Annotated in this window: 53 protein-coding genes (1 of these 53 only partly in view); 33 read left to right on the top strand and 20 right to left on the bottom strand. The window is 71.1% G+C overall.

Translation table 11 applies throughout. From position 1 onward, the window contains the following. Positions 1-952, bottom strand: the 5' portion of a protein-coding gene (locus tag IE277_RS25055; protein ID WP_189955947.1) for a phosphatidylglycerol lysyltransferase domain-containing protein. The gene continues 863 nt to the left of window position 1, outside the view; 952 of the gene's 1,815 nt are visible here — the first part of the coding sequence; the start codon lies at positions 950-952; the stop codon falls past the left edge of the window. Between the two features lie 227 nt (positions 953-1,179). Here IE277_RS25055 and IE277_RS25050 point away from each other — a divergent pair, with 227 nt between their 5' ends. Together IE277_RS25050 and IE277_RS25045 are read left to right on the top strand one after the other, a co-directional pair. After that, positions 1,180-2,307 (top strand): alpha/beta hydrolase, encoded by a 1,128-nt coding sequence (locus IE277_RS25050; RefSeq protein WP_189955946.1) that lies wholly within the window; start codon positions 1,180-1,182, stop codon positions 2,305-2,307. A gap of 97 nt (positions 2,308-2,404) precedes the next feature. Next, positions 2,405-3,814 (top strand): hypothetical protein, encoded by a 1,410-nt coding sequence (locus IE277_RS25045; protein WP_189955945.1) that lies wholly within the window; start codon positions 2,405-2,407, stop codon positions 3,812-3,814. Between the two features lie 74 nt (positions 3,815-3,888). Here IE277_RS25045 and IE277_RS25040 read toward each other — a convergent pair whose 3' ends face one another. Continuing rightward, positions 3,889-5,178 (bottom strand): PH domain-containing protein, encoded by a 1,290-nt coding sequence (locus tag IE277_RS25040; RefSeq protein WP_229881957.1) that lies wholly within the window; start codon positions 5,176-5,178, stop codon positions 3,889-3,891. 176 nt (positions 5,179-5,354) lie between these two features. Continuing rightward, positions 5,355-5,858 (bottom strand): PH domain-containing protein, encoded by a 504-nt coding sequence (locus IE277_RS25035; RefSeq protein ID WP_189955944.1) that lies wholly within the window; start codon positions 5,856-5,858, stop codon positions 5,355-5,357. 31 nt (positions 5,859-5,889) lie between these two features. On the opposite strand from IE277_RS25035, the gene IE277_RS25030 reads away from it, so the two are divergent. Next, positions 5,890-7,041: an NADH-quinone oxidoreductase subunit D gene (locus IE277_RS25030; RefSeq protein WP_189955943.1), complete on the top strand. Its 1,152-nt coding sequence runs from the start codon at positions 5,890-5,892 to the stop codon at positions 7,039-7,041. A 24-nt stretch (positions 7,042-7,065) separates the two neighbouring features. On the opposite strand, the gene IE277_RS25025 is transcribed toward IE277_RS25030, so the two are convergent. Continuing rightward, positions 7,066-8,172 carry an SAM-dependent methyltransferase gene (locus IE277_RS25025; RefSeq protein ID WP_189956069.1) on the bottom strand — a complete coding sequence of 369 codons (1,107 nt, stop codon included), beginning with the start codon at positions 8,170-8,172 and terminating at the stop codon, positions 7,066-7,068. Between the two features lie 217 nt (positions 8,173-8,389). On the opposite strand from IE277_RS25025, the gene IE277_RS25020 reads away from it, so the two are divergent. Further along, the gene (locus IE277_RS25020) at positions 8,390-9,595 is read left to right on the top strand and encodes a sensor histidine kinase (protein ID WP_189955942.1); all 1,206 of its coding nucleotides are present in this window, start codon (positions 8,390-8,392) and stop codon (positions 9,593-9,595) included. 91 nt (positions 9,596-9,686) lie between these two features. Then, positions 9,687-10,358, top strand: a complete 672-nt coding sequence (locus tag IE277_RS25015) for a response regulator (protein ID WP_189955941.1) — start codon at positions 9,687-9,689, stop codon at positions 10,356-10,358. Positions 10,359-10,462: 104 nt separating this feature from the next. Here IE277_RS25015 and IE277_RS25010 read toward each other — a convergent pair whose 3' ends face one another. Beyond that, positions 10,463-11,566 carry a DUF5937 family protein gene (locus tag IE277_RS25010; protein ID WP_189955940.1) on the bottom strand — a complete coding sequence of 368 codons (1,104 nt, stop codon included), beginning with the start codon at positions 11,564-11,566 and terminating at the stop codon, positions 10,463-10,465. A gap of 182 nt (positions 11,567-11,748) precedes the next feature. On the opposite strand from IE277_RS25010, the gene IE277_RS25005 reads away from it, so the two are divergent. Further along, entirely contained in the window at positions 11,749-11,955 is a 207-nt protein-coding gene (locus IE277_RS25005; RefSeq protein ID WP_189955939.1) for a hypothetical protein, read from the top strand. Here the strand turns inward: IE277_RS25005 and IE277_RS25000 are convergent, their stop codons facing one another. After that, positions 11,956-13,131, bottom strand: a complete 1,176-nt coding sequence (locus IE277_RS25000; protein WP_189955938.1) for a threonine aldolase family protein — start codon at positions 13,129-13,131, stop codon at positions 11,956-11,958. A 152-nt stretch (positions 13,132-13,283) separates the two neighbouring features. Between IE277_RS25000 and IE277_RS24995 the strand changes: the two genes are divergently transcribed. From IE277_RS24995 to IE277_RS24950, 10 genes are all read left to right on the top strand, one after another. After that, positions 13,284-14,231 (top strand): Rossmann-like and DUF2520 domain-containing protein, encoded by a 948-nt coding sequence (locus IE277_RS24995; protein ID WP_189955937.1) that lies wholly within the window; start codon positions 13,284-13,286, stop codon positions 14,229-14,231. Next, positions 14,228-15,220, top strand: coding sequence for a pantoate--beta-alanine ligase (panC, locus tag IE277_RS24990; RefSeq protein ID WP_189955936.1), 993 nt, complete (start codon positions 14,228-14,230; stop codon positions 15,218-15,220). Before IE277_RS24995 ends, panC begins: the two co-directional genes overlap by 4 nt. Further along, positions 15,217-16,938: an L-aspartate oxidase gene (locus tag IE277_RS24985; protein WP_189955935.1), complete on the top strand. Its 1,722-nt coding sequence runs from the start codon at positions 15,217-15,219 to the stop codon at positions 16,936-16,938. Before panC ends, IE277_RS24985 begins: the two co-directional genes overlap by 4 nt. A 28-nt stretch (positions 16,939-16,966) precedes the next feature. Beyond that, positions 16,967-17,944, top strand: coding sequence for a carboxylating nicotinate-nucleotide diphosphorylase (nadC, locus tag IE277_RS24980; protein WP_189955934.1), 978 nt, complete (start codon positions 16,967-16,969; stop codon positions 17,942-17,944). A gap of 5 nt (positions 17,945-17,949) precedes the next feature. Next, entirely contained in the window at positions 17,950-18,747 is a 798-nt protein-coding gene (locus tag IE277_RS24975) for a type III pantothenate kinase (RefSeq protein ID WP_189955933.1), read from the top strand. A gap of 248 nt (positions 18,748-18,995) precedes the next feature. Continuing rightward, positions 18,996-19,643 (top strand): hypothetical protein, encoded by a 648-nt coding sequence (locus tag IE277_RS24970; protein ID WP_189956068.1) that lies wholly within the window; start codon positions 18,996-18,998, stop codon positions 19,641-19,643. Positions 19,644-19,721: 78 nt separating this feature from the next. Continuing rightward, entirely contained in the window at positions 19,722-19,901 is a 180-nt protein-coding gene (locus IE277_RS24965) for a hypothetical protein (RefSeq protein WP_189955932.1), read from the top strand. Positions 19,902-20,096: 195 nt separating this feature from the next. Beyond that, on the top strand, positions 20,097-20,492 hold the full coding sequence (locus IE277_RS24960; protein ID WP_229881947.1) for a BlaI/MecI/CopY family transcriptional regulator: 396 nt from the start codon (positions 20,097-20,099) through the stop codon (positions 20,490-20,492). Between the two features lie 9 nt (positions 20,493-20,501). Continuing rightward, a complete protein-coding gene (locus IE277_RS24955; protein WP_189955930.1) occupies positions 20,502-21,035 on the top strand; it encodes an amino-acid N-acetyltransferase in 534 nt (177 codons plus the stop codon). Positions 21,036-21,238: 203 nt separating this feature from the next. After that, a complete protein-coding gene (locus IE277_RS24950) occupies positions 21,239-21,574 on the top strand; it encodes a histone-like nucleoid-structuring protein Lsr2 (protein WP_158923397.1) in 336 nt (111 codons plus the stop codon). On the opposite strand, the gene IE277_RS24945 is transcribed toward IE277_RS24950, so the two are convergent. Beyond that, positions 21,553-22,239, bottom strand: coding sequence for an SCO3374 family protein (locus IE277_RS24945; RefSeq protein WP_189955929.1), 687 nt, complete (start codon positions 22,237-22,239; stop codon positions 21,553-21,555). The genes IE277_RS24950 and IE277_RS24945 overlap by 22 nt on opposite strands. Before the next feature lie 494 nt (positions 22,240-22,733). On the opposite strand from IE277_RS24945, the gene IE277_RS24940 reads away from it, so the two are divergent. Next, positions 22,734-25,259: an ATP-dependent Clp protease ATP-binding subunit gene (locus IE277_RS24940; protein WP_189955928.1), complete on the top strand. Its 2,526-nt coding sequence runs from the start codon at positions 22,734-22,736 to the stop codon at positions 25,257-25,259. Between the two features lie 504 nt (positions 25,260-25,763). Here the strand turns inward: IE277_RS24940 and IE277_RS24935 are convergent. Continuing rightward, positions 25,764-26,420, bottom strand: coding sequence for an HAD family acid phosphatase (locus tag IE277_RS24935; protein ID WP_189955927.1), 657 nt, complete (start codon positions 26,418-26,420; stop codon positions 25,764-25,766). Between the two features lie 459 nt (positions 26,421-26,879). Between IE277_RS24935 and IE277_RS24930 the strand changes: the two genes are divergently transcribed. Next, positions 26,880-27,428 carry a M23 family metallopeptidase gene (locus tag IE277_RS24930; protein ID WP_189955926.1) on the top strand — a complete coding sequence of 183 codons (549 nt, stop codon included), beginning with the start codon at positions 26,880-26,882 and terminating at the stop codon, positions 27,426-27,428. An 8-nt stretch (positions 27,429-27,436) separates the two neighbouring features. Here IE277_RS24930 and IE277_RS24925 read toward each other — a convergent pair whose 3' ends face one another. Continuing rightward, a complete protein-coding gene (locus IE277_RS24925; protein WP_189955925.1) occupies positions 27,437-28,048 on the bottom strand; it encodes a TetR/AcrR family transcriptional regulator in 612 nt (203 codons plus the stop codon). Positions 28,049-28,174: 126 nt separating this feature from the next. Between IE277_RS24925 and IE277_RS24920 the strand changes: the two genes are divergently transcribed. The 3 genes from IE277_RS24920 (at position 28,175) to IE277_RS24910 (ending at position 30,843) form a co-directional block, all read left to right on the top strand. Continuing rightward, entirely contained in the window at positions 28,175-29,773 is a 1,599-nt protein-coding gene (locus IE277_RS24920; protein WP_189955924.1) for an MDR family MFS transporter, read from the top strand. 120 nt (positions 29,774-29,893) lie between these two features. Continuing rightward, on the top strand, positions 29,894-30,400 hold the full coding sequence (locus tag IE277_RS24915) for a helix-turn-helix transcriptional regulator (RefSeq protein WP_189955923.1): 507 nt from the start codon (positions 29,894-29,896) through the stop codon (positions 30,398-30,400). Next, complete coding sequence (locus IE277_RS24910) at positions 30,397-30,843, top strand: VOC family protein (protein WP_189955922.1); 447 nt, start codon at positions 30,397-30,399, stop codon at positions 30,841-30,843. The genes IE277_RS24915 and IE277_RS24910 overlap by 4 nt, the downstream gene beginning before the upstream one ends. A gap of 27 nt (positions 30,844-30,870) precedes the next feature. On the opposite strand, the gene cseC is transcribed toward IE277_RS24910, so the two are convergent. The 5 genes from cseC to IE277_RS24885 form a co-directional block, all read right to left on the bottom strand. Further along, positions 30,871-32,226, bottom strand: a complete 1,356-nt coding sequence (gene cseC / locus IE277_RS24905; RefSeq protein WP_189955921.1) for a two-component system sensor histidine kinase CseC — start codon at positions 32,224-32,226, stop codon at positions 30,871-30,873. A gap of 11 nt (positions 32,227-32,237) precedes the next feature. After that, positions 32,238-32,942: a two-component system response regulator CseB gene (gene cseB, locus IE277_RS24900; protein WP_189955920.1), complete on the bottom strand. Its 705-nt coding sequence runs from the start codon at positions 32,940-32,942 to the stop codon at positions 32,238-32,240. Positions 32,943-32,980: 38 nt separating this feature from the next. Beyond that, positions 32,981-33,631, bottom strand: a complete 651-nt coding sequence (locus IE277_RS24895) for a hypothetical protein (RefSeq protein ID WP_189955919.1) — start codon at positions 33,629-33,631, stop codon at positions 32,981-32,983. Continuing rightward, entirely contained in the window at positions 33,619-34,158 is a 540-nt protein-coding gene (locus IE277_RS24890) for a SigE family RNA polymerase sigma factor (protein WP_030751823.1), read from the bottom strand. The genes IE277_RS24895 and IE277_RS24890 overlap by 13 nt, the downstream gene beginning before the upstream one ends. A 271-nt stretch (positions 34,159-34,429) precedes the next feature. Further along, positions 34,430-35,305, bottom strand: a complete 876-nt coding sequence (locus tag IE277_RS24885; protein ID WP_308433424.1) for an HhH-GPD family protein — start codon at positions 35,303-35,305, stop codon at positions 34,430-34,432. A gap of 180 nt (positions 35,306-35,485) precedes the next feature. On the opposite strand from IE277_RS24885, the gene IE277_RS24880 reads away from it, so the two are divergent. Further along, positions 35,486-36,280: a hypothetical protein gene (locus IE277_RS24880; protein WP_189955918.1), complete on the top strand. Its 795-nt coding sequence runs from the start codon at positions 35,486-35,488 to the stop codon at positions 36,278-36,280. 98 nt (positions 36,281-36,378) lie between these two features. On the opposite strand, the gene IE277_RS24875 is transcribed toward IE277_RS24880, so the two are convergent. The 3 genes from IE277_RS24875 to radA form a co-directional block, all read right to left on the bottom strand. After that, positions 36,379-36,849, bottom strand: coding sequence for an RICIN domain-containing protein (locus tag IE277_RS24875; RefSeq protein ID WP_189955917.1), 471 nt, complete (start codon positions 36,847-36,849; stop codon positions 36,379-36,381). Positions 36,850-36,988: 139 nt separating this feature from the next. After that, positions 36,989-38,113, bottom strand: a complete 1,125-nt coding sequence (gene disA / locus IE277_RS24870; protein ID WP_189955916.1) for a DNA integrity scanning diadenylate cyclase DisA — start codon at positions 38,111-38,113, stop codon at positions 36,989-36,991. A gap of 80 nt (positions 38,114-38,193) precedes the next feature. Beyond that, positions 38,194-39,603: a DNA repair protein RadA gene (gene radA / locus IE277_RS24865; RefSeq protein ID WP_189955915.1), complete on the bottom strand. Its 1,410-nt coding sequence runs from the start codon at positions 39,601-39,603 to the stop codon at positions 38,194-38,196. A 341-nt stretch (positions 39,604-39,944) separates the two neighbouring features. On the opposite strand from radA, the gene IE277_RS24860 reads away from it, so the two are divergent. After that, positions 39,945-41,663: a BACON domain-containing protein gene (locus IE277_RS24860; RefSeq protein ID WP_444544844.1), complete on the top strand. Its 1,719-nt coding sequence runs from the start codon at positions 39,945-39,947 to the stop codon at positions 41,661-41,663. A 342-nt stretch (positions 41,664-42,005) separates the two neighbouring features. Here the strand turns inward: IE277_RS24860 and IE277_RS24855 are convergent, their stop codons facing one another. After that, entirely contained in the window at positions 42,006-42,863 is an 858-nt protein-coding gene (locus tag IE277_RS24855; protein ID WP_189955913.1) for a DUF3109 family protein, read from the bottom strand. Between the two features lie 71 nt (positions 42,864-42,934). Between IE277_RS24855 and IE277_RS24850 the strand changes: the two genes are divergently transcribed. From IE277_RS24850 to ilvD, 4 genes are all read left to right on the top strand, one after another. Then, entirely contained in the window at positions 42,935-43,867 is a 933-nt protein-coding gene (locus IE277_RS24850) for a Ppx/GppA family phosphatase (protein ID WP_189955912.1), read from the top strand. 136 nt (positions 43,868-44,003) lie between these two features. Then, positions 44,004-44,825 (top strand): sugar phosphate isomerase/epimerase family protein, encoded by an 822-nt coding sequence (locus IE277_RS24845; RefSeq protein ID WP_373310863.1) that lies wholly within the window; start codon positions 44,004-44,006, stop codon positions 44,823-44,825. A 62-nt stretch (positions 44,826-44,887) separates the two neighbouring features. Next, positions 44,888-45,517 carry a TetR/AcrR family transcriptional regulator gene (locus tag IE277_RS24840; RefSeq protein ID WP_373310867.1) on the top strand — a complete coding sequence of 210 codons (630 nt, stop codon included), beginning with the start codon at positions 44,888-44,890 and terminating at the stop codon, positions 45,515-45,517. 192 nt (positions 45,518-45,709) lie between these two features. Further along, positions 45,710-47,563 carry a dihydroxy-acid dehydratase gene (gene ilvD, locus IE277_RS24835; RefSeq protein ID WP_189955910.1) on the top strand — a complete coding sequence of 618 codons (1,854 nt, stop codon included), beginning with the start codon at positions 45,710-45,712 and terminating at the stop codon, positions 47,561-47,563. Between the two features lie 177 nt (positions 47,564-47,740). Here the strand turns inward: ilvD and IE277_RS24830 are convergent, their stop codons facing one another. Beyond that, complete coding sequence (locus tag IE277_RS24830; RefSeq protein WP_189955909.1) at positions 47,741-49,945, bottom strand: serine/threonine-protein kinase; 2,205 nt, start codon at positions 49,943-49,945, stop codon at positions 47,741-47,743. 181 nt (positions 49,946-50,126) lie between these two features. Between IE277_RS24830 and IE277_RS24825 the strand changes: the two genes are divergently transcribed. The 6 genes from IE277_RS24825 to proC all read left to right on the top strand — a co-directional run bounded on the left by IE277_RS24825 (position 50,127) and on the right by proC (position 54,555). After that, complete coding sequence (locus IE277_RS24825) at positions 50,127-50,447, top strand: SH3 domain-containing protein (protein WP_189955908.1); 321 nt, start codon at positions 50,127-50,129, stop codon at positions 50,445-50,447. A gap of 42 nt (positions 50,448-50,489) precedes the next feature. Further along, the gene (locus IE277_RS24820; RefSeq protein ID WP_189955907.1) at positions 50,490-51,014 is read left to right on the top strand and encodes an EamA/RhaT family transporter; all 525 of its coding nucleotides are present in this window, start codon (positions 50,490-50,492) and stop codon (positions 51,012-51,014) included. Positions 51,015-51,136: 122 nt separating this feature from the next. Continuing rightward, the gene (locus tag IE277_RS24815; protein WP_189955906.1) at positions 51,137-51,916 is read left to right on the top strand and encodes a class I SAM-dependent methyltransferase; all 780 of its coding nucleotides are present in this window, start codon (positions 51,137-51,139) and stop codon (positions 51,914-51,916) included. Between the two features lie 145 nt (positions 51,917-52,061). Further along, positions 52,062-52,907, top strand: a complete 846-nt coding sequence (locus tag IE277_RS24810; protein ID WP_189955905.1) for an ABC transporter ATP-binding protein — start codon at positions 52,062-52,064, stop codon at positions 52,905-52,907. Then, entirely contained in the window at positions 52,904-53,677 is a 774-nt protein-coding gene (locus IE277_RS24805; protein ID WP_189955904.1) for an ABC transporter permease, read from the top strand. Before IE277_RS24810 ends, IE277_RS24805 begins: the two co-directional genes overlap by 4 nt. A gap of 65 nt (positions 53,678-53,742) precedes the next feature. Next, on the top strand, positions 53,743-54,555 hold the full coding sequence (gene proC, locus IE277_RS24800; protein ID WP_189955903.1) for a pyrroline-5-carboxylate reductase: 813 nt from the start codon (positions 53,743-53,745) through the stop codon (positions 54,553-54,555). A 45-nt stretch (positions 54,556-54,600) separates the two neighbouring features. Here proC and trpS read toward each other — a convergent pair whose 3' ends face one another. Then, positions 54,601-55,629 (bottom strand): tryptophan--tRNA ligase, encoded by a 1,029-nt coding sequence (gene trpS / locus IE277_RS24795; protein ID WP_189955902.1) that lies wholly within the window; start codon positions 55,627-55,629, stop codon positions 54,601-54,603. Between the last annotated feature and the right edge of the window lie 525 nt (positions 55,630-56,154).

Here is a 56,154-nt window from a genome sequence, read left to right as displayed (position 1 = left end):
GGGTCCAGGAGTGCGCCTTGGCCTCGTCCATGAAGCGCTCGATGGCGCCCGGCCAGGCCTCGACGTCACCGATGGGGTCGCCGCTGGCGAGCATCACGCCGGAGACGACACGGTAGGTGACCGCGGCCTTGCCGCTGGGGGAGAAGACGACCGCCTTGTCGCGACGCAGCGCGAAGTGGCCGAGGGAGTCGCGCCTGCCGTGCTTCTCCAGCAGGGCGCGCAGCTGGGACTCGTCCTGCTCGGAGAGGCGGGCGGCCGGGTGTTCGGGGCGGAACGCCAGGTAGATGGTGGTGACGGCGGTGATCCAACCGAGGGCGCCGAGGGAGAAGGCGACGGTCCAGGACGTGTTGCCCTGGTAGTCGACCGGGCCCTCGAAGCCGAACAGGCCGTAGACGACGTGCGTCAGCCGGTCGGCAAGGCTCGGATCGCCGATCGTCCGGTGCGGGTGGACGCTGACGATGATGAGTCCGAGGACGAGAGAACCGGCACTCATGAGTACGAAGTTGGTAAGAGCGCGCCACCTGCTGCGCGGATCCGGCAAGGCTGCGAACTGGTCGCGATGGAGCACCAGGGGCACGAGCAGCGCGACCGCGATGAGCACGCCGACCAGCGAGTGCCGGTACGCGAACTGCGCCACCGCGCCTGCCGGCAGCAGCGCCACCGCGGCCCGCCACGCCCGGCGTTTGCGCCGTTTGAGCCCGTGCGCGAGCAGCAGCAACAGCACGCCGGCACTGAGCGAGAGCGCCGCGGCGAAGGGCCCGAACGAGCCCGGGAGCACCTCGGCGATGGCGTGCATACGGCTGTGACGGAAGCGCGGGAACACACCCGCCGCGATGTTCAGGACGCCCACGAGGGCGGCCGCCCTGCTGACGAAGGCGGGAACGGCCTCGGGGCGCGGGCCGCGGAGTATGCGCCGCGCCCGGCTTGATCGGCCCGGAACCTCGCCCGACATTTCCCCATCTATCCTGACAGACATCGCATCCCGTAGTTCTGCGAGAGACCTTGAACCCGGGCCCGATCGGGCATCCGGCGACATTGCGCCCTCTAGGACGGTGTCTGGGGGAGGGAGGTTCACTCCCCACCGGAAAGTCGGGTCAAAGGCCAAGGAAAGCCCCGGGCAAACTCTCGCGACGGCGTGAGGGTCGGTGCCGGGCGGAAAGCGCAGGCAGGAAACAGCCCATGGGTCTCACGAGCAACAAGGTGCTGGCGCTGACGATCGTCCTCGCCATCGTTCTCTTCGTCGGCACGGTGTGGCTGTGGCCACGGCTGGCGCGGCAGAGCTGGCGGGCCGTCGGCGGACGGGTCGGTCTGATGCTCGCCACCCAGTTGGGGCTCTTCGCCTCCGTGGGCCTCGCCGCCAACCAGGCTTTCGGGTTCTACGCCAGTTGGGCGGACCTGTTCGGCCAGGAGACGGACCAGGGCATCGTCGTCGACCACGCCGCGGGCGGCGCCACCAGCGGCCCGATACAGGTGCTGTCCTCGTCGAGCCTGCAGGGAGTGCGCGGCAGGAGCCCGCAGACGGCCGGACAGATCCAGAAGGTCGACATCATCGGCCGCAAGAGCCACATCGCCACGCCGGCGTTCGTCTATCTGCCGCCGGAGTACTTCCAGCCGCAGTACCGCACGCGTACGTTCCCGGCGGCGGTCGTCCTGACCGGCTACCCGGGCACGGCGCAGGCGCTGGTGGACAAGCTGCGCTATCCGCACACGGCGCAACAGCTGGCCAAGGGCGGTCGGATGCAGCCGATGATCCTGGTGATGATGCGGCCGACCGTGGCTCCGCCGCGGGACACCGAGTGTGTGGACATCCCGGGCGGGCCGCAGGCGGAAACGTTTTTTGCCCAGGACCTGCCGGAGGCCGTCCTCGCGCACTACCGGGCCGGCAAGCGGCCGGGCAGCTGGGGCATCATCGGCGATTCCACGGGCGGCTACTGCGCGCTCAAGGTCGCCATGCACCACCCCAACGTGTACGCCGCTGGTGCGGGCCTTTCGCCGTACTACAAGGCGCCGATCGACCCCACCACCGGTGACCTCTTCCATGGCGACAAGAAGCTGCAGAACCGTGCCGACCTGAACTGGCTGCTCCAGCACGAGCAGGCGCCGGACACCTCGCTGCTCGTCACCAGCAGCAAGGTCGGCGAGCACAACTACAAGGACACGCTGAAGTTCATCGCGCGCGTGCAGGCCACGAACCGGACCCGGATCTCGTCGATCATCCTCGACAGCGGCGGCCACAACTTCAACACCTGGCGCCGTGAGATCCCGGCGACGCTGCAGTGGATGAGCGGACGCCTCACCGACCGCTGAGCCGCCCTGCCCCTGATATCCCGTGAAGCCGGTGATGTGGCCGTGTTTTTACGGGGCGGGGGCCCACGATTCGCCTACGCGCGGTAAGTTTCTGGCCATGCCACGTGGACGCCATCGCCATTCCCCGCCTTTGCACCGGGTGCTGCCTCCCTCGGCGATCGCCGGTGTCTCCGTCGTCTGCGCGCTGGGTCCCTGGGTGTTCTCCGAGGCCATGGCGCTGCGCGCCCTGGCCGCCGCCGCAGCCGCGACGGCGGTCGTCGGCGCGGTCGTGATGCGCCGTTGGGACACGCAGGCGGGCAAGCAGGTCGCCGAGCTCACACGCGCGCGTGCCGGCGACGAATGGCGATACGAGGAACGGGTCGCCGAACTGGAGACCGACCTGGAGGAGTCGCGCGAGCTGCGCGCGAAGCTGGAACAGCGGCTGCGCGCCAGGCGCGCGGAGCTGGCGGGTCTGCGCAACGAGCACGCGGCCCTGCTGCGCCGGTACGCCACGGCGGAGACCGAGCGCGCGACCGCCCTGGAGGGACGCAGGCTGCTGGAGATCGAGGCGGCCGTACCCTCGTCCGCGCTCGCACTGCCGCCCGCGCACCGCGCCGAGCCGGAGCCGGCCGAGGCGGGTACGGACTTCGGGGACGACTCGTCGGCGCGCGCGGTGTTCTCGCCCGAGGGCGTACGGCTGTACCGCAAGGCCCTGACGGCCCTGGCCCGGTTCGACGGCGAGGCCGCGGCCGAGTCCGTGCCGGAGCCCACGAAGGAGACCGCGCAGGAGACCGCTGCGGAGAGCGACGAGGCTGTGGCCCTCGAAGCCGCGGCTCTTGAGGCCGAGGTTTCCGAGGACACGGCACCCGGGCCGGTGGCCGTCGAGGACGACGCCGATGAGGCGAAGCCCGGTGCGCACGTGGTCCTGACGGGCAAGGCCGATGTGCGCCGGTCCGGCGAGGGCGAGACGGACTCCGCTGCCAAGCCGGAAGGCGTCGCGGAGGCCGCCGGAAACGTCACTGCGGAAGACGCCGGGGAAGCCGCGGCCGTCGGTGTGACGGCCGCCGCCGGCGCTTCCCGGAGCGAGGCCGGTGCGCCGGCCGCCCAGGAGGACGAGGCACAGGGGAAGCCCGTGGCGGCCGACGGGCACGCGCGCGCGGCCGCCACCTCCACGGCACCTGCCGAATCCGCCCAGCACGCGGGCCGGCCGGCTGCCGGGCATTTCACGGTGCCGACCGCCGTGGCCGTCGTACCGGCGGCGCCCGCGCGGCGCCCGGTCGTCGAGGGCGGTTTCGACTTCTTCGGCACCCAGAAGAGCGCACCGCACACCGCGCTGGACTCCGTGCAGAACGAGGACCTCGCCGACGTCGTCGGCCCGGAGGCCCTCGCCGTCCACAAGGCCGAGGCCGAAGCCGAGTTCAAGCCCGCCGGCCCGCCGGAGGGCGGCGCCGGCCAGGTCATCGACCTGACCGCGCACGACGAGACCGAGCAGATCGACGTCCAGGGGCTGCGCAGCGCCGCCTCCTGAGTCCGTACGAGGCACAGGGCCCGGCTTCCCGAGGAGGGGAGCCGGGCCCTGTGCCGTCCGGGGTCATTCCGGGGTCATTCCGAGGACATCCAGCGGTCGGGGCGGGCGTCCCGCCGGCCCGTACGGGATCTCTCCGCCTGGGCGTGCAGGAGCCGTGCGGCCTCCTGGGCGTCCCGCAGACGGGCTGTCACGGTCTTGTCGGCTCCGGTGTCCACATGGACGTCCGCGAGCCGCCAGAGGCGCTGCCAGGGCCCCTGACTCAGTCGTACGCTCTGCACCTTGGCGTGCGGGACCAGGGAGAGGCTGCGGTGCAGCAGGCCGTGCCGGGCGGCGAACACCGTGTCGGTGACCGCGAGGCGATGGCCGCGCCACCGCACCGGCACGCACCAGCGGGCCCGCCGCGGCGGGCGCGACAACTCCTGAGGCACCGTCACGCCGGGCAGTACGCGCGCGACGACCGACTCGGCGATCGGGCGCGGGGCGACGGGCACCAGCACCGAGTTCTTGGACCCGGCCACGTCCAGTTCCACGCGCACCCAGCCGAGCCGCCGCCACAGCAGCGGTTCCACGAACCGCACGGTCTGCACCCGGCCTGGCGGGACCGTCTCATGGGTACGGTCGAGCAGCCCGTGGTCGATGCGCAGTCCGTCCGGCGACTCGCTCACCTTCCAATCGAACTCGCCGGCGAACCGTCCCGCGCTTCTCGCGCCGGCCGCGCCGAACAGCGGGAGGGCGGTGGCGAGGACCGTCCACAGGTTGTGGGTGGTGAGCCACATCACGGTCGGTACGACGAGCGCGGCGCACAGGGAGCCCCAGGTGGCGCCCGTCAGCACCAGGGAGAGGGCGAGCGCGCGCGGGGGGACGCGCAGCAGTTCGTGCGCCGGCGCCTCGCCGACTTCACGGGCCGTCTCGGGTGCGAAACCCGCCGCGCGCGCGAGCAGCTCCGCGCGCAGGGCGCGCGCCTCCTGCTCGCTCAGGAAGGCCAGTTCGTCCTTGTCATCGGCGCCCACGACATCGATCCGCAGCTTCGCCACGCCCGCAACGCGCGCGAGGAGGGGACGGGAGACGTCCACGGCCTGGATGCGCTCCAGCCGGATGTGCGCGGTGCGCCGGAACAACAGGCCGGTCCGGATGCGCAGTTCGGTGTCGGTGACCGCGAAGTGCGTGAACCACCAGGACAGGAAGCCGTAGAGGCCGGCGAGCGGCACCAGTACCGCGAGGCCCAGCACCAGCACGGTGGTGGTCAGCCGCGCCAGCTGCTGCTGCGCCCCGTCCGGATCGTGGACCGCCCATCCGGCGAGTACGGCGACCGGTGCCCACGCCCGCCTGAAGGGCGTGAACGGGTGCAGCCGGCGCTCGACCACGGCCGCGCGCCCCTCAGGGCCTTCTGCGCTCCCTGCGCCCCCTGGGTCCTGAGCGTTCCCAGCGCTCGCGGTGCCGTCCGCGCCACCCGCGCGGTCAGCGGCGGGTATGCGGGTTTCGGCGTCGCCGGAGTCGTCGGCGTCGCTGTGGTCCGGGCCCGTGCTGTGGTCCGCGGTCGTCACAGTCCCGCCGATCGCGCCTGGCCCAGCTCGGTGAGTCGGTCACGCAGCCGTTCCGCCTCGGCCGGGTCCAGGCCGGGGATGGTGGCGTCGGTCGCGGCGGCCGCTGTGTGCAGCTGCACGGTGGCCAGCCCGAAGCGCCGCTCGATGGGACCGGAGGTGACCTCCACCAGCTGCATCCGCCCGTACGGCACCACCGTCTCCTCGCGCCACAGGACACCGCGGCTGATGAGCAGGTCGTCCGCGCGCTCGGCGTACCGCCACGAGCGCCAGTTGCGCGCCACCAGTCTCCAGCACCATGCGGCCGTCGCCGCCGGCAGCAGCGCGAAGCCCGCCCAGGCGGGCCCCACGAGCAGGCCCAGCAGCAGCCCTGTGGCGAGCGCGAGCCCGGCCATCCACACCACCACGAGCAGCCGGCGCACCCGCACCAGAGCGGGCTGCAGTCCCCGCCACACCAGCTCTTCCCCCGGTATCCCGGTCTCCTCCGGGCTCCCCGTCTCCATGAGGCCAGCGTACGTAGGGGAAACTGGGGCCATGACTCCTACGACGGAGACCACGGTCGGGATCGGCGGTGCCGCGGAGAGCACCGACATGGTGCTCAACATCGGGCCCCAGCATCCGTCCACGCACGGCGTGCTGCGGCTCAGGCTGGTGCTGGACGGGGAGCGCATCGTGCACGCGGAGCCGGTGATCGGCTATATGCACCGCGGCGCCGAGAAGCTCTTCGAGGCGCGCGACTACCGGCAGATCATCATGCTCGCCAACCGCCACGACTGGCTCTCGGCGTTCTCGAACGAGCTGGGTGTCGTCCTCGCGGTGGAGCGGATGCTCGGCATGGAAGTGCCCGAGCGGGCGGTGTGGACGCGCACGCTGCTCGCCGAGCTGAACCGCGTGCTGAACCACCTGATGTTCCTCGGCTCCTACCCGCTGGAGCTGGGCGGCATCACCCCGGTGTTCTACGCGTTCCGCGAGCGCGAAGTCCTCCAGAACGTCATGGAGGAGGTCTCCGGCGGCCGTATGCACTACATGTTCAACCGCGTCGGCGGCCTCAAGGAGGACCTGCCGGCCGGCTGGACCGCACGCGCGCGTGCCGCCGTCGCCGCCGTGCGCTCGCGCATGGACGTCTTCGACGACCTGGTGCTCGGCAACGAGATCTTCCGGGGGCGCACGCGCGGAGTCGGTGCGCTGACGCCGGAAGCGGTGCACGCCTACGGCGTGAGCGGGCCCATCGCGCGCGGCTCGGGCGTCGACTTCGACCTGCGTCGTGACGAGCCGTACCTGGCGTACGGCGATCTCCAGGACACCCTGAAGGTCGTCACCCGGGGCGAGGGTGACTGCCTCGCCCGCTTCGAGGTGCTCCTGGAGCAGACCCACAACGCCCTCGACCTCGCCGACGCCTGCCTGGACCGGCTCGGCGAACTGCCGCCCGGACCGATCAACCAGCGGCTGCCGAAGGTGCTGAAGGCGCCCGAGGGCCACACGTACGCCTGGACCGAGAACCCGCTCGGCATCAACGGCTACTACCTGGTCAGCAAGGGCGAGAAGACGCCGTACCGGCTGAAGCTCCGCTCGGCCTCGTACAACAACATCCAGGTGCTGACCGAGCTGCTGCCGGGGACGCTGGTGGCGGACATGGTGGCGATCCTGGGCTCGATGTTCTTCGTGGTCGGCGACATCGACAAGTAGGTCGGCCTCGGGCAACCGGCCGGCTCAGGCGAGCGGGTCCGCGATCCCGACCGGCTGGATCAGCCAGCCGAAGTCGCCGAGACCACCCGGGGCGGTGAGTTCGGCGGCCTCCCCGGCGCTCGCGAGGGCGCGCACGTAGGCGGCGGGGTCCGTAGAGGCCAGCGCGAGCGGGGGGCGTGCGCTGGTGAGGTCCAGGGCGCGCAGAGCAGCGCGCTGAGTGAGAAGGCGCGCGGCGGGAAGCGTGCGCGCTGCGTTGGAGGGCGCCTGCGCCGTTCCAGACGGCGTGCGCAGCTGATTCCGCGCCGCTCCGGGGGGCGGCGTGCGCGCCTCGTCATCCGGCTCGTCGGAACGCGTAGGCGCCGTGGGAGCCGCCGCGCACGCGTCCAGTGCGACGTGCGCCGTGATGTCGCACGACCCGTCCGGCACGGGCGCCGTCTCACGCCCCTCCCGGAAGCCGGTGAGCGTCCCGAACGGGGGGCGCGCGTCGAGGGCGTGGGCGTAGTCCACGGCCACCGCGAGCCCGCGCACCACCCGGTCCACCGCCGACGCCCATGCCAGGTCCCTGGGCAGCCCGATCTCCGCGCGCAGCCCCTCCTCGGCCGGCAGCGGCCACCATCGATCGAGCCAGTCCGCCTCGGCGCCGGTCACCGGCGCTCCGAGGCGCTCGGTGCCGTCGTCGCCGACGAGCACCAGCCGGGGCACCCCTGAGGGGTCGACCTCGGCGACGTCCACGGGCACGTTGTCCAGCCACTCGTTGGCGAACAGCAGCCCCGTGACGGCGGCCGGGGGCGTGTCCAGCCACGTGATCCGTCCATTGAGTGCGGCCGGGCGGCCGGCGAGTTCCACGGCGTACGCGCGCGTGCGGGCGGAAACCTCGGACGGCAGGGCGGCCAGCACCCCGGTGACCAGTTCGCCGCGCCCCGCCCCCATGTCGATGAAGTCCAGCTCCGGCGGCTGTCCCAGCGCCTCGTCGACCCGGCACAGCAGCCGCGCCACGGCCTGCGCGAACAGCGGGGAGGCGTGCACGGAGGTACGGAAGTGGCCGGCGGGGCCCTCCGGGCGGCGATAGAAGCCGCCGGGACCGTACAGCGCCGCCTCGGTCGCCGCGCGCCAGCCGTGCCGTTGCGTCACCTCGGGCGGGCCGTGCCGGTCGCGGGGCGCGTCCGGGGCGCGGGCGCCGGGCTCGTCGCCCGCGGGCCGTTCCGCTTCCGGTGCCGTCTCATCCGTCACCGGAACAGACTAGGCGCACAGATGATCACTTCCTCCACCTTGCGGAGTACGCGCGCCGGGCGGGGATCGGCCCTCCGGTTGACCCCTGCACGCATCCGGTTTCCCTACTCTGGGTTACGTGCAGCGCCTCTATGACTTCCTCCGCCGCCACCCGACCTGGGTCGACAGCTTCTGGGCCGTCGCCCTGCTCGGGTTGTCCGGCCTGAGCGTGGTCAATCTGAACGGGGCGCCGGGACAGCACGGGTCGGTCGCCGCGGCGATCACCGTGACCGTCATCCTGTGCGTCGTCGTCGCGCTGCGCCGCCGTTACCCGGAGCCGATGCTGCTGGTCGCGTGCGCGACCGGGCTGGCCCAGCTGGTCCTGGACGTGGGGACGACCCTCGCGGACTTCGCCATGCTGGTGATCACCTACACCGTCGCTGCGGTCGGCGCCCGCTGGGCCTCGCGGCTCGCGCTGGCCGTCAGCCTCGTCGCGGCGACCCTCGCGCAGATCCGCTGGCCGGCGCCGGAGTCCAGCTTCGCCGGGCAGATCGCCATCGCGGTCTTCCAGACGGTGCCCTTCGCGCTTGCCTGGGTGCTCGGTGACTCCATGCGCACCCGGCGTGCCTACTTCGCCCAGCTGGAAGAGCGCGCGGCCCGCCTGGAGAAGGAGCGCGAGGCGCAGTCGAAGGTCGCGGTCGCCGCCGAGCGCGCCCGTATCGCGCGCGAGCTGCACGACGTCGTCGCGCACAACGTGTCGGTGATGGTGGTGCAGGCCGACGGCGCCGCCTACGTCCTCGACACCGCCCCCGACCAGGCCAAGAAGGCCCTGGAGACGATCTCCTCCACCGGCCGTCAGGCCCTTGCCGAGATGCGCCGCCTGCTGGGTGTGCTGCGCACCGGCGAGCACCAGGAGAGCGGGGAGTACGTCCCCCAGCCCGACGTCGAGCAGATCGACGACCTCATCGAGAAGTGCCGCAGCGCCGGCCTCCCGGTCGACTTCAAGGTCGAGGGCACCCCGCGCCCGCTGCCCAGCGGTGTGGAGCTGACCGCGTACCGGATCGTGCAGGAGGCGCTCACCAACACCCGCAAGCACGGCGGGCCCAACGCGGGCGCGAGCGTGCGGCTGGTCTACTTCGACGACGGGCTCGGCCTGCTCGTCGAGGACGACGGCAAGGGCGCCCCGCACGAGCTGTACGAGGAGGGCGGCGCGGACGGCCAGGGACACGGCCTGATCGGTATGCGCGAACGGGTGGGCATGGTCGGCGGCACCCTGGACGCCGGCCCCCGCCCGGGCGGAGGATTCCGCATCAGCGTCCTGCTCCCGCTCAAACCGGCGCACTGACGCAGCCGCACGCCCCGTGCTGACACCTGTAACACCCGCACCACCCCCGCACCACCCCCGCACCACCCTCGCACCGAACGAAAGAGGCCCGATGACGATCCGCGTGATGCTCGTCGACGACCAGGTGCTGCTGCGCACCGGGTTCCGGATGGTGCTCGCCGCCCAGCCGGACATGGAGGTCGTCGCGGAGGCGGGCGACGGCGTCGAGGCTCTGCAGGTGCTCGCGGCCACGGCCGTCGACGTCGTCCTGATGGACGTCCGTATGCCGAAGCTGGACGGCGTGGAGACCACACGGCGGATCTGCAGCGAGCCCGATCCGCCCAAGGTGCTGATCCTGACCACGTTCGACCTGGACGAGTACGCCTTCTCCGGGCTGAAGGCGGGCGCCTCCGGCTTCATGCTCAAGGATGTGCCGCCCGGTGACCTGCTGGCGGCCATCCGCGCGGTGCACAGCGGTGACGCGGTCGTGGCGCCCTCCACCACCCGGCGGCTGCTGGACCGCTTCGCGCCGATGCTGCCCTCCGCCGGCAGGGAGCCGCAGCACAAGGAGCTGGAGCGGCTCACCGAGCGGGAGCGCGAGGTGATGATCCTGGTCGCGCAGGGCCTGTCCAACGGTGAGATCGCGGCCCGGCTGGTGCTGAGCGAGGCGACGGTGAAGACCCATGTGGGGCGCATCCTGACCAAGCTCGGCCTGCGCGACCGGGTGCAGGTGGTGGTGCTGGCCTACGAGACGGGCCTGGTCCGCGCGGGCGGCCACGGCTGAGCCAGGCCCACCACGGTCGAGCCCCGGCGCAGGCCCCCGGCCCTGGCTGAAGCCCGAGAGCTACAGCTACGGCTACGCCCTGGTCGAGGCGGAGCCAGCGCAGGTCAGCGCAGGACGCCTTCGATGAAGTCACTGCCCAGCCGGGCCACCGCCGTCAGGTCCAGCTGGTGCTGGACGTACCGGCCGCGGCGGCAGTCGGTGATCAGGCCCGCTTTCTTCAGCACCGCCAGGTGCCGGGATATCTCGGGCGCCGACATACCGTGCGCGTCGGCCAGTTCGCTCGTGGTGTGCGGGGCGCGCGCCAGATGCCGGCACAGCCGCATCCGCACCGGGTGGGCCAGCGCCTCCATACGGCGGGTGAGCTGCTCCACGGACGGGGCCTGCGGGCGGGAGCCGCTCGCCGGATAGGAGATCGACGGCTGCCAGCCGAAGCGGTGCAGGACCAGGACATGCGGCCAGCCGAGGCTGGTCGGCACCAGGACCAGACCGCCGTCGCCCGTGGCGGTGCGGCCCACCGAGAGCTTGTCGATCGTGATGAGCGCGGCCGCCTCGTCCAGCGAGACGGCCTGGGAGAGGGACGCGAGGGCCTCGGCGAGACCCGCGCGGCGCAGCAGTTCCGTCTTGTGCCGGGCGTCCGCGGCGAGCTGCGGCTGGATACGGGCCCAGGTGTCGGCGAAGAACGCCTCGTCGCAGTCGAGCATCAGCTGCCGGAACCAGGCGCGGACCATCGGCGGGTCCTCCAGCAGCCGGCGCGTGAACCGCTCCTGTACGGCACCGCGTGCGGCGGCCATCTCCAGAGAGCGACGGCGCAGCTCCGGGTCGTCCAGCGGGCCGGGACCCTGGACGTCGTAGCGCAGCTGGCAGGTGAACTCCAGGGCGGCGCTGACGAACTGTCCGTCCGTCAGCTTGTCCAGCAGGTCCAGCTCCTCCGCGAGCGTGCCGCCGGGCAGGGCGCGGCCGCCGGGGATGCCCGCGAACGGGGCGAACACGTCCGAGAACGTCGTACGCCACAGGAAGTCCGCCTCACACAGCCGGTCGGCCAGACAGGGGTCCAGCCGGGACGAGACGGCGGTCGCCCAGCCCTGCAGGGCGGGGTGGTGACCGGGCTCGCTGAGGGCGTGCAGCGCCATGCCCAGCTCCGCCAGCGGAGCGGGCACGACGGAGACCCGCTCCACAGGAAGCCCGGTGATGTCGATGGTCACGCTCATGCCGTCCATCGTGCACCCCGCCACTGACAGCGGCGCCGTGGATTGACGGCAGCCGTCAATCCACGCGACAGCCGTCCTGGCCAGGGGCAGGCTGGACGCACCGGGGCAGCCGCGGAGCCCGAACGGTCACCGAGTGGTCGGTGGCCAGTCCTCGTCCCGAGACCTTCCGAGAGCGATCCGTCATGAGCATCACCCAGCAGTACCTCCTCGACAGCTACCGCGCCCGCGTGCTCGGCGAGCCGGAGCCGCCCGCGCCCGGCCGGCACGATGCCGATGTGGTGCGTGAAGTGCGCGACTACCGGCGCTTCAGCGCGGTCATCGCCGAGCGCCCTGCGCGTGGGCGCGTGCGCTACGCCCTGCGCCGGTGGCTGCGCCCACGCGCCCTGTGATCACGGGGCGGGCAGCCGCTCCACGAAGTCGGCCACGGCCGCGTGTACGTCGTCAGCCGTCCACTCCAGGCCCGCCGCGCCGACCGTGACCTCCGTGAACGCGAGGTCGGGTCCGCCGTGGGCCCAGGCGCGTGCGAACAGGCCCACCGAGGTCTCCTCCATCTGCCGTACCGCGGCCTCGGCCGGCACGTCGGGGGCGTACGGCAGCCAGACCCGGAACTCGTGGGTGTGCGGCACCTCCGGGTGCACGCGCGCCCACGGCAGCCCGGCCGCGGCGAATCCCTCGCGCAGCGCGGCGGCCACCACGCGCGCGTGCCGCACGTAGTCCGGCAGCCGGGGCAGCTCCGTCTCCAGCCCGGCAAGCGCCGACAGCGCCGTCGGGAACTGCTGGAAGACCATCCCGCCGTACCGGTGCCGCCAGGTCTTCGCCTCCTCGATCAGGGTCCTCGGGCCGGCCAGCGCGGCGCCGCCGAAGCCGCCGAGGGACTTGTAGAACGACACGTAGACGGTGTCGGCGAGGCCGGCGATCTCGTCCAGGGGGCGGCCGAAGTGCACGGTGGTCTCCCACAGGCGCGCGCCGTCGAAGTGCACCACCGCGTCGCGCTCCCGCGCCGCCTCGACGACCTCGGTCAACTCCTCCCACGTGGGCAGCAGATAACCGGCGTCCCGGAGCGGCAGTTCCAGCATCAGCGCGCCGAAGGGCTCGTCGAAGTCGCGTATCTCCGCGGCCGTGGGCAGCCGGGGCTCGCTCGTCACCCTCACCGGGCGCAGGCCGCTGACCTGGCTGAACGCATTGCGTTCATGAACTTCGGGGTGGCCGAGGGGGTGCAGGGCGACCGTGGGGTCGCCGGTGCGGGCCGCCCAGCAGCGCAGCGCCACCTGTTGGGCCATCGTGCCGGTCGGGAAGAAGGCGGCGGCCTCCGTTCCGAGCAGGCCAGCGACCCGCTCCTCCAGGGCGGCCACGATCCGGCCGCCGTACATGTCCACCTGTTCGTCCAGGTCGTAGACCTGTGGGGCCGTTTGTGCCAGCCAGTCAAGCCGTTCCCGGATCGTGGCCTCGAAGGCGGGCCGCCACAGCACGCGGCCTGCCCCTCGGAGAGCGGCCAGGCGCCGCTCGTACGTCGATCGTTTCGCGTCCATCGATCGTTTCGCGTCCTGTTCCGCCGTATCGCTCATGCGCGCGATCATCCCCCGCGCCACGGCGGTACGACGACGTGGTGAAACCCACAGCCTGTGGACGACCGATCCGCTCCGGACCGAGATAGCGTTAACATGACGAGAAATCGTCCGGTACCCAGAGCGGACTGGAACGGGAAGGCCTCCGTCGCGTGAGTACAGTCCAGCAGCCAGACCTCAAGGACCGCCCCGCGCGGCTCACCGTCGGCGTCGTCGGCGCCGGCCGCGTGGGCCCCGCGCTCGCCGCGTCCCTCCAGCTCGCCGGGCACCGCCCGGTGGCCGTCTCCGGTGTCTCCGACGCCTCCCGAAGGCGCGCCGAGACCATGCTCCCGGGCGTGCCGCTGATGCCGCCCGCCGAGGTCCTCGAGCGCGCCGACCTGGTGCTGCTCACCGTCCCCGACGACGTCCTGCCCGAATTGGTCGGCGGACTCGCCGAGACCGGCGCGGTACGGCCGGGACAGCTGCTCGTGCACACCTCAGGGCGGTACGGCGCGCAGGTGCTCGACCCCGCCACGCGCGCGGGCGCGCTGCCGCTGGCGCTGCACCCGGCGATGACCTTCACCGGCACCCCCGTGGACGTCCAGCGCCTGGCCGGCTGCTCCTTCGGCGTCACCGCGCCCGAGGAACTTCGGCTGGCCGCCGAGGCCCTCGTGATCGAGATGGGCGGCGAACCGGAGTGGATCAGCGAGCAGAACCGCCCGCTCTACCACGCGGCCCTCGCGCTCGGCGCCAACCACCTGGTGACCCTGGTCGCGCAGTCCATGGAACTGCTGCGCACGGCAGGCGTCGAGGCGCCCGACCGGATGCTCGGCCCGCTGCTCGGCGCCGCCCTGGACAACGCGCTGCGCTCGGGCGACGCGGCGCTCACCGGGCCCGTCGCGCGCGGGGACGCCGGCACGGTCGCCGCACACATCACCGAGCTGCGCAGGCACGCCCCGCAGACCGTCGCGGGCTATGTCGCGATGGCCCGCGCGACCGCCGACCGGGCGCTCGCGCACGGCCTGCTGAAGCCCGAACTCGCCGAGGACCTCCTCGGCGTGCTGGCCGACGGGGCCGGCGGCACCAGAGGCACTCACGGCACCGAGGGGAACGACCGATGACCACCGCCCTGCTGAGCACCGCCGCCGCGCTGCACGCACGCGTACGCGGCGGCCGTCGTGCCGTCGTGATGACCATGGGCGCCCTGCACGAGGGCCACGCCACCCTGATCCGCAGCGCGCGCGAGATCGCCGGCCCGGACGGCGAGGTCGTCGTCACCGTCTTCGTCAACCCGCTGCAGTTCGGCGCGGGCGAGGACCTGGACCGCTACCCGCGCACCCTCGACGCCGACCTGAAGCTTGCCGAACAGGCCGGCGCGGACGCCGTGTTCGCGCCCTCCGCGGTCGAGGTCTACCCCGGCGGCGACCCTCAGGTCCGCATCGCCGCGGGCCCCATGGGCGAACGCCTGGAGGGCGCCTCGCGGCCCGGTCACTTCGACGGCATGCTCACCGTCGTCGCCAAGCTGCTGCATCTCACCCGCCCCGACGTGGCCCTGTTCGGGCAGAAGGACGCCCAGCAGCTGGCGCTTATCCGGCGCATGGTGCGGGATCTGAACTTCGGCGTCGACATCGTCGCCGTGCCGACCGTGCGCGAGGCGGACGGGCTCGCCCTGTCCAGCCGTAACCGCTACCTCTCGCCGGAGGAGCGGCTGACCGCGCTCGCGCTGTCCCGCGCGCTGTTCGCCGGCTGCGACCGGCACGCCGCGCAGGAGGCGCTGCGTGCGCGTGCCCGCGAAGTGCCCTCCACCCAGGCGCGTGCCGAGGCGCTGAGCGCCCTCGGGGAGTCCCGTGCGGCGGCCGACGCGCACGCGGTCGCCACGGCGTCCCCGGGCGGCCCGGCGGCCGTCCGCGCGGCCGCCCGCCAAGTGCTGGACGAGGCCGCGCGTTTCGTCCCGCCGCTCGAACTGGACTACCTCGCCCTCGTCGACCCCTCCGACTTCACGGAGATCGGCGCCGGCTTCACCGGCGAGGCCGTCCTCGCCGTCGCCGCGCGGGTCGGCAAGACCCGGCTGATCGACAATCTCCCTCTCACCTTCGGAGCCGCCTCGTGACCAGCACAGGCACCAGCACAGGCACCAGTACAGGCATACGACTGCACGCGCCCGCCCCCGGCTGGGCCATCTCCGCGGACGTGATCGTCGTCGGCTCCGGAGTGGCCGGCCTGACCGCGGCGCTGCGCTGCGAGGCCGCGGGCCTGACGACCGTCGTCGTCACCAAGGCCCGCCTGGACGACGGCTCCACGCGCTGGGCGCAGGGCGGCATCGCCGCCGCCATCGGCGAGGGCGACACACCCGAACAGCACCTGGAGGACACCCTGGTGGCCGGCGCGGGCCTGTGCGACGAGGACGCCGTACGGATCCTCGTCACCGAAGGCCCTGACGCCGTACGGCGACTGATCTCCACCGGCGCCCACTTCGACACCGACGACGAGGGCGACATCCACCTCACGCGTGAGGGCGGCCACCACCGGCGCCGCATCGCGCACGCGGGCGGCGACGCGACCGGCGCGGAGGTCTCCCGCGCGCTCGTGGAGGCCGTACGCGCGCGTGGGCTGCACACCATCGAGAACGCGCTCGTGCTGGACCTGCTGACCGACGCCGAGGGCCGTACGGCCGGTGTCACGCTGCATGTGATGGGCGAGGGCCAGCACGACGGCGTGGGCGCCGTGCACGCCCCCGCGGTGGTCCTCGCGACCGGCGGCATGGGCCAGGTGTTCGCCGCGACCACCAACCCGTCCGTGTCGACCGGTGACGGCGTGGCGCTGGCACTGCGCGCGGGCGCGGAGATCTCCGACCTGGAGTTCGTGCAGTTCCATCCGACCGTGCTGTTCACCGGCGCGGACGCCGAGGGCCAGCAGCCGCTGGTCTCCGAGGCGGTGCGCGGCGAGGGCGCCCATCTGGTCGACGCCGACGGCGTGCGCTTCATGGTCGGGCAGCACGAGCTGGCCGAGCTGGCGCCGCGGGACATCGTCGCCAAGGGCATCCTGCGACGGATGCTGGAGCAGGGCGCCGAGCACATGTACCTCGACGCCCGGCACTTCGGCGCCGACATGTGGGAGCACCGCTTCCCGACCATCCTGGCCGCCTGCCGCGCCAACGGCATCGACCCGATCAGCGAGCCCATCCCGATCGCCCCGGCGGCTCACTACGCCTCCGGAGGCGTCCGCACCGACGCGACGGGCCGCACGACCGTGCCCGGCCTGTACGCGTGCGGCGAGGTCGCCTGCACCGGCGTGCACGGCGCCAACCGGCTCGCCTCCAACTCCCTCCTCGAAGGCCTCGTCTACGCCGAGCGGATCGCCGACGACATCGCCGCCGCCCGTGCCGAGAACGGCCTCCACGCGCGCGTGCCCGCGCCGGTCCCGCACCCCGAGAAGCCCGCGCACCCGCTGCTCGCCCCCGAGGCACGGTTCGCCATCCAGCGGATCATGACCGAGGGCGCCGCCGTGCTGCGCTCCGAGGAGTCCCTCGCCGGCGCCGCCGAACAGCTCCAGCGGCTGCACACCGACGCCCGTGACGCGCTCGCCGAGAACGGCAAGACCGCCGAGCCCGGTGTCGACACCTGGGAGGCCACCAACCTCCTGTGCGTCGCCCGGGTCCTGGTCGCCGCCGCGCGGCTGCGTGAGGAGACCCGCGGCTGCCACTGGCGCGAGGACACCGGCGAGCGCGACGACGCCCACTGGCGGCGCCACATCGTCGTACGGCTCAATCCTGACCGGTCGCTGGCCGTACACACCACGGACACCGCAGACTTCCCCCCTACCCGGTAGAACCCAGCGCCCAGGAGCAGTGACGAACGTGAGCACCGACGATCTTCCCCTCGCCTCCGCCGGCGGTTGCGGCGACGGCTGCGCCTGTGGCGCCGACGGTGACGAGGAGTACCTGGAGAGCGGGCTCGACCCCGCACTCGCCGAGCTGCTGGCCGCCGCCGGGCTCGACCCGATCGAGGTCGAGGACGTCGCCAACGTGGCCATCCAGGAAGATCTGGACGGCGGCGTGGACGTGACGACCGTCGCCACCATCCCCGAGGAGGCGGTGGCCACCGGCGACTTCACCGCGCGCGAGGGGGGCGTCGTGGCGGGCCTCAGGGTCGCCGAGGCCGTGCTCTCCGTGGTCTGCACCGACGAGTTCGAGGTCGAGCGGCACGTCGACGACGGCGACCGGATCGAGGCCGGGCAGAAGCTGCTGTCGGTCACCACGCGCACGCGTGACCTGCTGACCGCCGAGCGCAGCGCGCTGAACATCCTGTGCCGCCTGTCCGGCATCGCGACCGCCACGCGCGCGTGGGCGGACGAGCTGGAGGGCACGAAGACGAAGGTCCGCGACACCCGCAAGACGACCCCGGGCCTGCGTTCGCTGGAGAAGTTCGCGGTCCGCGCGGGCGGCGGCGTCAACCACCGCATGTCGCTGTCCGACGCGGCCCTGGTGAAGGACAACCACGTGGTCGCCGCCGGTGGCGTGGCGCAGGCTTTCAAGGCCGTACGGGAGAACTTCCCGGACATCCCGATCGAGGTCGAGGTCGACACCCTGCACCAGCTGCGCGAGGTCGTCGACGCGGGCGCCGACCTGATCCTGCTGGACAACTTCACGCCCGGCGAGTGCGCGGAGGCCGTCGGCATCGTCGGCGGCCGGGCGCTGTTGGAGGCCTCCGGCCGGCTGACGATCGGCAACGCGCGCGTGTACGCCGACACCGGCGTGGACTTCCTGGCGGTCGGCGCGCTCACCCACTCCTCGCCGATCCTGGACATCGGCCTGGACCTGCGCGAGGCGGAGTAACGGCGATGCTCCTCACGATCGATGTCGGCAACACCCACACCGTCCTCGGCCTGTTCGACGGCGAGGACATCGTCGAGCACTGGCGCATCTCCACGGACGCCCGCCGCACGGCGGACGAGCTGGCGGTGCTGCTCCAGGGCCTGATGGGCATGCATCCGCTGCTCGGCGAGGAGCTGGGCGACGGCATCGACGGCATCGCGATCTGCGCGACCGTCCCGTCGGTGCTGCACGAGCTGCGCGAGGTCACCCGGCGCTACTACGGCGACGTCCCCGCCGTCCTGGTCGAGCCGGGTGTGAAGACGGGCGTGCCGATCCTCACCGACAACCCCAAAGAGGTCGGCGCGGACCGCATCATCAACGCGGTCGCGGCCGTAGAGCTGTACGGCGGTCCGGCGATCGTCGTCGACTTCGGTACGGCGACCACGTTCGACGCGGTCTCCGCGCGCGGGGAGTACGTCGGCGGGGTCATCGCGCCCGGCATCGAGATCTCCGTGGACGCGCTCGGCGTCAAGGGCGCGCAGCTGCGCAAGATCGAGGTGGCCCGGCCGCGCAGCGTGATCGGCAAGAACACCGTCGAGGCCATGCAGTCCGGCATCGTGTACGGCTTCGCCGGGCAGGTCGACGGGGTCGTCAGCCGGATGGCCCGGGAGCTCGCCGACGACCCGGACGATGTGCGGGTGATCGCCACGGGCGGGCTCGCGCCGATGGTGCTGGGGGAGTCCTCGGTGATCGACGAGCACCAGCCGTGGCTGACGCTGATCGGGCTGCGCCTGGTGTACGAGCGGAACGTCTCGCGTCTGTGAGGGAGCCGGCGCCCGAGGAGCGGGCGCCGGTCTTCTCGTCTCGTGGTTTCCCGTCCCGTGGTTTCCTGTCGCGGTTTTCCTGTCGCGTGTTTTCGGGTTCCACGCGTGTGTGTCCGTGCTCCGGTGCGGTAGCCCCGGTCGAGGGAAACCGGGAGCGACACGCGGTGAAACTACGCACTAATTCGTCACTTTTGTCCGATTAGCGGTAGCGTCGCCGCATGCCCACGCCATACGGATCCCGCGGCGGCATGGCGTTCGGCGTGGAGGAGCTGCGTGTGCTCCGCCATGCCCTCGCCCTCGCCCTTCACCCCGGCCAAGCGTCCGCCGAGGACGTACAGGACATTTTCCGGCTCGCCGAGTCGCTCGACGAGGCGATGAGCGAGGGGGCAAGAATGCGCGCTTTCCTGGTGGCCGACCTCGCCCGGTACCGGGCCGCACTCCCGGGCACCGCCACCGGCTATCTCGCCCTCCTGGAGGAGGCGCTGGGCGCCGGGCACCGGCCGACGCCGGACGACCTCGCCGCACTGCGCGCGCTGCGCGGGAACCCGGTGGCGGCGGCGCTGTTGGACCGCTGTCAGAAGCTGGCCGAGCAGGACGTACGGGCCCGGTTCGCGCAGGGCGGCAGGACCGTCCCCGCTCCCGCCGTACCGCCCGCACGGACGCGCCTGATGGCCCTTCCGGGCGGCGCGGGAGAGGCCGGGGCCGGGCAGGGCGAGGAGTCGCCGAAACCCGCGCAGAAGCCCGCTCCGAAGCCCGCGCCGGCACCTGCGGAGCGGCCCGTGACGGAACCGGCCGCGCCCAAGCGGCCCATCCCGACGCCGGGGGAGGTCTTCCCGCGCCGCAAGCCGGCACCCCCGGCGGACCCGGCCGAGACCCGTCAGCTGGCCGCCGGCTGAACCACCTCCCCCGGCCCGCGCCGGGGGGTTCGCGCACCCCGCACCTTTCGCCCGGTCCGCCCTGGCTACCCTGGACTCATGGACTACGTCTCCGCGCTCGTGCCGCCGGTCGTGATGGCCGTGTTCTTCATCGGTTTGGTCAGGGTGATCGTAAAGACCCAGGGCGGCGCCGCCAAGGCCAAGGAGGACGCGGCCGTCGACGCCGCCCTCGCACGTGCGGAGAACGCGCGCCAGGCCCCCGCCGCCGGCGACGCCTGAGTTCCGTCCCGCCCCGGCGTCCGAGGCGCCGTCCCGCCCCGGCGCAGGGCCGCCGCTAGCGGGTGCGACTTCGAGTCGTACGCCCTTTTTGTTCCTATTCATGGAGTTAGCGCACGTCCGGCACGTCATTGTCGGGATCTCCCACTATTGTTCTGAGTTGTGCCTCGCCCATTGGGAGAACTCGAAGACGCGGTCATGACGCGGGTGTGGAAGTGGAACCGCCCGGTGACTGTTCGAGAAGTCCTGGAAGACCTCCAGCAGGAACGGTCGATCGCGTACACCACCGTGATGACCGTTTTGGACAATCTCCATCAGAAGGGCTGGGTGCGCCGCGAGGCCGAAGGGCGGGCCTATCGATATGAGGCCGTCTCGACGCGAGCCGCCTACGCCGCCGCCCTCATGAACGACGCCTGGTCGCAGAGCGACAACCCGGCCGCCGCTCTCGTCGCCTTCTTCGGGATGATGAGCGAGGAACAGCGTCAGGCACTCAGTGACGCCGTACGCATCGTCCAGGGTCCGGAAACCCCGGAAGCCTCCGAACCGCGGCAAGCCGAGAACCCCGGCTCGGCAGAGGGCGCGGACGGGCGATAGCGTCCGCTCATGTCAGCAGCGCGTCCCGAAGTCTCCGCAAAAGCCCTCACGGTCCGGCGTGCCCGGACCGGCGATGTGCCGGCCGTACGCAACCTCCTCGACGCCTACGTCCGTGAGCGCATCCTGCTCGACAAAGCCACGGTCACGCTTTACGAGCACATCCAGGAGTTCTGGGTCGCGGAACGCGACGACAACGCCGAGGTGGTCGGCTGCGGTGCCCTGCATGTGATGTGGGAGGACCTCGCGGAAGTCCGCACTCTCGCGGTGAAGCCCGGTCTCAAGGGCGCGGGTGTGGGCCATCAGTTGCTGGAGAAGTTGCTGCAGACCGCGCGCTGGCTCGGCGTTCGCCGGGTTTTCTGCCTGACCTTCGAAGTGGACTTCTTCGGGAAGCACGGCTTCGTGGAGATCGGGGAGACACCGGTCGACACCGATGTGTACGCGGAGCTCTTGCGTTCCTATGACGAGGGCGTCGCCGAGTTCCTGGGTCTCGAACGAGTGAAACCGAACACCTTGGGCAACAGTCGGATGCTTCTGCATCTGTGATCGTCTTTGCCCAGGTGCCCTATGTCCGAAACGCGCATGTTTCCGGGCGGAGGCGGCCGGGCGGCCCTCTGCCAGGGGTTTGTGTTTTTCCGGCAAAAGCGGTTTGCTTTCCGACGTACTGCAGTACTGCATATAACAGGGGCGGCGAAACGGCGGACGCCGCAGACCCCTGGCCCTCAACGTTATCGATGAAAGGAAATCCGGTGGCACAGAAGGTTCAGGTCCTTCTTGTCGACGACCTCGACGGCGGCGAGGCGGACGAGACGGTGACGTTCGCGCTGGACGGCAAGACGTACGAGATCGATCTCACGACCGCCAATGCGGACAAGCTGCGGGGTCTTCTCGACGCCTATGTGAAGGGCGGTCGTCGTACGGGTGGCCGTGCCTCGGGCGGACGTGGAAAGGCGCGTGCCGCTTCCGGTGGCAATCAGGACACCGCGGCGATCCGCGCCTGGGCGAAGGAGAACGGCTACGAGGTCAACGACCGCGGCCGTGTTCCCGCGTCCATTCGCGAGGCCTACGAGAAGGCCAACGGCTGAACCCGTCGGCAGGCGGTCGGCAGTCCGGCGCGCAGACGCCGCAGCCGGACCCGGTGGCACTCTGCGGCCACCGTGTCCACCAGTCGTACGAGATCGGGGGCGCTTCCCGCGCGTCCCACGGCCGGCATCGCCGGCAGCGAGGCCTCGACCTCGCCTCCAGGACCAGGGGGCCGCAGCCATACGGCGGCCCCCTGAACCGGTCCGGCCCCCGGCGCAGCGGCTCCGGGCGGCTCCGGTGTGTGCGCCCCGGCGGGTGGAAGCGGCGCCTCCATCGCGTCGCCAGCGCCCAGGACCCGCAGATCGAGGGTGACGGCGCTCCACTCCAGCCAGTCCAGCAGCCCCGGCATCTCCTCCGCGCTGCCCACGGCCACCAGAAGCTCCATCCGGTCCCCCTTGAGGGCCACCGGAGAGCCCGGCGCGAGATGCCTGAGCGCCCCCGTGCCCGCCTCGGCCGGCACGTCCAGGACGTCGAACCGCATCCCGGTGAGCAACCGCAGCGGCCGTCCGGGCACGGTCGCCCATCCCAGATCGTTCTCGTACCAGTGGCGGGTCCGGGCATCCGGGCAGACTGATGGAGCACAGGACTCCGGTTCCGGATCGAGGGGCCGGCGGGGAAGGGGGACCGTATGAGCAGCGACATCATGAGCAGCGGCATCGCGCGTCATGGGGTCCGAGGGAGCCATGGGGTCCGTGGGGGGCGAGGGGGGCGTGGGGAACGAGCCAGCCATGCCACGTGCAACCGCCCAAGCGACGGGCAAGTTACGCTGAGTGTCTTCTCGATCGCACAGAGTCCCCATGGAGGGGGGCGCGTGGGGGTGCGGAGAGGCGCAGGGTTGTTCGCCCATAGCGGAGGGAACGGGTGCGCGCGGCATGGAGTGTCGGCCCCAGCGGGTAAGACATGCCTAGTGGGAGGGGGCGACACGCAGGACGGGTCGTCTCACGTTCGCCATCGGCGTACTGACGATGAGGGTAACTGCCTGGCCTGCGGGAACATCGTCTCGCACCATCGGGTTGGAGCAGATGTCGGCGTTCGGGGTCAGGAGGCCAAGGACGGTGTCGGCAGTTGGAATGAGCGGTCCCCGCTTGCGGGACTAAGCTGCGGAAGGACAGGGAGGGGAAGTTCCCCCCACTGCCTGACCGCTCTGAGGAGCGATTAACGATGTTCGAGAGGTTCACCGACCGCGCGCGGCGGGTTGTCGTCCTGGCTCAGGAAGAAGCCCGGATGCTCAACCACAACTACATCGGCACCGAGCACATCCTCCTGGGTCTCATCCACGAGGGTGAAGGTGTCGCCGCTAAGGCCCTGGAGAGCCTCGGCATTTCGCTTGAGGCGGTCCGCCAGCAGGTGGAGGAGATCATCGGCCAGGGCCAGCAGGCCCCGTCCGGGCACATCCCCTTCACCCCCCGTGCCAAGAAGGTCCTGGAGCTGTCGCTCCGCGAGGCTCTTCAGCTGGGCCACAACTACATCGGCACGGAGCACATCCTGCTCGGCCTGATCCGTGAGGGCGAGGGCGTAGCCGCCCAGGTCCTGGTCAAGCTGGGCGCAGACCTCAACCGGGTGCGGCAGCAGGTCATCCAGCTGCTCTCCGGTTACCAGGGCAAGGAGACCGCCACCGCCGGCGGCCCGGCCGAGGGCACCCCCTCGACCTCTCTCGTCCTGGACCAGTTCGGCCGGAACCTCACCCAGGCCGCTCGTGAGTCCAAGCTCGACCCGGTCATCGGGCGCGAGAAGGAGATCGAGCGGGTCATGCAGGTGCTGTCCCGCCGTACGAAGAACAACCCGGTCCTGATCGGTGAGCCCGGCGTCGGCAAGACCGCCGTCGTCGAGGGCCTCGCCCAGGCCATCGTCAAGGGCGAGGTGCCCGAGACCCTCAAGGACAAGCACCTCTACACCCTGGACCTCGGCGCCCTGGTCGCCGGCTCCCGCTACCGCGGTGACTTCGAGGAGCGCCTGAAGAAGGTCCTCAAGGAGATCCGCACCCGCGGCGACATCATCCTGTTCATCGACGAGCTGCACACGCTGGTCGGTGCGGGTGCCGCCGAGGGCGCCATCGACGCGGCGAGCATCCTGAAGCCGATGCTGGCCCGCGGCGAACTGCAGACCATCGGTGCGACCACCCTGGACGAGTACCGCAAGCACCTGGAGAAGGACGCGGCCCTGGAGCGCCGCTTCCAGCCCATCCAGGTCGCCGAGCCGTCCCTGCCGCACACGATCGAGATCCTCAAGGGCCTGCGCGACCGCTACGAGGCGCACCACCGTGTCTCCATCACGGACGAGGCCCTGGTCCAGGCCGCCACCCTGGCCGACCGCTACATCTCCGACCGCTTCCTGCCGGACAAGGCGATCGACCTGATCGACGAGGCCGGATCCCGGATGCGGATCCGCCGGATGACCGCTCCGCCGGACCTGCGCGAGTTCGACGAGAAGATCGCCGCCGTCCGCCGGGACAAGGAGTCCGCGATCGACTCGCAGGACTTCGAGAAGGCCGCCTCCCTCCGCGACAAGGAGAAGCAGCTCCTGGCCGCCAAGGCCAAGCGCGAGAAGGAGTGGAAGGCCGGCGACATGGACGTCGTCGCCGAGGTCGACGGCGAGCTGATCGCCGAGGTCCTCGCCACGGCCACCGGCATCCCGGTCTTCAAGCTGACCGAGGAGGAGTCCTCCCGCCTGCTGCGCATGGAGGACGAGCTCCACAAGCGGGTCATCGGCCAGGTCGACGCCGTCAAGGCGCTGTCGAAGGCGATCCGCCGTACGCGCGCCGGTCTGAAGGACCCGAAGCGTCCCGGTGGTTCGTTCATCTTCGCCGGCCCGTCCGGTGTCGGTAAGACCGAGCTGTCCAAGGCGCTCGCCGAGTTCCTCTTCGGCGACGAGGACGCGCTGATCTCCCTCGACATGTCGGAGTTCAGCGAGAAGCACACGGTCTCGCGTCTCTTCGGTTCCCCGCCCGGATACGTGGGTTACGAAGAGGGCGGCCAGCTGACCGAGAAGGTCCGCCGCAAGCCGTTCTCCGTCGTCCTCTTCGACGAGGTCGAGAAGGCCCACCCGGACATCTTCAACTCGCTGCTGCAGATCCTGGAGGACGGTCGCCTGACCGACTCCCAGGGCCGGGTCGTGGACTTCAAGAACACGGTCATCATCATGACGACCAACCTCGGCACCCGGGACATCTCCAAGGGCTTCAACCTGGGCTTCGCGGCCGCGGGTGACACGAAGACCAACTACGAGCGCATGAAGAACAAGGTGTCGGACGAGCTGAAGCAGCACTTCCGCCCCGAGTTCCTCAACCGCGTCGACGACGTGGTCGTCTTCCCGCAGCTGACGCAGGAGGACATCCTGCGGATCGTCGACCTGATGATCAGCAAGGTGGACGAGCGCCTGAAGGACCGGGACATGGGCATCGAGCTGTCCCAGTCCGCCAAGGAGCTGCTGGCCAAGAAGGGTTACGACCCGGTGCTGGGCGCGCGTCCGCTGCGCCGCACGATCCAGCGCGAGGTCGAGGACACGCTGTCGGAGAAGATCCTCTTCGGCGAGCTGCGTCCCGGTCACATCGTGGTCGTGGAGACCGAGGGCGACGGCGACTCCGCCACCTTCACCTTCCGGGGTGAGGAGAAGTCGGCGCTGCCCGACGTCCCGCCGATCGAGCAGGCGGCCGGCGGTGCCGGTCCGAACCTGAGCAAGGACGCCTAAGCCTCAGGCCTCCGGCGGATCAGCCGAGTCGAAGGGGCCGGTGCCTTCGGGCACCGGCCCCTTCGCCGTACCCGGCGGACTTCAGAAGGCCCAGGGACGGGACGGCGGGGCACCACCTCGGCGTCCGGAAAGTGGGCCGCGTAGGCTCACGTGCAGGACTTCGACCCCGGCCAGCCTTGGGCCGCGCGGCATCCCGAACGCGGGGCCGAGCGGTTCCTCGCCGCATCCGACCGCCTCCAGGCTCAGACAGGCGGCGTCCAGCGGCCAGCGGTCCGGTGAATTGCTGAGGTCAATGCCGTAGATCGTGAGCATGCCGTGTTTTGCGGCCAGGTATTGCAGATATACCGGATCTCGAATCCGATGTCCTGGGCGGCCTTCAGCAGTGGCGTGACCAGTGATGACGCCAGCTTTCCGCCGATGGCTGCGGGCTCCATCCGCCACCCCCGTGGTCGTACGACGACTGAGGCGCGCGGATGGAGCCTGGCCCGGTGATGGTGCCCTGCGTCAGGACAACTGTCCGTTGTAGTCCGGCAGTTTGAAGGTCTTCTCGGCGTGGCCGCCGGAAAGGTCGGAGGCGTTGTTGCCGATGTTCGCGACGATCGTGTAGCCCTTGTTCTCGATGTCGACGCGCTGGGCGGTCTTGTAGGCGGCGACGTCCTTGAAGAGGTCGAACAGGCCGCGCACATAGAGGCCGGAGACGTCGTAGCCGTCGTGTTCCAGGTTGTACTCGGTGGGCAGGTAGATGATGCCCGGACGGGCCGTCACGAAGAACAGCTTGACGCCGTGCTCCTGGGCGTACTTCGCGACGTTCAGGACGGGCTTGTTGGCCGGCTGCGGGTAGCTGAAGCCGAAGTCGGTCTCCAGGGTGGTGTTGTCGATGTCGAAGACGATCGCCTGCTTCTCGCCCGGCTCGGCGGCGGCGATCCGCGCCTTCAGATACGGCAGGGCCTGGTCCATCACCGTCTGGCAGTCCTTCTGCCAGGTGGCGTAGTCGACCTTCGCGGCGGACGCGGCGGACGCGGCGGACGCGGTGGCCGTGGAGGCGGAGGCGTCGGTGGCGCTGCTCGCCGTCGCGGCCTGGGCCGGGGCGGCCATGGCGGCCAGGGCGGCCACGCAGACGGCGGTGGCGGACATACGGCGAGCCCAGGGGCCTCTGGTCATCGGTGGGGGTTCCTCTCACGTCCGGACGCATGACGTAAATGTCAGGGGCATGAATGTCAGGGGCATGATCTGAGGTGAGGGTGTCGCGAGGGAAACCGTAAGGTTACTGGACGGTAGGTGCCTAGAGGTGTGCGTCACATTTCCGTGATCACCGGTTTGAAGACCCGGTGATAAGCCGCACAGGCGATATATCCCTTACTAACCTGGATAGTGGGATCGGTCGGCCGGGCGAAGGGGACTTTGGTCCCGGAACCGTACCGGAAAGGACGCCGTCGCCTGCGGTGCTGACCGAAGGATCGCAGGGCTGTCAAAAAGTGGGCGGATTTGCCGTCATCTACTACCGGACGCCGTAGACAAGCGTTTTGGGGCGTCCGGGGCGCTCGGTTACCAAGGGATGGCCACCCGGCGGACCGTCAGTCCGCCGGGTGGCGGTTCTGTCCCCGAATCCACGAGGTTTCGATGTTCCAGCGCGCCACGTCCCGCTCTTCCTGTACGTCCTCGCTCCGCGCCCGCATGGCCGTTCTGGCCGCCGGTGCCGGGGCCACGGCCGTCGCGGGGGCCGGGGTCGCGAGCGCCGCCGCGCCCTCCGCCGCCTGGGTCGACCCGGTGAAGAAGTACACGCTGTCGGCCGGCTACATGCAGGCCGGCGCCATGTGGCAGGCCAAGCACAGCGGTCAGGACTTCGCGGTGCCGACCGGCACCGAGGTCGTCGCCATCCATGGCGGCACCGTGGTCAAGGCCGGCCCGAACGGCGCCGGTGACGGCCCGGCGTACGGCAACGCCGTCGTCGTCAAGCACGGCAGCGGCGCCTACTCGCAGTACGCGCACCTGTCCCGGATCGACGTCAGGGCCGGCCAGATCGTCAAGACCGGACAGCGCATCGCCCTGTCCGGCTCCACCGGCAACTCCTCCGGCCCGCACCTGCACTTCGAGATCCGCACGACCCCGAACTTCGGCTCCGCCGTCGACCCGGTCGCCTTCCTGCGCACCAAGGGCGTCCGCTTCTGATCCAGGCCCTAGTTCTTCCCGCAGCCCTTCCCGTGGGCGCGCTCGTGTGCCTGGGTGATCAGATCCAGGGCGACCTCCAGGACAGCTGCGCGCTTCTTCTCGGGGTCGCCTTCCAGGTCCTGCATCACGAACATCCCGGCGTGCATCGTGAACATCGCGCTGACCGAGCGCACCTGGTCGACCAGTTCGGCGTCCGGGTCGATGAGGATGTCCCGCAGGCCGCGCATCCGGTCCTTGAAGGTGTCGCCGATGCGCAGTTCCCGGACCGTCGCCTGGTTCTCCTGCATGAAGCGGAACAGCGGCTCCGCGCCGGCGAGGGCCTCGCTGTAGCGCCGGACGATCTCCTGCTTGGTGTCCAGGGTGTGCGGCTGCTGCCGTCCCCACTCGATGAGTTCCTCCATCGGTTTCGTCAGGTCCTCGAAGAGGCTGACGATGATCTCTTCCTTCGTCTTGAAGTGGTAGTACAGGGCTGCCTTCGTGACGTCGAGACGCTCGGCGATCTCGCGCAGGGAGGTCTTCTCGTAGCCCTGCTCCGCGAAGAGTTCGAGCGCCACGTCCTGGATGCGCTGGCGGGTGTTGCCGCGGCGCTGCTGCTTGGGGCCGTTCATGGTGCCGCCCATCCTCGTACTCCTTGCGCTCCCACGGAAACTTACTTGACGCCCGGCTAGTTACAGGTCTACCTTCCCAGTGTAGTGAACTAGCCGGTCGGCAAGTAAGTGGGTTGTCGCAGGGGGAGTGGGGAAGAGATGGCGGACACGGTCGAAAGCGTCACGGACGCTCAACCCGAGGGCAAACGGCCCAGAAGCGTGCGAGTGGTCCTGCTCGCGCTCATGATCGCGATGATGCTCGCGATGCTCGACAACATGATCGTGGGTACGGCGATGCCGACGATCGTGGGCGACCTGGGGGGCCTGGAGCACCTGTCCTGGGTGGTCACCGGCTACACCCTCGCCACCGCGGCCTCGACCCCGATCTGGGGCAAGGTCGGCGACATGTACGGCCGCAAGGGCGCCTTCCTCAGCTCGATCGTGATCTTCCTGATCGGCTCGGCGCTCAGCGGCATGGCTCAGAACATGGGCGAGCTGATCGGTTTCCGGGCCGTGCAGGGGCTCGGCGCCGGCGGTCTGATGGTCGGTGTCATGGCGATCATCGGCGACCTGATACCGCCGCGGGAGCGCGGCAAGTACACCGGCATGATGGCCGGCGTCATGGCGCTGGCGATGATCGGCGGCCCGCTGGTCGGCGGCACCATCACCGACAACTGGGGCTGGCGCTGGTCGTTCTACATCAACCTGCCGCTGGGCGCCGTGGCCCTGGCGCTGGTCAGTGCCGTGCTGCATCTGCCCAAGAAGCGCGCGAAGGCGCGCATCGACTACCTGGGTGTCGCGCTGCTGACCGTCGGCATCACGGCGATCGTGCTGGTCACCACCTGGGGCGGCACCGAGTACGCCTGGACCTCCGCGCGCATCATGGAGCTGATCTCCATCGGCCTCGTCGCGCTGATCGGGTTCGTGTGGTGGCAGAGCAGGGCATCCGAGCCCGTGCTGCCGCTGCACATGTTCCGCAGCCGCAACTTCACCCTGATGTCCGTCATCGGCTTCATCACCGGTTTCGTGATGTTCGGCGCCACGCTCTATCTGCCGCTGTACCAGCAGTCGGTGCAGGGCGCCTCCGCCACCAACTCCGGTCTGCTGCTCCTGCCGATGCTGGGCGCGATGCTGGTGACCTCGATGGTCGCGGGCCGGGTCACCACCAACAGCGGCCGCTACAAGGTCTTCCCGATCGCCGGCGGCGCGCTGATGGCCGTCGGGCTGTATCTGCTGTCGACGATGGACACGGGTACGAGCCGCTTCACCTCGGGTGTCTTCATGGCTGTGGTGGGCCTCGGCATGGGCTGCCTGATGCAGATCACCATGCTGGTGGCGCAGAACAGCGTGGAGATGAAGGACATGGGCGTGGCGTCCTCGTCCGCGACCCTGTTCCGTACGCTCGGCTCGTCCTTCGGCGTCGCCATCATGGGCGCGCTGTTCAACGACAGGGTCAAGCACGTCATGGCCGAGCGGGCCGGTGCGCTGGGCAAGGGCGTCACCGAGAAGTCCGCGCAACTGGACGCGAAGCACCTCAAGATGCTGCCGCCCGTGATCCGGGACGCGTACCAGTACGCGGTGTCCGCCGGTATCCACGCGGCCTTCCTGCCGGCCGCGGCGATCTCGGTGGTCGTACTGATCGCGGCGCTGTTCGTGAAGGAGGTGCCCCTCAGGAGCGGGGCGCCCAAGCCTTCGGCGGACGGCGACGGCGACGGCGACGAGGACGCGGCGCCGATGGCCGTGGTCGAGGCCGTGTGAGCCCTGCCTGAACGGAAGACCCCGGGTCGGTGTCCGCCCCCGGGGTCTTCCTCGTTCTCCGTCCGGAGCCGATGTCTCCGTCCGGAGTCGATGTCAGTGCTCCGTGTCACCATCGGCTGCATGGACAAGGTGGGGCGGCTGCGTCTGGCCAAGGACGCGATGGACCGGGACTGGGCGGACCCCGGTCTCGACCTGGACGCGGTGGCCGCCTGCGCCGGGTACTCCCGGTATCACTTCCTGCGCGCTTTCAAGGACGTCTACGGCGAGACACCCGGCCGGTATCTGACCCACCGGCGCATCGAGCGGGCCGAGGAGATGCTGCGCTGTGCCGACCTCACCGTGACCGAGATCTGCACGCTCGTCGGCTTCAGCAGCCTCGGCACGTTCTCCACCCGCTTCAGGGCGCGCACGGGACTGACCCCGAGCGAGTACCGCGCCCGGCATGTGGGCCGAGGCGCCTCCCTGATACCCGGCTGCTACGCCATGTTCTGGGCCGGCGGATTCAGCACCGCAAGATCGGAGAAGCGCTCCGGGCCCGGCTCTGCCTACGGTGACGAAGGGGGATCCGCCCCGGCGGACGGCACCGCCGACGGCACCAGCACAGCCGACAGGAGAGCAGAACGATGATCAAGGGGCTTGCCATCACGACCGTCTGGGTCCTCGACCAGGACCGGGCCAAGGAGTTCTACACCGAGAAGCTGGGCCTGGAGGTCCGTACGGACATGACCATGGGCGAGGGCGGCATGCGCTGGCTCACCGTCGGCGCCCCCGGTCAGCCCGACGTGGAGCTGACGCTCATGGTGCCGGGGCCGCCGGCGATGGACCCCGAGTCCGCCGAGATGATGCGCAAGCTGGTCGCCAAGGGCGCGCTGGGCGCCGGCGTCCTGGCGACCGATGACATCCACGGGGACTACAAGAGACTCAAGGACCGCGGCGTGGAGTTCCTGCAGGAACCCCAGGAGCGGCCGTACGGCACGGAGGCGCTCTTCCGGGACGACTCCGGGAACTGGTTCTCGTTCACCCAGCGCCGTGCGGGAGGCCTCGACCTGGAGCGGGACTGGGCCTGCTGAGTCCGGGCCTGCTGAGTCCGGGCCGGCTCAGGCCGCGCCGCCCGAGAGCGGCAGCATCGGATAGCTGCCGGTGCTGGTCGGGGCGTGCTCCGGGAGCCACAGCACGGCCACCGCGCCTTCCGCGGGAATGCCGTCGGGGAGCCCCGGCGGCCGTACGTTGCGGAACGTCAGCCGGGCGCCGAGCACCCGGGCCTGGCCCGCGGCGATGGTCAGGCCCAGCCCGTGGCCCGTACCGGCGCGGTCCATGCTGCCGGTGCGGAAGCGGCTCGGCCCCTCGGCGAGCAGCTCTTCCGGGAAGCCCGGACCGTGGTCGCGGACCCGGATCACCCGGCCCTCGACGGTCACCTCGATCGGCGGCCGGCCGTGCCTGGCGGCGTTGGCGAGCAGGTTGAACAGCACCCGCTCCAGCCGGCGCGGGTCGGTCGTGACCGCCGACTCGTGCACCACCCGTACGGTGACCTCCGGGTCCTTGGCCGCCACGCGCCGGGCGATGAAGTCGCCGAGCATGATGTCCTGCAGCTCGGCCCGCTCCGACGCGCTGTCCAGGCGGGCCACCTCCAGGACGTCCTCGACGAGCGTGCGCATGGCCTTCGCGCGGTCCAGGACCAGTTCCGTCGGCCGGCCCGGCGGGAGCAGCTCGGCGGCCGTGAGCAGACCCGTCACCGGGGTGCGCAGCTCGTGCGCGATGTCGGCGGTGACCCGCCGCTCGGCCTCCAGCCGCTGCCGCAGTGCGTCCGCCATGGCGTCCACGGCGCGCGCGAGATCGTCGGTCTCGTCCCGTACGACCCCGCCGATGGCCTCCCGCACCCGGACATCGGTCTCGCCCTTGGCGACCTGGTTCGCGGCGGCCGCCGCCTTGCGCAGCCGCCGGGACAGCTGCCCGCCGATCAGCACACCGAGCGCGCTGCCGCAGAACACGACCGCGACGGAGCCGATGACCAGCGCCTGGTCGAGGTCCTTCATCACATCGGTGGAACGATCCGGCATATGGCTGTGCAGGGACAGCACATGCCCGTCCTTGGTCGGCACGGCCGCCCAGATGTCCGGAATCCCGCCGTTGTCGGTGACATCACTGGCCTTGCGGCCGTTCTCGACCTTCTCGCGCAGCGCCGTCGGCAGATCGGGGTCGTTGACCTTGACGTTGGGGAAGTTCGGCCGCCGGTTCAGTTCGTAGTTGCGCTGCGCGATCTGGACGCGCTGATTGGCCAGGTCGCGTGCGTTGTCGAGCATCGAGACCCGAGCCGCGTTGTGCACGACCAGGCTCAGTGCGATCGCCACCAGCCCGGCGACCAGCGCGATCGCCGCGCTGAGCTTCCATCTGAGCCCGGTGTGCAGGCCCGCGCGCTCCATGCGCCGGAGCGGATACCGAAGAATCCCCCGCATACCCGCCCCGCTCAGGCCTTCAGCTTGTAGCCGAAGCCGCGGACCGTCTCGATCCGGTCCTGGCCGATCTTCTGCCGCAGCCGCTGCACATGCACGTCGACGACCCGGGTGTCCCCGCCCCAGCCGTAGTCCCACACGCGCTCCAGCAGCTTGTCGCGGGAGAGCACGGTGCCCGGCGCGGAGGAGAACTCCAGCAGCAGCCGCATCTCGGTCGGGGTGAGCGCGACCGGCTGACCGGCCCGGAGCACTTCCATGCCCTCAGTGTCGATCTCCAGGTCCCCGAAGGTGAGGCTTCCGCCGGTCACCGTCTCCTCGGTGGCCTCGGTCCGGTCGCTGCCGCCCGCGTGTCCGAAGCGGCGCAGCACGGCCCGGATCCGCGCGACCAGCACGGCCCCGTCGAACGGCTTGGTCACATAGTCGTCGGCGCCCGCCTCCAGGCCGAGGACGACGTCGATGGAGTCGGCGCGCGCCGACAGCATGATCACCGGAACGGTCGACTCGTCGCGGATACGACGGCACAGACTGACGCCGTCCAGGCCGGGGACCATGACGTCCAGCAGGGCGATGTCGGGGCGGTCGGCCCGGAACGCCTCCAGGCCCGACAGGCCGTCGGGCATGGCGGTGACCGCGAAGCCGTCCCGCTCCAGAGCGAGCTGGGTGGCCTCACGGATGACGTCGTCGTCCTCGACGAACAGGACGTGGGTCTGGTCTGCCATCCCGGTGCTCTCAGTCCTCGTGGTGTGCTTGTGGGGGATCAGTTGTCCGGCGAGGGCTCCGTGTCGTTGCCTGCCCTGCTGTAGTCGGTCTCGTGGCTGTCGACTTCGGTGAACCGGCCCGCCTTCCAGCTGTACGTGATCACGATCTCCCGGGACGGGTTCGACACCGGGTCGTCCGTCTCGTAGACCTGTTTGGTCACGGCCAGTTTGGTGCCGTCGATGTCCGAGTAGACCGGCGACCCCTCCGCCTTGAAGACATTCTCGTACGTGCCCTCGACGTTCCGGTACACGTATACACCGATGCCCACCTCGTCACCGCAGCTCCAGACATTGACGAGGACGTCGTTGACCGATCCGCCGGTCAGATAGCCGTAGGTGGCCTTGACCGGGTAGCCGTCGCCGCTGCATGGCTGCAGCTCGCGTTTCACCGCCGGGGAGACCTTCGGGTCCTGCTTGATCAGCGAGACCGCGTCCACCCGCCGAAAGCCCCCGGACGGGCTGGGTGAGGGAGGGGCGACGGCACCCGCGACCGCCGAGGCGTGTGCCGGGCCCTCGTCCCGGGCACCCGTGCCCCCCTTGCCGCACGCGGCGACCAAAAGGGCAAGGGCGGCGAGCACGGCCCCCACCGTGATCACCGCCTGCGTACTGCCTCGGGCCCGGTCGGGCCCGGCCTCGGTCAGGCCGCGCAACGCTCCCGCTCCTCACGCTCCAGCGCGCGTGCGTCCAGATCGCGGGCCTCCAGCTCCTCACGGAGCCGGGCGAGCGCCCGGTGCAGCGTGCTCTTGACCGTACCGGCCGACATGCCGAGGGCCGCGGCCGTCTCCTCAGTGGACATCTGCTCCCAGTGTCGCAGCACCACGACACTGCGCTGCTTCGGTGCGAGCACCTTCATGACATCCATCAGCAGGGCCCGGTCGGCGTGCTGCTCGGTGGAGTCGTCCACGGAGGCGTCCGGCAGCTGCTCGGTCGGGACCTCCTCCAGCTTGCGCGCCCGCCACCACTCCGTACGGGTGTTGATCATGACTCGGCGCAGATAGGCGTCGGCCAGCCGCTTGTCGGCGATGCCCTCCCAGCGGCCGTACGTACGCACCAGCGCCGTCTGCAGCAGGTCCTGGGCGTCGACGGGGTCCGGCACCAGCCGGCGGGCGCTGCGCAGCAGCGCGTCCTGCCGGGTACGGACGTACTCTTCGAATTCGAGCACCTCGCCCTGAGCCATGATCAACCGCCTCCGTTCCCCGTTCACTCCGGCTCTCGCCTGAAGCTCCGCATCCCCGTGTCCGGTGGTCTGCCGGGCACGGAAAAGAAGCTACGGAGCGCTTGTCACGGCGTTGTCCGAACCAGCCTTCGGCTAGCAATCGGCTATCCGTCGGTTGTGTAACGGCCTAGGGATCGGGGTAAGCGGGCGGCCCGTTATGTCCCTTTCTGTGGGCCTTTGTCGGGTGAATGGCTCCGTAACGAAGCCCCGAGAGCTGTGACTTGGCTGTCCGTCAGCTCAGCGGCAGTCGGTACAGACCGCCCGGCAGCGGCTCCACCAGACCGTCCGTGACGAGCCCGTCGAGCGCGCGGGCGCGCTGCACCGGCTCGTGCCACACCCGGTCCAGCACCCCCTGCGGCACCGGCGTGTGCGCCTCCCGCAGCACCGCGAGCAGCTTGCCGCGCACCTGCCGGTCTGTACCGGCGTACGTCTGCCCCCGGCGTGGCGGCCCCGCGTGCTCCGGCTTCCCGGCCAGCCGCCAGGCGCACTGCGCGGCGATCGGGCACCGCCCGCACCCCTCGTTCTTCGCCGTGCACACCAGCGCGCCCAGCTCCATGGAGGCGGCGGCCCAGCGCGCGGCCGTGCTCTCGCTCTCGGGCAGCAGCTCACGGGCGAGCCGGCGCTCGGCGGCCGTCGTCGCGTTCGGCGGGTACTGCACCCCGGTCACCGCCCGCGCGAAGACCCGGCGCACATTGGTGTCCAGCACCGGATGCCGCTGCCCGTACGCGAACGAGGCCACCGCGGCGGCCGTGTACTCGCCGATGCCGGGCAGTGCCAGCAGCTGCCCGTGATCCGTCGGTACGTCCCCGCCGTGCCGCTCCGTTATGGCGACCGCGGCGCCGTGCAGCCGCAGGGCCCGGCGCGGGTAACCGAGCCGGCCCCAGGCGCGCACCGCCTCGCCGGGCGCCTCCTTCGCCAGGTCGGCGGGCCGCGGCCAGCGGCTCAGCCACTCCTCGTAGACGGGCAGCACCCGGTTGACCGGGGTCTGCTGGAGCATGAACTCGCTGACCATCACACCCCACGGGCCCGCCTCCGGGCGGCGCCAGGGGAGGTCGCGGGCATGGGCGTCGAACCAGGCGATCACAGGGGTGTGAAGCATCTCAGTCATGGCTTTCCGATCCTCCCACGGCTCGGCGTCCATGGCGGGTGACGGCGCGGTCACTCAGCGTCGTCATGTACGAAAGGTCGCACCGGTGACGGCAGTTACCGGGATGATGATCCGGAAAAGTTGCCGTCCGGGCGGCGGGTGGCGCAAGTAAGCACACCGATCTCTCGTACAGTTTGGGCCGTGGGATCTCTGCGCAATCCGGTCGGACCGCTTCCCTCCTCGATCTACTGGCGAAGGAGGGTCGTACTGCTGTCCGTGGTCGCCGTGTTGGCGCTGGTGGTCACGTGGATCGTCACCGCCGGCGGCGGAGGCGGCAAGAAGAACGCCGACGCGTCCAACGGCAAGAATCCCGCACACACCATCACGCCGGGGCCTTCCCCGTCCGGGCCCGCGATCAGCCAACACCCGGGCGGACGCGACGGATCGGGCGGCGGGGACTCCAGCGGAGGCGGTTCCGGCGGCGACGGGGGGCCGGACACCGGCTCCTCCGGTGCCGGCGCGGGCGGCGGCTCCGCTTCGGGCTCCGGCGGCGCCGTCGGTACCGGCGACGCGCTCCCGGCGTCCTCCGCGCTCCCCGACTGTGCTTCCTCCGCAGTGGCGTTGAGCCTGCGCAGCCTGCACAACTCCTACTCGCCGGACCAGACGCCGACCTTCGAACTCACCGCGAAGAACAGCTCGTCCGCCGACTGCAAGGTCGATCTCGGGCCGAAGAACACGGTGTTGACCGTCACGCCGGCGGATGGGGACCACGCGTTCTGGTCGTCCGCCGACTGCCCCGAGAGCCCCGGAAGCCTGGTGTTCAAGGTGCCCGCGGGGCAGAGCATCACGTACACCGTGAAGTGGGACCGCAAGCCGAGTGCGCCGCAGTGTGCGACGCGCTCCGGGGGTTCGGCCGGGACCGGGACGTATCTGCTGGAGGCGAAGGCGCCGGGGTTCGGGAAGGTGCAGGCGTCTTTTGTGCTGTCGGCCGACTGAGCAGGGCCTCTGTGGGCTGTCCAGGACGGTCGGGAAAGGGGACACCCCCGGTCTCGGCGAGGCCGGGGGTGTCTCTTCACTGTGGTGTGAACTGAGGTTCAGCTCCAGTACTGGTCCCCGACTGGGGCACCCTGGTTTTCCCTGTCGGTGTAGGCCGCCCCCCCGTCGCCCCCCGTGAGGACGAGCCCGGTGGCCTTGTCCTTAAGGACCCAGCCGGTGGATTTGTGGATCTCGTACCACTTCTGGTAGTCGCCACCGTTGCAGTCGAGAAGGTACACGTCACCGTTGCTGTTGCTGTCGAGGCACTTCCCGGCGGCATCGTGCTTCATGACGTAGGTGCCGTCGGACTGCTTGAATTCGTCCCACCACACGGTAATGCTCTGGCCGGGGTCTACGCCTTCCCCCGACGTACGGACCCGGTGGTTGACGTACTGCAGATACCCGCCGACCCAGTTGTTCTTCCAGGTCACGCGGTTGCCGGCAGCGAACGCCTGCCCTGTGCCCGCAAGGGTCAGGGCCGGGGCGAGAACCGCCGCGGCGACGAACGTGCCGATGAGGCGCTTGTTCATGAGACTTCCCCCTACACGGTTCGAATTGGAAATCGAACGCTTTGGTCGAGGGAAAGCTATCCCACCGTGATCGCCGCGGACAAGGTCGTTTGGATCAACTGAGGGAAGGTGCGAGCGAGTTGGGGGCACCGGGCCGGAATCAGACGTACCGCTCCAGAATGGAGGACTCGGCCAGCCGCGACAGACCTTCCCGAACGCTCCGCGCCCGGGCCTCGCCCACACCGTCCACGGTCTGCAGGTCGTCCACACTCGCGGCGAGCAGCTTCTGCAGCCCTCCGAAGTGCTCCACCAGCCGATCGATGATCGCGCCCGGCAGACGCGGAACCTTCGCCAGCAGCCGGAAGCCCCGCGGGGACACCGCGGAGTCCAGTGTCTCGGGCGACCCGGTGTAGCCCAGCCCGCGCGCCACCGTGCTGAGCTCCAGCAGCTCCGCATGGCTCAGCGCGTCCAGCTCGTACAGCGCCTCCTCGACCGTGCGGGAGCGCTTCGCCGTCGGCTCGGGGACGTAGTCCCGGACGACCAGCTCGCGGTCGGGCTCGACCCCGGCGATCAACTCTTCCAGCTGGAGTGCGAGAAGGCGCCCGTCCGTGCCCAGTTCGACCACGTATTCAGCGATCTCGGTGGCGATGCGGCGGACCATTTCCAGGCGCTGTGCGACGGCGGACACGTCCCGCACCGTCACCAGGTCCTCGATCTCCAGCGCCGAGAGGGTGCCGGCCACCTCGTCCAGACGCAGCTTGTACCGCTCCAGCGTGGCCAGCGCCTGGTTCGCCCGGGACAGGATCGCCGCCGAGTCCTCCAGGACCCGGCGCTGACCGTCGACGTAGAGGGCGATCAGCCGCATCGACTGGGAGACGGAGACCACGGGGAAGCCGACCTGCTTGCTGACCCGGTCCGCCGTACGGTGCCGGGTGCCGGTCTCCTCCGTCGGGATCGTCGGGTCCGGCACCAGCTGCACACCGGCGCGCAGGATCTTCCCCAGGTCCGAGGAGAGCACGATGCCGCCGTCGAGCTTGCACAGCTCCCGCAGCCGGGTCGCGGTGAACTCCACGTCCAGCACGAAACCGCCCGTGCACATCGCCTCGACCGTCTTGTCGGAGCCGAGGACGATGAGCCCGCCGGTGTTGCCGCGCAGGACGCGTTCGAGGCCGTCGCGCAGGGCCGTACCGGGAGCCACGGCGCTCAGCGAGGCGCGCATCAGGCCATCGGAACCGGCACTCCCACCGGACTTTCCGGGAGCTGCTGCCCGGTCGTTGGCTGCCACTGCACTCCTCCGGTCGCAGGATCTGACGCGCTCCCGTACCCGCACTCGGTTCGTACGGACGGGCGAGACCTGGGCAAAGTCTACCGGCGCTCCTCCGCCTCCCGGGGGGCCTCTCGGCGACGCGAGCGCGGCAGCACCCGCAGCGCGTCCCCCATGTCGGCCACTTCCAGGACCTTCATGCCGGGCGGCACCTTGCCCGGATCGGTGGGCACGAGCGCGTGCGTGAAGCCCAGCCGGTGTGCCTCGGAGAGCCTGCGCTGCACGCCCGTGACCCGTCTGACCTCGCCCGCGAGGCCCACCTCGCCGATGGCCACCAGATTCTTCGGCAGCGGAGTGTCGCTGGCGGCGGAGGCCAGCGCGAGCGCGACGGCGAGGTCGGCGGCCGGCTCCGACAGCTTCACCCCGCCCACCGTCGCGGAGTAGATGTCCCGCTTGCCGAGCGCGCTGATCCGGCCGCGCTGCTCCAGGACGGCCAGCATCATCGACACGCGCGAGGTCTCCAGGCCCGAGGTCGTACGCCGCGGGGAGGGGATCTGGGAGTCGACGGTCAGCGCCTGCACCTCGGCCACCAGCGGGCGGCGGCCCTCCAGGGTGACGGTCAGACAGGTGCCCGGGACCGGTTCGGCCCGACGTGTCAGGAAGAGTCCGCTGGGGTCGGCGAGGCCCGTGATGCCCTCGTCGTGCAGCTCGAAGCAGCCGACCTCGTCCGTGGCGCCGTAGCGGTTCTTCACGCCCCGGACGAGACGGAGACGCGCGTGCCGGTCGCCCTCGAAGTGGAGCACGACGTCCACGAGGTGCTCCAGCAGGCGCGGACCCGCGATCGCTCCGTCCTTCGTGACATGGCCCACCAGCAGCGTGGACATCCCGCGGTCCTTGGAGGCGCGGATCAGGGCGCCGGCCACCTCGCGGACCTGGGCCATGCCGCCGGGCGCGCCCTCGATCTCCGGGGAGGCGACGGTCTGCACCGAGTCGAGGATCAGCAGGGACGGCTTCACCTCGTCCAGGTGGCCGAGGACGGCCGACAGATCGGTCTCGGCCGCCAGATACAGCTCGTCGTGCAGGGCGCCGATGCGGTCCGCGCGCAGCCGCACCTGGCTCGCCGACTCCTCGCCGGTGACATACAGCGTGCGGTGCTCGGCGCTCGCCGACTTGGCGGCCACGTCCAGCAGCAGCGTGGACTTGCCGACGCCGGGCTCGCCGGCGAGCAGCACGACCGCACCGGGGACGAGACCGCCGCCGAGCACCCGGTCCAGCTCGGGCACGCCGGTCGTGCGGGCGGTGGCCTGCCGGCCGTCGACCTGGCCGATGGGCAGCGCGGAGCTGGTGACGCGGCCGGGCGCCGTCGTACGGACCGCGGGCGCGCCGTACTCCTCGACCGTGCCCCAGGCCTGGCACTCGGGGCAGCGGCCGAGCCACTTGGCCGTCTGCCAGCCGCACTCGGTGCAGCGGTAGGACGGGCGGTCCTTGGTGGTCTTGGTACGGGCAGCCATGCGGAAACCGTAGCCCGCGGCACTGACAACCGGGCCCCGGGCCGGGGAAGAGCCTCCCTGGCCCGTCGATGGGATGAACGGTCCGTCGATGGGATGAACGGGCTGCCTGTGGGATGAACAGGCCGTCCGTGCGATGAACGGTCTGCGGGTGCGATGAACGACCCATGGGTGGGATGAGCGGTCCGGGGAAGGGTGAACAGGTATCGGCCACGACCCATCGGGATCGAGCCATGGAACAAAGGGTTCCTGTCCCCTTATGAGGGATCGTTTCACCCGTACGGATTAAAAGTGCTCAAGGTTCGAGATGGGGCACTCCGGCGCCGCCTACGGTCGCACGGGTGATGAGCAGTAGCCCGCAGACCACCCCCCGCACCGGCGGCACGCACTGGGCGCACCGCGACGCGCGTGTCGCAGAAGAGGCGCGGGAGGGGCGCGACCGCGTCCCCGGGCACACCCTCGCCCAGCGGCCGCCGGCGCGCTACGAGCCCTACCTGGACGGACTGTTCACCTACTGTCTGTCGGTGCTGTGCGACCACGACGAGGCCACCGCCGCCCTCGGTGACGTCCTCGCCCTGGCCGAGCGGCGCGGACCGCGCGTCCCCGCGGCCGCCGCCGACCGCAGGGCCTGGCTGTACGCGCTGGCCCGCTGGGCGTGTCTACGCAAGCTGGCCGAGGCCAAGCAGAAACGTCAGGCCACCCACGCGGCGGGCCGTTCCCCGGGCGCGAGCAGGGTCCCCGAGCAGTCGGTGGCCCCGGAGGTCCAGGAGCGGCGCCGCCGCGAACTGGCCCTGCTGGCCTGGCCGGAAGCGGCCGGTACGACCCCTGAGCAGCGCGAGGCCCTGGAGCTGGCCGTCCGCCACCACCTGGCCGCGCACGAGGTCGCCGCCGTCCTCGGCATGGAACCCGCCACCGCGCGCGATCTGCTCGCGACCGCCGCCTGCGAGGTCGAGCGCACCCGCGCGGCCCTCGCCGTCGTCCAGACCGGCGGCTGCCCCGGCGTGGCCCACCTCACGGGGGACGACCGGCTCGTCCTCAGCACCGCCCTGCGCCGCGAGCTGGTACGGCACGTCGACGACTGTCCCCGCTGCCGCCGCACCGCCGAGCGCGCCGTCACCGGCCGCTGGCCCGGCGCCACGGTCACCCCGGCCGAGCTGCCCGTCCTCGAAGCGCCCCGCGCGGCTGTCCACATGGCCCTCGCCCATCAGCCACGTGTGCGTGGCGGGGCCGTGCCCCGCTTCGACCGGCGTGGCTTCCCGATGGACCCCAAGGACCGCGCGGCCCGCCGGGACCGGCTCCGCGCGCGTGCGGTGACGACGACGGTCGTCGCCACGGTGGTCGCCGCCCCCGTCCTGGCCCTGTGGGCGGCCTACCGGGGTGCCCCGACGGCGGAAGGCGAGGGACCCACCGCCACCGCGCGCGAGGCACAGGGCCCCGACGCCGTCGGCGGCGACCCGGCCGGCGGTTACGAGAACGCCGGGAACGCCAGCGCGAGGCCCGGCACGCGCATCGGCGAGGACGGCAAGGCGGACGTCTCCGTAGAGGTCGTCAGCGTCGCCGGGGCAGGGGAGAAGGGCACCGGACGGCTCGATGTCATCGCCGCGAACGACGGCGACACCACGCTGATCACCCTCACCGCGTCCGGGTCCTCGCCGGTCCGCTGGTCCGCGTCCACCTCGGTGCCCTGGCTCTACCTCAGCCGGTCCGGGGGAACCCTCGACCCCGGCGAAACGTTGACGATCAAGGTGTACGTCGACCACCTCCGCGAGCCCTCCGGCCACTGGCAGGCGCAGGTGGCGATCTCCCCGGCCGGCACGGTGGTCTCCATCGACGGCTACGGCACGGCCCCGACCCACCACCCCACCCCCACCCCCACCCCCACGTCCACCGCCCCCACCCCGCCCAGCACCCCACCCACCCCATCCCCGCCGCCCACCCAGTCCGCACCCCCCACGGACCCCACCCCCACCCCCACCGACCCCTCACCCCCTTCCGACTCGCCGACCCCAACCTCCCCACCCGCCTCCACCCCGGGCAGCACGCCGAGTCCTTCGGGTGACTAGGGCCTTCGGCGGATCAGCTCGGGCGATCGTGGCGGTGCTTCATCGGCGCAGGTGAGGGGCTGCAGATGCGGCTGATATCGGCGCCCTGCTGGGCAGCGGGGCGGGGCGACCGGATCTGCGGCCGAGTGGGTAGCCGGGCGAAGTGGATATCGGGGGCCGGGCACAGGGCCGGGGCCTGGAAGGCAGGACTCCGGCAGGGGCCGGATCTGGCGGGGAGGGCGGGCGGGGAAGCGAGGACGGACAGGCTGCCGCCCCCTGCGCCTCGGCAAGCGCCCGGGCCGGTCTACCGCAGCCGCCCGCACATGCTCGTCCGCTTGCCCGCAGCGGCCGGGTTCTACGGACCTACCGGGCGGGGTCCGCGGGGTGAGGGGCGAGGAGGGGGAGTTGCGAGGCCAGTCGCTGCTCGCACAGCTCGACCAGTCGGTCGTAGCCGGCCGTGCCCATCAGCTCGGTCAGCTCGGCCCGGTAGGAGACGTACACCGGCTCGCCCGCGCCGTGTGCCGACGTCGCCGACGTACACCACCAGTGCAGGTCATGGCCGCCCGGACCCCAGCCCCGGCGGTCGTACTCGCCGATGGACACCTGGAGGACCCTCGTGTCGTCGGGGCGGTCGATCCAGTCGTACGTCCGCCGGATCGGCAGCTGCCAGCACACGTCCGGCTTGGTCTCCAGCGGCTCGCGGCCCTCCTTCAGCGCCAGGATGTGCAGCGAGCAGCCCGCGCCGCCCGCGAAACCCGGCCGGTTCTGGAAGATGCACGAGCCCTGGTAGGGGCGGGTCTGGCGGGAGCCCTCGTCGTCCTCGGAGACCCAGCCGCCCCGGATGCCCTCGTCGTGGTGCTGCCAGATCTCCGGTGTGAGTCGTGCCACGTGCCCGGCGACCCGCTTCTCGTCGTCCTCGTCGGAGAAGTGCGCGCCCAGCGAGCAGCACCCGTCCGCCGCGCGGCCCGCCTGAATGCCCTGGCAGCCGCTGCCGAAGATGCAGTTCCAGCGAGAGGTCAGCCATGTCAGATCACAGCGGAAGACCTGTTCGTCGTCCGCGGGATCAGGAAACTCCACCCAGGCGCGCGCGAAGTCGAGCCCCTTCTCGTCGCTCATCTTCGGGGCCTTCTGGGACTTCTTGGACGTGGACGCCTTCGCCTGCGAAGAATCCTTCGATCCCTTGGAGGATTTGTGGTTCTTCGCCTTTTTCGTCTTTGGCACGCGTCCAGGGTAAGTGGCCGAGCCCCGCTCCGGGGACCGTGCACGGACGATCTGGCAGTAGCGTTCCGTATATGAGACTCGGTGTCCTGGACGTGGGTTCGAACACGGTGCATCTGCTGGTGGTGGACGCTCACCCCGGCGCGCGCCCGTTGCCCGCGCATTCGCACAAGGCCGACCTTCGGCTTGCCCAACTGCTCGACGACAGCGGTGCCATCGGTGACGACGGCGTGGAGAAGCTGATCGGCGTCGTACGGGAAGCGCTCCAGGCCGCCGAGGACAAGGGTGTCGAGGACCTGCTGCCGTTCGCGACCTCCGCCGTCCGGGAGGCCACCAACGCCGATGACGTCCTCGCGCGCGTGGCCGCCGAGACCGGTGTACGACTCCAGGTCCTCGCCGGCGCGGAAGAGGCCCGGCTGACCTTCCTCGCGGTCCGCCGCTGGTTCGGCTGGTCCGCCGGAAAGCTGCTGGTCCTGGACATCGGCGGCGGCTCCCTGGAGATCGCCTACGGCATAGACGAGGAGCCGGACGCCGCCGTCTCGCTGCCGCTGGGCGCCGGCCGGCTCACCTCGGGCTGGCTGCCCGAGGACCCGCCCGCCCCCGAGGGCGTGCGCACGCTGCGCCGCCACGTCCGCGCGGAGATCGCTCGCACGGTCGGCGAGTTCAGCCGCTTCGGCGCCCCCGACCATGTGGTCGCCACGTCCAAGACCTTCAAGCAGCTCGCCCGTATCGCGGGCGCCGCCCGCAGCGCCGACGGCCTCTACGTCCAGCGTGAGCTGAAGCGCGAGTCCCTGGAGGCCTGGGTTCCGCGCCTGGCCTCCATGACCGCCGACCAGCGCAGCGAACTCCCCGGCGTCTCGGACGGCAGGGCGGGTCAGCTCGTCGCCGGCGCCCTGGTGGCCGAGGCCGCGATGGATCTCTTCGGCGTGGAGAGCCTCGAAGTCTGTCCGTGGGCGCTGCGCGAGGGCGTCATCCTCCGGCGCCTCGATCACATGGGGAGCGCGTAGCGCTCCGCAGGGGGCGCGGCGGCGCGGGGGGCGCGGGGGACGGCGCGCGTGAGCACAACCAGCCGACGTCCGCCCGAATGGCAAAGCTCACAACGGCGAACAGGCACCCAACACCGGTACCACCCCACGCCGTAAGGTGACGGACGTGGCTGAACCAACGGACGTGCGAATCGCGCTGTCGACGGCCTCCGTCTACCCGGAGTCCACGGCGACGGCCTTCGAGATCGCCGCGCGCCTCGGGTACGACGGTGTCGAGGTCATGGTGTGGACCGACCCGGTCAGCCAGGACATCGAGGCGCTGCGCCGTCTGTCGGACTACCACGGGGTTCCGATCCTGGCGGTGCACGCCCCCTGTCTGCTGATCACCCAGCGGGTCTGGTCGACGGACCCCTGGGTCAAGCTGCAGCGCGCCCGTGCGGCCGCCGAGAAACTGGGCGCCTCCACCGTCGTCGTGCACCCGCCCTTCCGCTGGCAGCGGCAGTACGCGCGCGACTTCGTCGAGGGGATCTGGCGGATGGCGGACGAGACGGACGTCCGGTTCGCCGTCGAGAACATGTACCCGTGGCGCTACCGCGATCGCGAAATGCTCGCCTACGCCCCCGACTGGGATGTCACCCAGCACGACTACCGGCACTTCACGATCGACCTCAGCCATACGTCGACCGCCCGCGCGGACGCCCTGGACATGATCGGCCGCATGGGCGACCGCCTCGGCCATGTGCACCTCGCCGACGGGCGGGGCTCGGCCAAGGACGAGCACCTGGTGCCCGGCCGCGGCAGCCAGCCCTGCGCCGAGCTGCTGGAGCATCTGACCCTCTCCGGCTTCGACGGCCATGTCGTCATCGAGGTCAACACCCGGCGTGCGATGTCCAACGCCGAGCGCGAGGCCGACCTCGCCGAGGCCCTGGCCTTCACCCGCAAACACCTGGCGTCGGCGGTACGGGTGCCCCGGCCATGACGGACGACATCGACGGCACGTACGACACAGACGGCATGGGCGACACGGGCGACACGAACGGCATGGGCGACACGGGCGACACGACGGACATGGGGCCGCCCGCCCGCAGGAGAGGCAGGCCGCCGCGCGCGGAGTCCGCCGACACCCGCGACCGCATCCTCACCGCGGCCCGCGGGGAGTTCTCCGAGCGCGGTTACGAGAAGACGTCCGTGCGCGGCATCGCCAAGGCGGCCGGTGTCGACTCCGCGCTGGTCCACCACTACTTCGGCACCAAGGAGCAGGTCTTCGAGGCGGCCGTCGCCGTGGCCTTCGCGCCCGCGCTGGACGCGCCGAACGCGATCGCCGACGGTCCGCTGGAGGGGGCGGGGGAACGGATGACCCGCTTCGTCTTCGGGATCTGGGAGAACCCCACGACCCGCACCCCGCTGCTCGCCATCGTCCGCTCGGCCGTCAACAACGACACCGCGGCCGCCGTGTTCCGCCGGCTGATCGCCGCCCAGCTGCTGCGCCGGGTCGCCGCCCAGGTGGAGCTGCCGGACCCGGAGCTGCGCGCCGAGCTGGCCGCCGCCCAGCTGGTGGGTGCGGCGCTGATGCGTTACGTGATCAAACTGGAGCCGCTGGCCTCGGCGGACCTGGAACAGATCATCGCGCGCGTCGCCCCCGTCGTACAGCACCACCTCACGGACCGGTGAAGACCCTCGGACCGGAGAGGACCCTGGGACCTGTGAGGACCCTCGGACCGATGAGCCCCACGGCTCGGTGAAACGCGCGTCCCGCATTCCGGACAACCGTGTCCAGCGTTTGGAGCACCGGCGTACGCTCGACCGTACAGCCAGAACTCTCTGGCAGTAGGTCTTCGTAGGTCTTCGAAGGAGCGAGCGACGATGCCCGAGCTGAGGTCCCGCACAGTCACCCACGGCCGCAACATGGCGGGCGCCCGCGCCCTGATGCGCGCCTCCGGTGTACCCGGTGCGGACATCGGCCGGAAGCCGATCATCGCGGTCGCGAACTCCTTCACCGAGTTCGTGCCGGGCCACACCCACCTCCAGCCGGTCGGCCGGATCGTCAGCGAGGCGATCACGGAGGCGGGCGGCATCCCGCGCGAGTTCAACACGATCGCCGTGGACGACGGCATCGCGATGGGCCACGGCGGCATGCTCTACTCCCTGCCCTCCCGCGACCTGATCGCGGACAGCGTGGAGTACATGGTGGAGGCCCACTGCGCCGACGCCCTGGTCTGCATCTCCAACTGCGACAAGATCACCCCGGGCATGCTGCTGGCGGCCCTGCGCCTGAACATCCCGACGGTCTTCGTCTCCGGCGGCCCCATGGAGTCCGGCCGCGCCACCCTCGTGGACGGCACGGTCCGCACCCTCGACCTGGTCGACGCGATCTCCGACGCCGTCAACGACAAGATCTCCGACGAGGACATCCTCCGTATCGAGGAGAGCGCCTGCCCGACCTGCGGCAGCTGTTCCGGCATGTTCACCGCCAACTCGATGAACTGCCTGACCGAGGCCATCGGCCTCTCCCTGCCCGGCAACGGCTCGGTCCTCGCCACCCACACCGCGCGGGGGCAGCTCTACGTCGACGCGGCCCGCACGGTCATGGACATCACCCGGCGCTACTACGGCGAGGACGACGAGTCGGTCCTCCCGCGGGGCGTCGCCACCTTCCAGGCCTTCGAGAACGCCATGGCCCTGGACATCGCGATGGGCGGCTCCACCAACACGATCCTGCACCTGCTGGCCGCCGCCCAGGAGGCAGGTGTCCCCTTCGGCCTGGAGCAGATCGACGCCGTCTCGCGCCGGGTGCCGTGTCTGGCGAAGGTGGCTCCCAACGTCGCGAAGAACCGCACGTACTACATGGAGGACGTGCACCGCGCCGGCGGCATCCCCGCCCTGCTCGGCGAACTGCACCGGGCCGGTCTGCTCAACGAGGACGTGCACGCGGTCCACAGCCCCTCCCTCGCGGACTGGCTGAAGACCTGGGACGTCCGCGGCGGCTCCCCGTCCCCCGAGGCGGTCGAGCTGTGGCACGCGGCCCCGGGCTGTGTCCGCTCCGCCGAGGCCTTCTCCCAGTCCGAGCGCTGGGAGTCCCTGGACGACGACGCCGAGGGCGGCTGCATCCGCTCCGCCGAGCACGCCTATTCCAAGGACGGCGGCCTCGCGGTCCTCAAGGGCAACCTGGCGGCCGACGGCTGTGTGGTGAAGACGGCCGGCGTGGACGAGTCGATCTGGACCTTCGAGGGCCCGGCCGTCGTCTGCGAGTCCCAGGAGGAGGCCGTCCAGCGCATCCTCACCCAGGAGGTCAAGGACGGCGACGTCGTCGTCATCCGCTACGAGGGCCCCAAGGGCGGCCCCGGTATGCAGGAGATGCTGTATCCGACCTCGTATCTGAAGGGCCGCGGCCTCGGCAAGACCTGCGCCCTGATCACCGACGGCCGCTTCTCCGGCGGCACGTCCGGTCTCTCCATCGGCCACGCCTCCCCAGAGGCGGCCTCCGGCGGCACCATCGCCCTGGTCCGGGACGGCGACCGCATCCGCATCGACATCCCGAACCGCACGATCGAGCTGCTGGTCGACGAGGCGGAGCTGGCCCGCCGCGAGCAGGCCCTGGACGGCGTCTACGCCCCCGGGAACCGCGACCGCAAGGTCTCGGCCGCCCTGCGCGCCTACGCCGCGATGGCGACCAGCGCCGACAAGGGCGCGGTCCGCGACGTGACCAAGCTGGGCTGACCCGGCCGTAGAACAAGCTGGGCCGACCCGGCCGTAGAAGGGGCCGCCTCCCACCGGGGGCGGCCCCTCCCGTCTGTCGTGAGCCTGACTGCCGTGGGCCTGCCTGTCGCGGGCCCGTCTGCCGTGGGCCTGTCTGCCGTGGGCCGTCACGCCCGGGACGGTGTGCCGGTGTGCGCCTCACCAACCGGCCGGGTCGTGCGCGGCGACGCCGAACACCGTCCCGTCGGGGGCGCTGGCGTAGACATGGCCGTCGACGACCACAGGGGCCGGCAGGTCGGCGGTGACCTTGTCCGCGTCGGTGCCGAGCCGCGGCCGGGTCTGCCCCACCAGCCGGCCGTCGCGCGCGTCCATCGCCAGCAGGCGTCCGTCGGCCGCCGTGAAGTACACGTGCTCACCGTCGCCGACCGGGGCCGAACCCCGGCTGACGGAGGTCTCGATGTGCCACAGCAGTTTGCCGGCGTTCAGGTCGACCGCCTCCAGCGAACCGCCCGTGGCCAGCAGATAGACCATGTCACCGTGCGTGCCGGCCTGCGGGGTCAGCTGTGGCACCGGCAGCACCACTCGGCGTGACGTCTTCGAGGCCGGCGTGTAGCGGACCACGGCGTCCGTCTCCCCGGTCGCCCGGTCGACGGACAGCAGGACCAGGGACGTGCCCTGGTTGCCGACGGGCTTCAGCACCCCCTTCAGGGAGGCCGTCCAGCGCACGGCACCGCTCTCGGGATCCACCGCGGTGACGAGGGTGCGGGTGCCGTCCCGGGACGCGGTGGTCGCGTAGGCCAGCGGGTCCCCGGGGAACGAGGCGAGAGACGGCGTGGCGGACCCCGGCAGCGGCCGGCTCCACTTCGTACGGCCCGACCCGGGGTCCACAGCGGTGATGGTGCCGCCGGCGCCGGTGAGCAGGGGAGTGCGGCCGGCGTAGTGGACCGCTGTGCCGTCGGGCAGCGGCCGCTTCCACCGTTCCTTGCCGGAGTACAGGTCGAATGCCTCCAGCACCGTGCTGCCGTCCGTGCTGAGCTGCACGACAGAGCCCGAGAGGACCGGCGGTCCGCTGACCGGCTCGGCGGCGACGGAGTGCCGCCACAGCAGTTTTCCGCCGGACAGGGAGAGCGCGTAGACCGCGCCGGGCCGCGTACACAGCAACCTGCCCGCGCCGTACGAACACTGCGGCATCCCCGCCCCCGTCGGCGCCGGCCTGGCCGCCCAGGAGCTGAACACGGCGGCCTTGGTGTGCGGGGCCGTGCCCGCCGGAGCGGGGCCGTCTTTTCCCACCAGCTGTACGCAGGCCAGCGCGGCGGCCACGACGAGGCCGAACGCCCCGGCGCTGATGGCCACCTTCCGGCCGACGCGCCGCCTGACCTGCGACTTCGGCCGCTCAGCACCGGACTCCGAGGCCGGCCCGCCGCCGGCCGGCTCGGCTCGCTCGTCGCCCGCCCGCTCGGCCGGCTCGTCGCCCGTCGGCTCGTTACCCGACTGCTGAGCCGGCTCGTTGCCCGACCGCTGAGCCGGCTCGCCGCTCGACCGCTGGGCCGGTATGAACGCCTGGGTGTCGTACGAGGCCGCCGTCGTGCGCAGCTCCCGCATGAGTTCATCGGGGGTCGGCCGGTCCTCCGGCTCCTTGGCGAGGCACCGCAGCACCAGCGGCGCGATGTCCTCCGGCACACCGGTGAGGTCCGGTTCGTCATGCACGACCTGGTAGGCGACGACGTACGGGCTGTCGGAGTCGAAGGGCCCGCGCCCGGTCGCCGCGTGCACCATCACCGAGCCGAGCGCGAAGAGGTCGGCGGCGGGCCCCACCTCGCGCGGCCGCCGGAACTGCTCGGGCGCCATGAAAGGCGGAGTGCCGATCAACTTGCCCGTCTCGGTGCGCAGTTCGCTGTCCTTCGGCCGGGAGATACCGAAGTCGATCACCTTTGGTCCGTCCTCGGCCAGCAGCACGTTGCTCGGCTTGAGGTCCCGGTGTACGACCCCGACCCGGTGGATGTCGCGCAGTGCCTCGGCGAGGCCCGCCATCAGCCGGCGCAGCTGCGCCGGAGCCATCGCCCCGTTCCGCTTCACCTCGTCGGACAGCGTCGGGCCAGGGATGAACAGCGTGGCCATCCAGGGCCGTTCGGCATTCGGATCGGCGTCGACGACGGGCGCGGTGAAGGCCCCGCTGACCTTTCGGGCGGCCGCCACCTCCTGCCGGAAACGCCCCCTGAACTCGGGATCCCTGGCGAACTCGGCGTGTACGACCTTGACCGCGAGCTTCATCCCCGAGGTGCTGCGGGCCAGATGGACGACCCCCATGCCACCCGAGCCCAGACGTGCCTGAAGACGATAGTGACCGGCGTACTCGGGAAGTTCCGCTTCCGCGCCCGCTCCCGTGTTCCTGCGTGGCGTCATGCGACCACCCCCGTGCTGTTCGTCCGCGCGCGCGACGCACGGAGCCTAGTCGATGACTCGTGCGAGACAGAGGCGGCTTGCTAGCCTTCGCGCGCGAGTCGCGCACAGATGTTTCGTGACGCGTCTTCGGGGAACGAGCGGTGCCCATGGCAAGCATGGGACGCGAGGGGGAAGGTTTCATATGTCTGTTGACCGAGTCGAAGAGGCGGCCGGGACCGGCGCCGACTCCGAGGCCATGACGGCGGAGTCCGCCGTCCGTACCTACGCGGTCGCTCCGGGCGTCCGGCTGAACGTCCGCAACGGCCCCGGCACCAGCTACGGCATCGTGCGCGTCCTGCCCGAGGGCACCCGCGTCCCGATCTTCTGCCAGACCCCGGGCACGCAGGTCAGCGGACCGTACGGCACCTCCAGCATCTGGGACAACATCGACAACGGCGAGTACGTCTCCGACGCCTACATCCAGACCGGCACCGACGGCTACGTCGCCGCGCGCTGCGCCTGACCCCGCCGGGAGCCCGCCCGTGTCCGCCGCCATAATCGTTCCGTGAGCGACGAAACCGGCACCCCGGACACCCCGGCGGGCTCCTCGGACGGCGCGGCCCCGAGCGGTGGCCCCCGCCCCGAGCCCCTGCGCTTCTTCGGCACCACCTGGGTGAACCACGACAACGGCTACGCCGCCCGCCGGGCCGGCGTCGCCATCGGCTCCCTCGTCGCGGCCGTCGCCTCCTGTCTGGTCCTCCGCCTCGCCTACGAAGGCATCCAGATCGCCGACACCGGCTCCTTCGTGACCGTACTGATCATCGCCATGTTCGCGATCTGCAGCGCGCTCGCCTTCCGCAACACCCTGGAAGGCTTCGGCAAGCGCCACGACCCGCAGCGCCAGGCCTCCCTGCGCGGCCTGCTCGCCATCGGCTTCGTCGGCTCCCTCCTCGCCTACTTCTTCCGCTCGCTCACCGAGGCCCCGGGCGAGAAGCTGCACCGCGAGGAGTACGAGAAGGCCCGCGAGGCCTACGACCGCCGCTCCTCCCGCCGCACCGGCAACCCCTCGAAGAAGAAGCGCCGCAGCTGACCCCCTGCGCCCCTCCGAAAGCCGCGCCCCGGCCCCTGCCCGGCCCCAGCGGTGGCATGGCGCTCCGATCCGCTCCCGAAAACGCGCTGTCGTCATCACCCCGTCCTGTCCACGATGTCCGTATGACCACGACACGACCTCCCTCGCGCGCGGCCCGCGCACGCTCCTTCGACTCGGCCGCCGCCCAGTACGCCGCGAACCGCCCCTCCTACCCGCCCGCCCTCTTCGACGCCGTCGAGGAACTGGCCGGCCGCTCCCTCTCCGGTGCCCGGGTCGTGGACGTCGGTGCCGGTACGGGCATCGCGACCGCCCTCCTGCGCGACCGCGGTGCCGACGTCCTCGCCGTCGAACCCGGCGAGGGCATGGCCGCCGAGTTCCGGCGCGGGCTGCCGGATCTTCCGCTCGTCCTCGGCAACGGCAACGCCCTCCCCGTCCCCGACGCCCGCGCCGACTTCGTCACCTACGCCCAGGCCTGGCACTGGACCGACACCGCCCGCTCGGTGCCGGAGGTGCTGCGGGTGCTGCGGCCGGGCGGTGCGCTGGCGGTGTGGTGGAACACCGACGCGCTCGACCTCGACTGGATCGCCGAGGCCGCCGACCGCAAGGGCCGCTTCTTCGGCGTGGACATCGCCGCCGAGAAGCGCAGGGCCGGCGAGCGCCTTGACCTGGCCGACCCCAGTGGGCGCCTGGACTTCGCCCGCCGTGACATCCGCTGGAGCCGCCGCGTCCCGGTCGACACCCATCTCGCCAACATCGGCAGCCACTCGGCCTTCCTCGTCGCACCGCGGGAACGCAGGACCGCCTTCCTGGAAGAGGAGCGCACCCATCTGCTCAAGGTCTTCCCGGACGGCATCGTCGAGGAGACCTACGATGTGCTCCTCCTCGTCGCCATCAAGCCCTGACCTGGGCGACGTTCCCCCGAAAGCGGCGGCCGGGTGCCTACCCGGCCGCCGCTGCCGTGTCCGCACCCGCCCGCACCGGCACGCCCCGTCGGCCACCGCCACGCGCCCCTTGACGTCCGACGCCCCTCGGCAGATTATTCATCGCATGATGAATTATTCGCCGGACCCACCGAGCGAACCCCTCACCGCCGGCGCGAGCGCCACCACCCGCACCGCCGTCCAGGCCGACGACCTCACCGTCGTCCGCGGCCCCCGTACCGTCCTGCACCACCTCCGCTTCACCGTCCCTCGCGGCCAGATCACCGGCCTGCTCGGCCCCTCCGGCTGCGGCAAATCCACCCTCATGCGCGCCGTCGTCGGCACCCAGGCCAAGGTCACCGGCACCCTGAACGTCCTCGGCCACCCCGCCGGCCACCCCACCCTGCGCAGCCGCATCGGCTATGTCACCCAAGCCCCCTCCGTCTACGACGATCTGACCATTCGTCAGAATCTGGAGTACTTCGCCGCGATCCTCGACCCGGGCCGCGCCTCGGCCGACCGCCGCCACGAACACGTCACCCGGGCCATCGCCGACGTCGACCTCACCAGCCACGCCGACGCCCTCGCCGGCAACCTCTCCGGCGGCCAGCGCAACCGGGTCTCACTCGCCGTGGCCCTCCTCGGAACCCCGGAACTCCTCGTCCTGGACGAACCCACGGTCGGCCTCGACCCCGTACTGCGCCGCGACCTGTGGCACCTCTTCCACGACATCGCCGCCACTCGCGGCGCCACCCTCCTCGTCTCCTCCCACGTCATGGACGAGGCCGAGCGCTGCCATCGCCTCCTCCTCATGCGCGAGGGCGAGATCCTCGCCGACGACACCCCCGACGCCCTGCGCACCCGCACCGGCACCGACACCGTCGAAGCCGCGTTCCTCCGCCTCGTCGACGAGGCCACCGCCGCGGACCGCACCCAGGCGCCGACCCGCCACACCCAGGAGCCGACCCGATGAGTACGACTGCCCCCGTCGCCCCCACCGGCGCGCTCAACCCCTCCCGCACCACCGCCACCGCGGCCCGGGTCCTGCGCCAGCTCCGGCACGACCCGCGCACGATCGCGCTGATGATCCTCGTCCCGTGCCTGATGCTGATCCTGCTGCGCTACGTCTTCGACGCCAGCCCCCGCACCTTCGACAACATCGGCGCATCCCTGCTCGGCATCTTCCCGCTGATCACGATGTTCCTGGTCACCTCCATCGCCACCCTGCGCGAACGCACCTCCGGCACCCTCGAACGCCTCCTCGCCATGCCCCTCGGCAAGGCCGACCTCATCGCCGGCTACGCCCTGGCCTTCGGCACCATCGCCATCGTCCAGTCCGCCCTCGCCACCGGACTCGCGCTGTGGGTGCTCGGCCTCGACGTCACCGGCTCACCCTGGCTGCTCCTTCTTGTCGCCCTCCTCGACGCCCTGCTCGGCACGGCCCTCGGTCTCTTCGTCTCGGCCTTCGCGGCCTCGGAATTCCAGGCGGTCCAGTTCATGCCCGCGGTGATCTTTCCCCAGCTCCTCCTCTGCGGCCTCTTCACTCCCCGGTCCGACATGCACCCCGCCCTCACGGCCGTCTCCGACGTGCTGCCGATGTCGTACGCCGTCGACGGCATGAACCAGGTCCTCCATCACACCGACACGACCGCGACCTTCGTACGAGACATCCTGATCGTGGCCGGCTGCGCGCTGCTCGTCCTGGCCCTGGGCGCGGCCACCCTCCGGCGCCGCACCTCCTGACCGGCCCGCGTCCCGTCTGCCGGACAACCGCCCGCACCCCACCGACCCGGTGCGAGGATGACCCCATGAGCCAGAAAGTCGCAGTCCTCGGCACCGGCAAGATCGGCGAAGCCCTGCTCAGCGGAATGATCCGGGCCGGCTGGGCTCCCGCCGACCTCCTGGTCACCGCCCGCCGCCCCGAGCGCGCCGAAGAACTCCGCACCCGCCACGGAGTCACCCCGGTCACCAACGCCGAGGCAGCCAAGACCGCCGACACTCTCATCCTCACGGTCAAGCCGCAGGACATGGGCACCCTCGTGGACGAGCTGGCCCCGCACGTCCCCGCCGACCGCCTGATCATCAGCGGTGCCGCCGGTATCCCCACCTCCTTCTTCGAGGAGCGCCTGACCGCAGGCACCCCGGTCGTCCGTGTCATGACCAACACCCCGGCCCTTGTCGACGAGGCCATGTCCGTCATCTCCGCCGGCAGCCACGCCACCGAGGCCCATGTCGCGCACGCCGAGGAGATCTTCGGCGCCGTCGGCAAGACACTCCGTGTCCCCGAGAACCAGCAGGACGCCTGCACCGCCCTGTCCGGCTCCGGCCCCGCGTACTTCTTCTATCTGGTCGAGGCCATGACCGACGCCGGCATCCTGCTCGGCCTGCCCCGCGACAAGGCCCACGACCTCATCGTCCAGTCCGCCATCGGCGCCGCCGTGATGCTCCGCGACAGCGGTGAACACCCCGTCAAGCTGCGCGAGAACGTCACCTCCCCGGCCGGCACGACCATCAACGCCATCCGCGAACTGGAGAACCACGGCGTCCGAGCCGCCCTCATCGCAGCCCTCGAAGCCGCCCGCGACCGCAGCCGCGAACTCGCCTCCGGCAAGAAGGACTGACTGACCCGGTGCGGGCCCGCACGCACGGGCCCGCACAGGCAGTCCCTAACGATGGGCCGCGCTCAACGCGCTATCGAACACCGGCGGCAACAGACCGATCGCCCGATACGCCGCGTCGACGGTCGGCCGGGCCATCGCCCTCGCCTTCTCCGCACCATCCCGCAGCACCCCCTCCACAAAGGCAGGATCCGCGCACAGTTCCCTGTGCCTGGCCTGTACGGGCCTGAGGACCTCGACCACGGCGTCCGCGGTGTCCTTCTTCAAAGCGCCGTACGAGTCGTAAACGCCTGCCAGTGACTCAGGGTTCCCGCCTGTGCACGCAGCGAGAATCTCCAACAGATTCGCGACCCCGGGCCGCCCCTCCCGGTCGTACTCCACGTCCCGGCCGCTGTCGGTGACGGCACGCATGACCTTCTTCCGCACGTCGTCCGGCTCGTCGAGGAGATAGACGACCCCCAGACCGGAGTCGTCGGACTTCCCCATCTTCGCCGTCGGGTTCTGCAGGTTCATCACCCGCGCCGCCACCCCCGGACGGGTTGCCTTCGGCACCACGAACGTGTGCCCGTACCGCTGGTTGAACCGCACCGCCAGATCCCGCGCCAGCTCGACATGCTGCACCTGGTCGTCACCGACCGGCACCTCGCCGGCGCCGTACGCCAGGATGTCCGCCGCCATCAGCACCGGATACGTCAGCAGCGACAGCCGGACGCCCGCCCCGCGCTCCTGCTGCCGCGCGACCTTCTCCTTGTACTGGATCATCCGCCGCATCTCACCGTCGGACGCCACGCACTCCAGCAGATACGACAGCCTCGTGTGCTCGTCGACATGGCTCTGCAGGAACACGGTGCACACCGCGGGATCGAGTCCGGCCGCCAGCATCAGCGTCGCGGTCTGCCGGCTGAGCCTGCGCAATCGCGCCGGATCCTGGTCCACGGTCAGCGCATGCAGATCCACGACACAGAACAGCGCGTCAGCCTGATGCTGGTCCGTCTCCACCCAGCGCCGCAGGGCTCCCAGGTAGTTGCCCAGGGTCAGGTGCCCGGTCGGCTGGATCCCGCTGAATACCCGTGTCATCTTCACTCCACCTCCTGGTCGGGACCGCCGCTTCTGCGGCCGTCCCCCGGAGTCCGGAGGAGAAACGAGAACGGCCGCCGAGGCGGCGGCCGTTGGATGCATACGTGAGTCCGGCCGCCGTCAGGCGGCCCACCAAAGCTGGGTACACGTACGCGTCGTCATGGGGCCCAGAGTACGCCCTCGGGGCGCCCCGGGGACAAGAGTTGACACGCCCCACGCCCGTACGTAATGTTCTCCGGGTTGTCCGACGTGAGCGCCGATCTCGGTCGGTCCCCGGACAGCCACTCCGCAGGTACCCAGCAGCAATCGACGCAACGGCGCCGAGTGCTTTGCTGTGCGTATTTGCGAAATGAGGAATCCGCGTTCGAAAGGACAGCAGCCCCCGATTAGCTCGGGAGCATGGAATCCGCTAAAGTCTCACTCGTCGGAACGGCCCAGCGGCCGGGAAGACAAACCCCGCTGACTGGGGATCAGACGCCGAAAGGATCTGATAGAGTCGGAACCGCCGGAAAGGAAACCGCGAGA

It is taken from the genome of Streptomyces alanosinicus (assembly GCF_014650595.1).
GTDB classification, from domain to species: domain Bacteria; phylum Actinomycetota; class Actinomycetes; order Streptomycetales; family Streptomycetaceae; genus Streptomyces; species Streptomyces alanosinicus.
The sequence above is the reverse complement of the archived record's forward strand: the minus strand, read 5'-3'. Positions and strand labels throughout refer to the sequence as shown.

Bases quoted from the DNA above. Each gene is read 5' to 3' on its own strand.
- IE277_RS25050 (WP_189955946.1), top strand. From the start codon at position 1,180: ATGGGTCTCACGAGCAACAAGGTGCTGGCGCTGACGATCGTCCTCGCC.
- IE277_RS25045 (WP_189955945.1), top strand. From the start codon at position 2,405: ATGCCACGTGGACGCCATCGCCATTCCCCGCCTTTGCACCGGGTGCTG.
- IE277_RS25035 (WP_189955944.1), bottom strand. From the start codon at position 5,858: ATGGAGACGGGGAGCCCGGAGGAGACCGGGATACCGGGGGAAGAGCTG.
- IE277_RS25030 (WP_189955943.1), top strand. From the start codon at position 5,890: ATGACTCCTACGACGGAGACCACGGTCGGGATCGGCGGTGCCGCGGAG.
- IE277_RS25015 (WP_189955941.1), top strand. From the start codon at position 9,687: ATGACGATCCGCGTGATGCTCGTCGACGACCAGGTGCTGCTGCGCACC.
- IE277_RS25010 (WP_189955940.1), bottom strand. From the start codon at position 11,566: ATGAGCGTGACCATCGACATCACCGGGCTTCCTGTGGAGCGGGTCTCC.
- IE277_RS25005 (WP_189955939.1), top strand. From the start codon at position 11,749: ATGAGCATCACCCAGCAGTACCTCCTCGACAGCTACCGCGCCCGCGTG.
- IE277_RS25000 (WP_189955938.1), bottom strand. From the start codon at position 13,131: ATGAGCGATACGGCGGAACAGGACGCGAAACGATCGATGGACGCGAAA.
- panC (WP_189955936.1), top strand. From the start codon at position 14,228: ATGACCACCGCCCTGCTGAGCACCGCCGCCGCGCTGCACGCACGCGTA.
- IE277_RS24975 (WP_189955933.1), top strand. From the start codon at position 17,950: ATGCTCCTCACGATCGATGTCGGCAACACCCACACCGTCCTCGGCCTG.
- IE277_RS24970 (WP_189956068.1), top strand. From the start codon at position 18,996: ATGGCGTTCGGCGTGGAGGAGCTGCGTGTGCTCCGCCATGCCCTCGCC.
- IE277_RS24965 (WP_189955932.1), top strand. From the start codon at position 19,722: ATGGACTACGTCTCCGCGCTCGTGCCGCCGGTCGTGATGGCCGTGTTC.
- IE277_RS24960 (WP_229881947.1), top strand. From the start codon at position 20,097: ATGACGCGGGTGTGGAAGTGGAACCGCCCGGTGACTGTTCGAGAAGTC.
- IE277_RS24955 (WP_189955930.1), top strand. From the start codon at position 20,502: ATGTCAGCAGCGCGTCCCGAAGTCTCCGCAAAAGCCCTCACGGTCCGG.
- IE277_RS24945 (WP_189955929.1), bottom strand. From the start codon at position 22,239: ATGACGCGCGATGCCGCTGCTCATGATGTCGCTGCTCATACGGTCCCC.
- IE277_RS24940 (WP_189955928.1), top strand. From the start codon at position 22,734: ATGTTCGAGAGGTTCACCGACCGCGCGCGGCGGGTTGTCGTCCTGGCT.
- IE277_RS24935 (WP_189955927.1), bottom strand. From the start codon at position 26,420: ATGACCAGAGGCCCCTGGGCTCGCCGTATGTCCGCCACCGCCGTCTGC.
- IE277_RS24930 (WP_189955926.1), top strand. From the start codon at position 26,880: ATGTTCCAGCGCGCCACGTCCCGCTCTTCCTGTACGTCCTCGCTCCGC.
- IE277_RS24925 (WP_189955925.1), bottom strand. From the start codon at position 28,048: ATGGGCGGCACCATGAACGGCCCCAAGCAGCAGCGCCGCGGCAACACC.
- IE277_RS24920 (WP_189955924.1), top strand. From the start codon at position 28,175: ATGGCGGACACGGTCGAAAGCGTCACGGACGCTCAACCCGAGGGCAAA.
- IE277_RS24915 (WP_189955923.1), top strand. From the start codon at position 29,894: ATGGACAAGGTGGGGCGGCTGCGTCTGGCCAAGGACGCGATGGACCGG.
- IE277_RS24910 (WP_189955922.1), top strand. From the start codon at position 30,397: ATGATCAAGGGGCTTGCCATCACGACCGTCTGGGTCCTCGACCAGGAC.
- cseC (WP_189955921.1), bottom strand. From the start codon at position 32,226: ATGCGGGGGATTCTTCGGTATCCGCTCCGGCGCATGGAGCGCGCGGGC.
- cseB (WP_189955920.1), bottom strand. From the start codon at position 32,942: ATGGCAGACCAGACCCACGTCCTGTTCGTCGAGGACGACGACGTCATC.
- IE277_RS24890 (WP_030751823.1), bottom strand. From the start codon at position 34,158: ATGGCTCAGGGCGAGGTGCTCGAATTCGAAGAGTACGTCCGTACCCGG.
- IE277_RS24885 (WP_308433424.1), bottom strand. From the start codon at position 35,305: ATGACTGAGATGCTTCACACCCCTGTGATCGCCTGGTTCGACGCCCAT.
- IE277_RS24875 (WP_189955917.1), bottom strand. From the start codon at position 36,849: ATGAACAAGCGCCTCATCGGCACGTTCGTCGCCGCGGCGGTTCTCGCC.
- radA (WP_189955915.1), bottom strand. From the start codon at position 39,603: ATGGCTGCCCGTACCAAGACCACCAAGGACCGCCCGTCCTACCGCTGC.
- IE277_RS24860 (WP_444544844.1), top strand. From the start codon at position 39,945: ATGAGCAGTAGCCCGCAGACCACCCCCCGCACCGGCGGCACGCACTGG.
- IE277_RS24850 (WP_189955912.1), top strand. From the start codon at position 42,935: ATGAGACTCGGTGTCCTGGACGTGGGTTCGAACACGGTGCATCTGCTG.
- IE277_RS24840 (WP_373310867.1), top strand. From the start codon at position 44,888: ATGGGCGACACGGGCGACACGACGGACATGGGGCCGCCCGCCCGCAGG.
- ilvD (WP_189955910.1), top strand. From the start codon at position 45,710: ATGCCCGAGCTGAGGTCCCGCACAGTCACCCACGGCCGCAACATGGCG.
- IE277_RS24830 (WP_189955909.1), bottom strand. From the start codon at position 49,945: ATGACGCCACGCAGGAACACGGGAGCGGGCGCGGAAGCGGAACTTCCC.
- IE277_RS24825 (WP_189955908.1), top strand. From the start codon at position 50,127: ATGTCTGTTGACCGAGTCGAAGAGGCGGCCGGGACCGGCGCCGACTCC.
- IE277_RS24815 (WP_189955906.1), top strand. From the start codon at position 51,137: ATGACCACGACACGACCTCCCTCGCGCGCGGCCCGCGCACGCTCCTTC.
- IE277_RS24810 (WP_189955905.1), top strand. From the start codon at position 52,062: ATGATGAATTATTCGCCGGACCCACCGAGCGAACCCCTCACCGCCGGC.
- IE277_RS24805 (WP_189955904.1), top strand. From the start codon at position 52,904: ATGAGTACGACTGCCCCCGTCGCCCCCACCGGCGCGCTCAACCCCTCC.
- proC (WP_189955903.1), top strand. From the start codon at position 53,743: ATGAGCCAGAAAGTCGCAGTCCTCGGCACCGGCAAGATCGGCGAAGCC.
- trpS (WP_189955902.1), bottom strand. From the start codon at position 55,629: ATGACACGGGTATTCAGCGGGATCCAGCCGACCGGGCACCTGACCCTG.